Below are 54,947 nucleotides of genomic sequence, written 5' to 3'. Positions count from 1 at the left end.
CCCGGTCTGGAAGGTCGGCTTCCAGGTCTCGGAAACCCTGGCCGCCAACGGCATAGCGCGCGGCACCGCCGCCCGGCAGCGCGCCGTGGAACTGCTCGCCGAAGCGGGCCTCAAGGACGCCGAACGCCGCGCCCGGCAATACCCGCACGAATACTCGGGCGGCATGCGGCAGCGCGCGCTCATCGCCATCGGCCTGTCCGCGCGACCCAAACTGCTGATCGCCGACGAACCCACCTCCGCACTCGACGTCACCGTGCAACGCCAGATCCTCGACCACATCGACGGACTGACCCGGGAACTCGGCACCGCCGTCCTGTACATCACCCACGACCTCGGCCTGGCCGCCGAACGCGCCGAACACCTGGTGGTCATGTACCGCGGCCGCGTGGTGGAATCCGGTCCGGCACTGGAGATCCTGCGCGAACCCCGCCACGAATACACCCGCCGGCTGGTGGAGGCCGCACCGTCCATCGCCGCCCAGCGCGAGTCCACCACCAAGCGGCGCGCCGGCTACCGGGAACTCGCCGTCGACGTCGCCGCCGCCGAAGCCCCCGACGAACCGAACGACATCGTGGTCGCCGACCGCCTCACCAAGCGGTACCGGATGCGCGGCAGCGTGCCCTGGAAGCACACCGAATTCACTGCGGCCGAGGAGGTCTCGTTCCGGCTGTGCCGCGGCACCACCACCGCCCTGGTCGGCGAATCCGGGTCCGGGAAGAGCACCGTCGCCAGTATGGTGCTCGGATTGTCCGCGCCCACTTCGGGTTCCGTGAAATTCGACGGCGAGGACGTCACCGAACTGTCCCGCAAAACCCCGCTCGCCTTCCGTCGTCGCATCCAGCCGATCTTCCAGAACCCCTACGGCTCACTGGATCCCACCTACTCCATCCACCGCGCCATCGCCGAACCCCTCCGCACCCACCGGATCGGCACCCGCGAATCCCGCGACGCCCGGGTGCGCGAACTCCTCGACCTGGTCGCCCTCCCCGGCTCGGTCGCCGCCCGCTATCCGGGCGAACTCTCCGGCGGCCAGCGCCAGCGCGTCGCCATCGCCCGCGCCCTCGCCCTGGAACCCGAACTCATCGTCTGCGACGAGGCCGTCTCCGCCCTGGACGTCCTCGTGCAGGACCAGATCCTCACCCTGCTCAACACCCTGCAGGCCGAACTCGGCCTCTCCTACCTCTTCATCACCCACGACCTGGCCGTGGTCCGCCAGATCGCCGACTCCGTCCTCGTCATGCAGGACGGCAAGGTGGTCGAATCCGCCCCCGCCGCAGACCTCTTCGACAACCCCCGTTCCCCGTACACCCAGCGCCTCTTGGAGGCCATCCCCGGCCGCGACCTCCTCGTCGGCTGACCCGCACCCACGATCCCACGGCCGATGACGGAGTACCCACCAGTAGCCTCGTATTCCGTGACCGACCCGCTGCAGCCCCTCGTCGACCTGCCCGGTGTGCGCGACGCCGCCGACAAGGCCCGTGACGCGCTCGCCGAAGTGCACCGGCACCGGGCCAACCGCCGCGGCTGGCCGACCACCGCCGCCGAGGCGGCCGTCCGCGCGGCACGATCCTCCGCCGCCATCGAGGGCGGATCCATCGACCTGCCCGGCGCCGACGGCCGCGTCGACGACCCGATCCTGGCCGGCGCCCTGCGGGTCGGACAGGCCCTGGACGGCGACGCCCTCAACACCCTGGTCGGCATCTGGCAGCGAGCTCCCCTGCAGGCCCTGGCCCGGCTGCACCTGCTGGCCGCCGCCGGCCTGGTCGACGACGAATCCCACCTCGGCCGCCCGCGTACCGCCCCCGGCGTCGCCGAACGCCTGGCCCTGCTCTCGGAAACGGTCCTCACCACCAAGGCCCCCGCCCCCGTCATCGCCGCCATCGTGCACGGCGAGCTGCTCGCCCTGCGCCCCTTCGGCACCGCGGACGGCATCGTCGCCCGCGCCGCCTCCCGCCTGGTCGCCGTGTCCAGTGGCCTGGACCCGCACAGCCTCGGCGTCCCCGAAGTCTTCTGGCTCCGCCGCCGCGACGCCTACCTCGACGCCGCCGCCCAATTCGGCATGGGCACCGTGGAAGGCGTGGGCGGCTGGGTCATCTACACCTGCGGCGCCCTCGAAGACGGTGCCCGCGAGGCCCGCTCGATCGCCGACGCGGCCAACGGGTAATCCCCCTGGGTCGTAAACCCCCATAATCCCCTGCGCCACTACGGCTTTCAGGGGGTTCGGGGGCGAAGCCCCGGCGCAGGGAGGTGGAGCCGCGAGTTCCGAGAGTTGGTCATCCACATCAAAGCGGGCGGCGTAATCGCTGTCGCGATCTCACCGCCCGCTAGCACGGACTACCCGGTTACCAAGCGTGCTCCTCGGGTTGTGTACTGGCCTCGGCGAGCTCTCCGGGGTCCGGTGGTTCATCCCCGCAATGGGTGCGAGGCCCTCGCCGTCGAAATCCCGGATAACGCAGGCCCACAACACTCGTGCCCTTGTCGCGGCGTGCTCCGCGTGGGTGCCTGGTGTCCGTGCTGGGAAGGGTGGGTCGGGAGGTCGGATCTTCTCTTCCGATCCGATCTTGGCCTGCCGTCCTTCCGTGCATCCATTGTTACCCTGTGAGCGGCCTCACATCAAGACCTGCGAAAACATTCAAATATCCGGCGTGTCACGTGCCTTTTACGGTTCGGGCGTGGCGTCAGCGCCGGCGGCGCAGCAGGCGGTAACTCAGCGCTCCCATCGCCACCGCGCCGAGACCGACGGCGACGCTCGCCGCGACCGTCGTGGTGGAGGGGGCGGGAATCCTGGCCCACAACGAAACCGGGTTCGAGAAGGTGAGAATCGGCCAGCCACGTGAGGTGGCTTCCCGGTGCAGCTTCCGATCCGGATTCACGGCCGTGGGATGCCCGACCGCCGTGAGCATCGGCAGATCGGTGGCCGAATCCGAGTAGGCGTAACAGCGCGCCAGATCGTAACCGTATTGCACGGCAAGGCGTTTCATCGCCTCGACCTTGCCCTCGCCGTAGCAGTAGAACTCGACTTCGCCTGCGTACTTACCGTTTTCGATGACCATGCGAGTGGCGGCGAAGTGATCCGCGCCCAGCGCCGCCGCGATCGGCGCCACCATCTCCTCACCGGAAGCCGAGACGATAACTACATCGTGGCCCCGAATCCGGTGGTCCGCAATGAGATCCGCGGCCTCGGCGTAGATGAGCGGATCCACGATGTCGTGCAGGGTCTCGGCCACGATGGAGCGAACCTGGTCCACATCCCAGCCCGCGACCATCTTGGTCAGGTGCTCCCGCATGCGTTCCATCTGGTCGTGGTCGGCGCCGGAGAGGAGGAACAGGAAATGGGCATAACTGCTCTCCAGCACGGCGCGCCGGCTGAGCAGACCCTGATCCAGGAACGGCTTGCTGAACACGAAGGCGCTCGACCTGGCGATCACCGTCTTGTCGAGATCGAAGAAGGCGGCGACTCGTCTGCGTTCGGCTGTCACGTGTCCAGGATATGGTTCGCCCCGATGTCGCGGGTCCGGCGGTGGCCGGTTACCTCAGAACCGGGTGGTTTCTATCGGGTTAGCCAGCCGAAAGCCGGGCCGTGACCGTAGGAAAAAGACTCGCCGGACGGACTTGCAATCCTGGCAGGGCATGGGTGTAGTATTGCCGTTACCTGGACATGGTCCAGGCGTGTTCAGCCCGACCCCCCGGGGCTGAACCCCGACGGCCCCAGCCTCCTCCCCCCCCCGGCTGGGGCCGTCCTCTATCTACGGACCGATCTGCGGTTCCGCATCCTCCCCGAGTTGTCCACAGGCCGTGTGTTATCCACACTCGCCGAAGTGGGGATTTCCTCGCGCTGTTCGCAGGCGGACTCTGACCTGCATGAACTCCGATGCTGCGGCCGGGTTTCCGGCCCTCGCCCTGGTCTCCGATCCCCGGCTGCGCGATGAGGTCCGCCGCATAGCCGCCGCGGCCGACCGATCACTGGACGAGCGCACACCACCGCTCGGCCGCCATCTGTGGACGGCCGCACCGGTGATCGTGCTCGACACCGCCGCGGCCCGTAGCTGCGCGTCCGCCGGAAACCCCCGTCGTCCGGGGATTCTCCTGGTTACCGACGGCGAGCCGAGTTTGCTCGACTGGCAGGCCGCCACCGAAGTGGGCGCCGAGCAGGTTCTCGTCCTGCCGGGCGCGGCCGACACGCTGATCGCGTCGTTCGCCACCTACGGCCGTCGCGTTCGCGCCGATGGCGCAGTGGTGGCTGTGGCCGGCGCGTGCGGCGGCTGCGGGACCTCGACCCTGGCGGCGGCCGTAGCCCTCACTGCCGCAGCGCACTTCCGGGATCGCACTCTGCTTGTGGATTGTGATCCCGCCGGCGGCGGGCTGGATCTCGTGCTCGGCGTGGAGAAGTCACCCGGCCTGCGCTGGCCCGATCTCGTCATCGAGGACGGACGGGTCGCCGCGCCCGCACTGCACGAGGCCTTGCCCGCCGCGGCCGGTGTCGCGGTCCTCTCCTGCGGAAGGGGCCAGGCCGCAACGGATCTCAGCCCGGCCGCCGTCCGCTCGGTGCTGGAGGCCGGTCGGTCAGCGGGTGATCTCGTCGTCTGTGATCTCTCCACGGACCGCGGCCCGCACATCGACACCGTCCTCGAAACGGCCGATCTGATCGTGCTGCTGGTGCCGGCCCGCCTGCGTGCCGTGGCGGCCGCCGAATCCGTGTCGGCTCGCATCACCGCCCGAAACCCCAATCTGCACTTGATCGTTCGCACACCGTCACCGGGAGGATTGCGCGCCGCGGATATCGCCGAGACCCTTCACCTTCCGCTCCTGACCGCCCTTCCCGCCCAGCCGCACCTTCCGGAACGGCTGGAGCGCACGGGCCTCACAGTCCGCCGCCGTACTCCGCTCCGCGCGGCCGCCGAATCCATCCTCACCGCGCTCTCGACCAATCCGCACCCACCACGGGCCAGCATGCCGACTTGGTGGCGGCGAACCACACCCAGCCCTGTTCGCCTGCACCCCAACGAAACCGAATCCGCTGTCCGCACCTCGGGAGCCTTCCGATGAGCCCTCGGACAACACCTGAGCCGGTCCAACGGCCGTCCGCACGATGGCTGTGGGTGCGGGTAGCGACCGACCCGGCCGGTGGCTCCGGCGGCTGGTGGATGCGAGTGCGGGTGACCACCGGCCCATTCCGCCAACCGGATCGGCGGCGGCCCCGGTCTGCCGGGCTGCCCTTGGGTGCGCGCGCGTCGATCGGCGTGGTCCGTCGCTCGGCCGCGCAGGCGGAGCCTCGCGTGATCCGGGGCGCGAGTGACGAACGTCCGGGTGTGTGGTCGGCCGACGGGACAGCGCGATGTTCGGATCAGCGGGTGAGCGTCCACGTGAACCGTGGGACGAGTGGTCTGCCATGAGCGGGCTGGTGAGTGCGGAGCTGCTGGATCGGGTGCGGGATCGGCTGGCCGAGAGCGCTTCCGCACCGGATCCCGCGCAGGTGGCAGCGGCCATTCGGGCGGAAGCCGGTGGCGTGCTGGGGGATACCGATCTGCTGCGGGCGCTGCGTCTGCTGCAGACCGAGATGACCGGCGTGGGCGCGCTGGAACCGCTGCTGCACGATCCCGAAGTGGCCGATGTGCTGGTCACCGCACCGGATGCGGTGTGGGTGGATCGCGGGCACGGTCTGCGGCGCACCTCGGTGCGGTTCCCCGACGAAGCGGCGGTGCGGCGGCTCGCGCAGCGGCTGGCGCTCTCGGCGGGACGTCGCCTCGACGACGCGCAGCCCTGGGTGGACGGGCGCCTCTCCGGAACCGAAGCCGCCCTGGGCGATTCGTTCGGCGTCCGTTTGCACGCTGTGCTGTCTCCGATCGCGCACGGCGGCACGTGCCTGTCGCTGCGCATCCTGCGCCCCGCCACTCAAGGCTTGGACGCGCTGGCCGCGGCCGGCGCCATGCCCGCCGAGGCGAAAGCCCTGCTGGAGCGAATAATCCGAGCTCGCCTGGCCTTCCTCGTGGTGGGCGGTACCGGCGCGGGTAAGACCACGCTCCTGTCCGGCCTGCTCGCCACGGTCGATCCCGCCGAACGGATCATCTGCGTCGAGGACGCGGCCGAACTCGCTCCACCACACCCACATGTGGTCCGTCTGGTGGCCCGCCCCGCGAATGTCGAAGGCGCAGGCGAGGTCACGGTGCGCGATCTGGTTCGCCAGGCCCTCCGCATGCGTCCCGACCGCATAGTCGTCGGCGAGGTTCGCGGCGCCGAGGTGGTCGATCTTCTGACGGCCTTGAACACCGGCCACGACGGCGGCGCCGGTACGGTGCACGCGAATTCCCCGCGGGAGGTGCCCGCTCGTCTGGAAGCTCTTGCGGCGCTGGGCGGTATGTCCCGCCCGGCCCTGCACAGCCAGCTGGCCGCCGCCATCCAGGTCATCCTGCACGTCCATCGTCACCCGACCGGCGCCCGCACGCTGCGCGAAATAGGCCTGGTCACCCGCACTCACGATCAGGTCCACATTCTTCCGGCCTGGTCCGCCGATCCCGGCCACCCAACCCCTGCTGCTCGACCTTTGAACGACCTTCTCGACGAAAGGACAAAGCCATGACCATCCCGCAGCCAACCGGTTCGAGTGCCGAGGCCCCACTGCATCCGTCGGCAGCATTCGGACCGCGAAGGTCCGTTCAGGCACCTTCCTCCGCCTGTGTGTGCACGTGCGGCACGCGGGATCAACGGTGCGACAAACTCTTTCGGCTGCGCCGTACCCAGCCGCCCGGGCTAAGGCCGGGCTGGCGGCGTGTCTGTCATCCCGGGGTTTCGCAGCCGGGGATTCCCATGCGGCGAGGCCGTCGATGAGTACCGGGATCGATGGCGGGAGTGCGGCGCTGGGCTGTCTGGCGCTGGCTTTGGTGGCCCTGCCCGCGCCTGCGGCACGGCGGCGATTTCTGCGGCTGTATCGCCGTGCGCGCCGGCTTCGAAAGCCTACGGCCGGCTTGGTGATTCGGGTGTTGCCGGTGCTGGCGCTGCCGAGTCTGCTGGTTGTCGGGCTCGGGCCGCTGATTGCGGCGGGGCTGGTGGCGGCGACGGCGGGGTTGCGACGGCGGCGTGCGGTGCGGGATCGGCGGCGGGCCGCGGAGACGGGGCAGCTGCTGGAGGGGCTGGAGGCGGTGATCGGTGAGTTGCGGATCGGGGCTCACCCGAGTGCGGCTGCGGAGGTGGCGGCTCGCGAGGTCGGCGGTGAAGTGTCGCGGGCCTTCGCGGTCGGCGCGGCCCGCAGCCGGTTGGGCGGATCGGGCGCGGAAGGGCTACGGCGGCCGGAAGCGGTGGTGGCGCAGGACTTGTCGCGGGTGGCCGATGCGTGGCGGATCGCCGAGCGGCACGGTCTCGCCTTGGCGGAACTGCTTTCGGCGGCGCGGCTGGATCTGCTGGGCCGCAAGAGATTTCGGGAGCGGACCCGGGCTGCCCTTGCCGGTGCGCGCGCCTCGGCCATGGTGCTGGCGATGCTGCCGTTGCTGGGCATCCTGCTGGGGCAGCTCATGGGCGCCGCGCCATTGCACGTGCTTTTCGTTTCGTCGGCAGGTGTTTTCCTCCTGCCACTGGGTGTGGCCCTGACCTGTGCCGGTCTGCTCTGGGCCGATGCCATCACCGCAAAGGTGCTGCGGTGAGCCCCGAACTCTGGAAAGGCGAAGTCATGAACCTGTTTTCGCTGGCCGCGCTGATGTGTGCCTGCGCTCTGCTGATGCTGCCCGGACGGGTCGCCGGATCGCGCAGGTGGCAGCGGTTACAGCAGGTGGAGTCGGTGGGAGGCCGGGATGAGGTAGAGAAGCGGCCTGCGGCCGATCCGCTGGATGCGGCAGGAACTTTGGATCTGTTCGCGGCTTGTCTGCGTGCGGGCCTCCCGGCCGCCGCAGCGGCGCGGGCGGTGGCCGCGGGTGCTGCCGAGCCATTGGGTGGCGTATTGCGGCGGGCGGCGGATCTCCTTGCGCTGGGTGCGGATTCGGTGACCGCATGGGAGCAGGCGACGGCCGGCTGCCCGGACGCGGCGGTGGGGGCGCTGGCACGGATGGCACGGCGGTCGGCGCGGTCCGGGGCCGGACTGGCCACTGCCGTGGCCGAATTGGCGGAGCAGCGCCGGGCCGAGGCCGAGGATTCGGCCGCGGCGCGGGCGGAGCGGGCCGGGGTATTGATCGGCGGCCCATTGGGTCTGTGTTTCCTGCCGGCCTTCGTCTGCCTGGGGATCGTGCCGGTGGTGATCGGCCTCGCGGGCCGGGTGCTGGGCGGAGGTCTGGTGTGAACCGCTCCGGTGGGCGTCGCGAGTGTGCCGGTGCGGAACGACCGCATCGGATCGAGGAAGGGAGAGACCGTGCGAAATCTGGCCTGGGAACTGCGAACTCGCCTGCTGCTGGCCGCGCTGGCCGACGACGGCATGTCCACCGCCGAGTACTCCACTGTCGAGCTTTACATCCAGGTTCTAACAGTCGAACAGCGAGCCTGAAACCTCCAAACCCGTACACAAGCGGAGAGCCGCATAACGCACCGGTCCCAGAGGCCGGGGCAGGGGTTATCCCCCCTGGGGTACAGCAGAGGTCACCACCGGACCAACCGCCCAATGCGCCACGTACACCGCGCAGTGCCCACCCTCGACAGTGCCCTCTCTGGTGAGTGCACAGCCCGGCAGGCTTACCCGTGTCCCAACCCCCACACCTAGCGGAACGGCAGGACTCACCTAGCCACACTCGGTCAGTTGGAACTACGCACCTCACGGGTGTCTCAAATACGAACGGTTGTTGCGACTGAGACCAGGTCCGGCCGGTTGCGGGCCGTCCTGGGGAAACAAACTCTCCAACTGTCTTGAAAACCGTCTCATAACCACCTAGTCTCAAAACTGTTAGATCAACGGGATTACGAGACAGGATCGAATCAGTGGCGATCATCGGGTACGCACGAGTCAGCACCGCCGACCAAGACCCTCAGCTTCAGTTGGATGCACTCAAAGCGGTTGGCGCTGAACGAATCTTCACGGATCACGGTGTCTCTGGTGCCAAGACTGAACGGCCGGAACTGGATCGGTGCCTGGATCATCTGCGAGAGGGTGACGTACTGGCCGTGTGGAAGCTGGATCGTTTGGGCCGCAACACCGTTCATGTGTTGCAGCTCATCGAAGAACTCACCGAGCGCGGTGTTGGCTTCCGCAGCCTCACTGAAGGTCTCCACACCGATGGGCCGATGGGTAAGGCCATGCTGACGATCATGGCCGCATTCGCACAGTTGGAGCGGGACACCATGATTGAGCGCACTCGTGCAGGACTGGCCGCAGCAGCAGCGAACGGCCGTAAGGGTGGCCGCCCTCGCAAGGTGGACGACACTGACGCGGCTAAGGCTCGCGAGCTGAAGGCACAGGGTGTGAGCGCTCCGGACATCGCGAAGATGCTCGGATGCTCCCGAGCGACCGTCTACCGGTACCTGTCCGGAGAGTAATTCCGAGACGACCAAGACCCCGGCGAAAACCGGGGTCTATTTTCGTTTCTAAGCCACGAAAAGGGCTTCGCCCATACGTCGGCCTACCCGCCCATAATTCATGGCTCTCCGTGGCGCGATTCGCGCGGGTAGTCTGAACTCCCATCCATCGAACGGGGGCTCAGAGTGAACGACATGGACGGCATTCGCAGTGGATTGGGCGAGATCCGCACCAACCTTAGAGAGGTGCACTCTCGTCTTGAGGAAATACGCGGAGATCTCGACAAGATCCAAGATACGGCCAATGATCACACCGAAATGCTCCAAGAGATCCTGAACCGCCTATCGATACCGGAATAGGCCACCCTGGGGGAGCATCCCTCCCCCTACCTAGTTGGCCTGCTCTCAGCCATACTGGCACGTCTCCCCCCGAGTGGAATATGTGCCTTACCGGCCGTGTAAGCGACTTTCGATGGCAGCATCAATCAGCGCCCGTGCTGCGTCACCCTTGGCCGATTGTCCCGCCAAAATCTCAAATGCTCGATCGTAGAGTTCCACCTCTCGGGGCTGTGTTACAGACAGCCCCGCTGAGATGGTTTCAACCTGCACCAAGGTACGGTCATACATTAGGAAGTTCACTACCGGCGCTCGAAACACTGACATTCGAGGAACTATCCCTAATGCCATCCGAGACGATCGCACGTGAGCAATCAATTGTTCGAGCTGCGCCAGCATGATCTGATCATCGCCAACGGTTGTATAGAGTGCCTGTTCCGCAATTAGGAAATGGAACTTTCGTGGACCTTTCCGAAGTATCTGCTGACGCTCCATCCGCTCCTTGACGGCAGACTCCAGGTCATCCGGTATTCCGATAAAATCAATGCATTCCCGCAGGACAGCGGTAGCGTAGTCGCGGGTCTGTAACAGTCCGGGAATAAGATCCGGGTCATATCCCCTAATGAATTTCGAACTTGATTCGACCTGCCCAGTCTTCTTCTGGGCATGTGCTGACTGTATCCGCTTCCACTCTAGGTAAGCGGCTTCCAAGTTACGTACAGAAGCGATTAAGTCTGGAAGGTGGAGCGGTGCGTTAGTAACCGCACACCAAATGCGAATGTCCTGCTCGCTCGGGGTCTGCTTCCCGTGCTCGTATCGCGATACCTTCGAGTTGTCCCACCCGGCGAGCCTGGACAATTCCAGGCCCGTCAGGTTGGCTTGCTTTCGGAGTTCGCGAAGACGCGCCCCTAGCGTCTCTCGTGCCTGCTGGACATTGCTCACTGTTTCGGCGAGTACTCCGCATGTGGAGTGGCAAGGCTCCACACAGACTCACGAACCGAATTGCAATATCGGACTATGACCGGATCAATCGTTACGGCCAATCCTCCGAGATTTCCATCTTTCTTAAATACCGTGAACGCTACAGCTTCATCATCCAGAGTCCACCAATCATCCGTTGTCAGCTGTCCAGGATCAATCTTGTTTCGATTAAGCCATCGGACATCTTCGCCGGAATCAATATTTATCCGAGTGGTAGCGTGCAGGAACCGGGTGTAGTCGGTGTGAGGTTCGGTCACCACACGTGCCCGCTGAACGATTACCCCCTTGTCGGTAATCTCTTTGATCAGATGTTCCCACGAGGACCAGGATTCATCGAATGTACCGGTTTTCAGGAACTCAGCGAGATCATCCGCTTCATTGTCTACCGCGTATTCATCCTGTGTCTCCAGATGAAACGCGCGGTGCTTGCAATTGCGAAGGAGATCGTTGAACTCTTCAATGTCAAGAAGCTTCATCGTCGGGCCGGATCTCCTTCGCCTTCGGGACTTCGATGCTCTGCTCGTTGTCGCGGATCTTCATCTGCGCCAGCGTCTCCGGGTCCGTCACCGGTTCGCCGGACAGGTGGAACGTGCCGTGACCAGTGTCCTCCAGGATGGTCCCGATGCAGCTGCCGCGCTCAAGGTACGCGAGCAGCCCATGTGAGATCTCGATCCGGCGCGGGTCTTCTACGGGCGGCTTCCAGCCGACCAGGACATAGCTTTCATCGGTGGCGTACAGCTGTGGTGAGCCTTGCTTGCGGGTATCGACACCCAGGAAGCGGAGTTGCATCGTGAATCCTTTGCGATAGAGCCGTTTTCACAACAACCTGATGGTGTTCCTTCTCCGCAGGTCAGGTCAACGCTATCGCCTGAATTGCTGCAAAGACCTACAAACCTGTAGCTCAGGACAGCGCCGGATCCCTACCGTCAGGTCCAGGCGCTCAGGGGCGGTTGACTACCCCGCTTCTGGGTTGCCGCACCAACGGCGGACAGGGGCAGTCGTGACCGATGAACAAGACGAAGCTCAGGCCACACCGCGTACCCGGCTGTTCCTGTTCCCCGGTGGCGTCTTCGAACTCCAGTCCTACGGGGACGAATCAGACGACTACTCCGGGTTTTACCTGGAGATTCAGGGACACATCACACTCGACGGCCACGAAGACAGAGGGGCGGTAATGCGGTACAAGCCAACCGCGTTGGGCTACGTCAACACCGCAGTATCCGGTATCAGTCAGCAATGGGACGAGACCGAGATACGAAGGCTCGCACAGCGATACGGCTATGACCTGGCTGAGATCGTGGTCTATGACCCTAAGTCGGAACGGCCCCCGCTGGCGCGGCTGAAGGCGCAAGCAACACGGTTGGATGCCGAAGCCGTGTTCGTGCCTTCGCTGGAGCACTTCGAGGAAGGGGAAGCACCTGGATCTTTGGTGCAACGGCTGGACGTGGTGACGGTCCATCCGGAATCCGCGTACTCGCGGCGATCGATGCCCCCGATTCGAGACCTGCCGCCCGCACAAGCGGACGGCGCTTAACCAGGAAGGCTGTTTCATGGATTGGGCCAACACCTTGTTGACGTGGGCTTCTGCCCTGTTCTTCACTCTCGCGTTCATGGTCGCGGTCGTGACCATCTCCGCATCGTTGTTGTTCAACATCCCGCCCGAACAGACCTGGGAAGCGTTCCGGGCACTTGTCCGGCGTCTGAGGCCACTCCGATAGCTCGGGAGCCCCGGAAGGGGGTGATCTATCGACGTACCGATTCAGGACAGCGTTGCTCCACAACGCATTACGACGAAGCCCCCGCCAACCGCAACCGTGCCGGGGCTTCTGATCTTGGTGTCAAACCCCCGAGGGAACCCCCAACCGCAGGAGAGGGCTGGGGGTTCTCCCATGTGCATGTCTCACGGAACCCGTTGTCCGCGTGGCACGTCCAATCTGAGCATGGACGAACCTATCGAGTTCCTGCCGTACACCTGTGCTGAGGACGAACCAAGCCCGGAGGAACTCCACGCCATGTACACGGACCGAGCAAGGGCACGACGTGAGTGGATCTCTCAGCGCCCCGGTAGGTGGCGCTCTGCCTGCAACCAATCCTGGACCGAGTGACCCCCGTCCCCCGGTCGCGTGTGCGTAAGAGACCCGTATACCTGTGGGTGGGCCGTATGCCCCGGGGGAGGGGCATACCCCCTGGGGCTAGTACCCGAGCTCGGACGGAAGTCCTAGCATCCGGTACAACTCCTGTTGCTCGTACCAGTCGCGGATTTCTTCGTCCTCTAGCTCACGAAGGATCTCGGCTTGCTCTTCCTCTGACAGTTCAACCCAGTCCACTAGCCCAGCGTCGGCCGGAGCCTCTGCGGGTCCGGCCAAACGAGCACCCTTCAACCGGAGAGCTGTACGGAACCCTTCTCGGTTCCGCTCATTTCGTTCCACCTGAAGCTCAGACCGTTCCAGGGCACCGAGTTCCTCAGCCAACTCGTACAGCCTCCGATCATCACCGGAGGCAGTCCACTGAGTACCGGACTTCACGGCTAGACCGTGCTTCTCCAACACCTTCAGGTGCCGGTCAACTGTCCTACGACTAGACCCAACGGCTACGGAAACCTCCTGGACCGTAGCCGGACCAACCTCTTGGAGACCTAACCATGTCTGGCCTGTGCTCTTGCCCAGCCCAGACCCGTACCTGAACAACGGATGTAGAAGAACTCGGTCCCTTTCCTGGTCATTAGAACCGCACTTATCCCCTATAGGGGGGGACGGTATTAGTGAGGTCATCTTGTCCACCTGTGGGCCGAACTGGTAGGTGTCGGCATCACCGATCTTGGATGCTTTCACCCTCTCCAACCATCCGGCCGACACCAGACGGCCCAGGGCTGTCCGGACCGTCTTGTCCTCCATCTGAGCCACCTCAGCGATACGGCGAGACCCGAAAGTCAGGGCCGTAGTGCCTGAAGTCGTGCCGAGTAGGCACAGCGCGAACATCACTGCCTGGTCGGTCTTCCCGGTCCGTCCCGGCCATGGGGCGGCCTCGACAATCGCTTGCACATTCGAGATCTCGTCAACGATCTCCGCAGTCGTCAGCTGATCGGCTGCCTTCTCCCAAGTACGGACCATGAAGTCATGCGGGTTCTCGTTGCCTTCCCTGTCCTCCAGGGCGTGAACCTTCGCGCCGCCCGCGTTTCTTCGGTCGGTCATCAACCGCTGGTAGTCGGAGAAGTTCCATCCGGCCCGACGAAGGCCGGAGGCAATCGCCAGAGCCATCGGAGAACGGCCGTCGTAACGGCCCTCGGTGTCCCCGTTCTTGATCAACGACCACAGCGACATCGGCAGATCTCGACGCTTCGAGCCGTCACGCTCGGAGGGTCCGAGTACCCCCAACGCTTCCTGGACCGTCTCCGGGGCAATCAGAGCCCCGGACAAGCCTTTACGGTGCGGAGCCAGCGGCGGACGAATCCCCTTGTTGTGCCGATGGGTATCGATCGGGATGCCAAGCGAGAGAGCTTGATCCAGCACTCGGCCCCTGTCTTCCGACCGGATGTACAGGTGTTGGTGATCGTCTCGGCCGGAAGCCACAAGCAACGTAGGAAGCTCGTCGGCTTCGGCCCACTGCCGAAGCTTCCAGCCGCATTCCACCAACTCGGGAGTGTCCAAGTCGAACACTGCAAGGGTCGGCTTCACGTTCACCATGAACGCCCGACCCGAATCCACCGCTTCCTCAACCGGAACCCAGTCACCGCCGGTGTTGTCTTCGTTGATCAACATGGCATTGCCACCCGGCTTCACCACCGCCAGCGCAAGCGCCAACACATCATCAGTACTGCTCACGTGCCTAATCCCAGTCCCCATCGTCGTCTGGTCCGTACCGGTACTCATCTTCGATCTTCTCTCGAATGAACTCCCGACGCTCCGCCCGTCGCTCTTCTGCGGCCCTCAGCAAGGCTTCGGAGGTGTACACCCAGACACCTTCGGTTGGCTGGAGCCACATGTAACCCTCTGCTGCCGTTGGCATCTGGTCGGCATCGGAGAGCAGAACTCCCTGGATACCCTCCCGCTCCATCGCGGCGAAGGTCCTCCTTGCCCTCTGCACGCTCGGGCCGGGCTTCAGTTCGGCGGTCATGTCGTTCAGGCTCCCGAGATCGAGGTTGAGCCTGTTTTGAGCACCACGCTTGAACGATGCGCGGACGTTCATCGAACGGAGGTAGATGTTCTGCTCGGTGGGCGTCTGACGCTCCCACCAATCCGAGAACAACTCACCAGTGCCCCGGAGCACCCAACCGGCAGGTCTGGAGGGGATCGACGCCAACTTGTCACGGCGTGCGCTCAGAGCCGAGATTCGTTCCTCCAGCTTCGCGCGGGCAGGAGTGCCCTTGCCGAACATCCCCGAGCCGATCACCTCTGCTGCGTCAATCAAGTCAGCATCGATGGCGGCCACCTCAGCCGCGTGATCCTCTCCGGCGTCCCACTCTCGGTCTTGCCGTTCGGAGTCGCCTAGCAGCGCCAGCACAGCGGTTGCCACAGCCTTATCGGCTTCGTCGCTGATCATGGTCAGGTTCTCGCAACGATCCTTGTACTGAGCTGAAGCGCATCGGTAGCGGTCAGCTCTGCCCTTCCCGCCCTTCAGCCGGTAGGCCGGACGGTTGCACACACCGCAGTGAATCACCCTCAGCAGCAAGCCATTAGACCGCTTCGTCGGCTCCTTACGGTTCTCCCGGCTCTTCAACTCTTTCTGGAGCCGATCGAACTCGGCACGAGAGAGGATCGGTTCAGCCCGTACCACCGGGCTACCGTCATCGGAGCGAACAACTGTCTCGGGGCCGAACTCCTTCTTACCGTTAGCCTTTCGCTTCGGTTGCCCGTTCAAATCAAGAACGGGTTCACGGGTGACCACATGCCCTAGAAGGGTCGGAGACGACAGAGACCGCTTCAGCGGCCCTGAGTGCCACTCGTAGCCCCGTACCTCTCGGTCCTGGACCTGAGCGAACCGGTCTTTCGGCGTCAAGATCTTCCGGCCGGTCATGTCGTGCGCTATCTGCCGCAACGGCATCCCGGACATCACCCGGTCAACGACCTCACGAATCGCCTTCACCTGTACCGGGTCCTGGACAAGCCGCCAGTCCCCGTTGTCGTCCTTCTCAGGGAGGTAGCCCCACGGCGGGACACCACCCCTCCACTTGCCGGAGGTGAAGTTGTGCCGGAACGCATTCGAGTTCCGCTCGCTGATCGCGTCTAGCTCCAGCTCCGCCACGGTGGCGATCAGGGCGACGATGATACGACCGACCTTGTCCGACAGATCGAAATGCTTCTCACTCGCCGATACGAGCACGGTGTCATGGGCTTCGGCCCACTCGATCACCCGCCACAGGTGCGGAACGCTCCGCACGAGCCGATCCAGCCGGTAGAACACGATCACGTCGAACGGCACCGGTACCCGGTTGTCCGGACCGGGCGATGCCTTCGGATCGAAGTCACGAGCGAGCCAGCGCCCAAGCTGGGGACGCTCGAACGGCGATGTAGTACCCGCCGACACGTCCAGGTCTTCAGCTACGCCGACAACTTCGTACCCACGATCAGCACAGAGCTTCGAACACTCGGAGAGCTGCCGTTCAGGGCTTGTACTCTCATCGGTCAATCTCGACAATCGGACTACTATCAGCGCCCGTAGCGGCGCTACCTGCACACTCACGGATGTAAAAATAGACTACCGAGTACGCGATCGGCACCATAGCCGCGGCGGCCTTCGGCGCCGTCCTCTACACGGTGGTGACCGGCGACAGCATTGTGAACGCCCTCACGAAGATCATCGACCGCGCGTTGAAGACCACCGTCGGCTGATCACTCGCGCGACCGCGGACGGCGGTATGGCGACGGTGGAGGCGGCGCTCGCGCTGGCGGCCGTGGTCGCTGTGCTGGTGCTGTGTATTGCCGCGCTGCTGGCGGCGTCGGCACAGATCCGCTGTGTCGACGCCGCGCGGGAGGCGGCCCGGCTCTCCGCGCGTGATCAGGACGCCGCAGCGGTGGCCCTGGCACTCCGGGTGGCGCCTCCGGGCGCGCAGGTCGGGGTGCGGCACGACGCGGAGTTCGTGACCGCCACGGTGAGCGCCCGCTCACCACTGCTTCCGCTCACGCTGAGTGCGAGTGCGGTCGCGGCGCGCGAACCGGGTGCGGACACGCCGTGATGCGCACATCGGTCGTCCGGAGTGAGAAAGCGCACTGCGGGGACGAGGGTGCGGTGACGGTCACGGCCTGCCTGGCCCTGGTCTCGGTGTTGGCGATCACAGTATTGGCGGCGCAGGTCGGGGTCGCGGTGGCCGCCCGGCACCGGGTGCAGGCGGCGGCGGATCTAGCGGCCTTGGCGGCCGCCGGTGACCTGGACTCCGGCATCGCCGCGGCATGTGCGCAGGCAGCGGAAATAGGCCGGCGAATGGGTGCGCGGTTGATGACTTGTGTGCCGGATGGGTGGGATGTGACAGTCGAACTCGCGGGCCGAGTGGAGTTGGGTCCGATGGGTGTCCGGGAAGTGTGCGCGAGTGCACGTGCGGGGCCGCCGGGGGATTGGCGGTAGGAGTCAATGTCTCGTACTGAGCGGTTGGTTAAGAATGCGATGGCGCGGGCCACATCAGTAGTCGATCAATGCCGATATTCGATGAAACCGATAGGCGAATAGATTGGGTATCGATCGGTTTCCAATTCGTTCCGAAGACTGATCCGAAAGAATGCACAGGTAAATCCGCTAACGACATTATCGAACGGAGCAACCTGCCAGTTAACAGGATCACATCCCTTTTTATTCGTTCCGGGTCCGCCCTACTGCAGTGCACGTGCAGCCGCGTCCGGACCGACCCGATACTTCTCAGCTGACCAGCCCCGACCGGACGGTCGCATGGCGCTTCGATCTCACCACGGCGACGCCATGATCACGGTTCGGGACGGTCGCCGTCATCCGGCCCGAGTTCGGCCAGGATGGCCGCCAACAGCCGCACCGCACCCGCCTTGTCCAGGGGATTGTTCCCGTTTCCGCACTTCGGCGACTGCACGCAGGACGGGCATCCGCCCGCGCAACCACACGATTCGATGGCCGCCAGGGTCGCCGCAAGCCAGTGCCGCACCCGGGTGAATCCGCGCTCGGCGAAGCCCGCACCGCCCGGGTGACCGTCGTAGACGAACACCGTGGGCAGCCCGGTATCGGCATGTTCGGCGGTCGACACGCCGCCGATATCCCACCGGTCACAGGTCGCGACCAGCGGCAACATGCCGATGGCGGCGTGTTCGGCGGCGTGTAGCGCGCCCGGGACGCGCCGCGCGTCGATCCCGGCCCGAGCCAGCAGGTCCGGGGTGACCGTGTACAGCACCGCCCGGGTGGGCAGGGTCTGCGCCGGCAGGTCCAGCGGCACCATGTCCAGCACCTCGCCGCTGGGGAGTTTCCGCAGGTAGCCGATGACTTGTCGGGTCACCAGCACATCGGCCAGGGCCGTGGTGACCGACCCGTGCACGCGGTGTTCGGTGACCTCGTCGACTTCCAGGGTGGTGACCGCCCGGGCGCTGGTCGTCCAGCCGGGCGTATCGGCGTGCACGAGGGCAACTCCCTCTTCCAGATCGAGCTCGTCGACCACATAGCTCTCACCCTGATGCAGATGTACCGCACCGGGATGCAGGGTGGCCGGCGCCCGTCCGGCGTCGGTGGTTCCGAGCATGCGGCCCGATTCGCCGTCCACGACCGCGATTGCGGATCCGATGCCGCCGCGCACGTCCACCGCATCGTGCGGATGCGCGTCCGCGGTCACGTACCAGCGGGCCGTGCCGTCGCGTCCATTGCCCGGCCGCCGCCGGATCACGCCGTCCCGGGCCAGCTCGGACAGCAGCTCCCAGGCCCGGAATTCGTGTACCTCGGCGTCGGTGAGCGGCTGTTCCATCGCGGCGCACAGCAGATGCGGTCCCAATACATAGGGGTTGTGCGGATCGGTGATGGTGGCTTCCAGCGGCCGGCCCAGCAGTGCCTCCGGATGATGCACGAGGTAGGTGTCCAGCGGGTCGTCACGGGCGATGAGCAGCACCAATGACCCCTGCGTGCGTCGCCCGGCGCGCCCGGCCTGCTGCCAGAACGAGGCCACCGTGCCGGGGTATCCCGCCACGACGACGGCATCCAGACCGGCGATGTCGACGCCCAATTCGAGCGCATTGGTGGTGGCAGCGCCCAGCAATGAGCCCTCCGACAGCGCCGCCTCCAGCGCCCGGCGGTCCTCGGCGAGGTATCCGGCCCGGTAGGCCGCGACTCGTTCGGCCAGCCCGGCGTCGACGTCGGCGAGCAGTCGCCGCGTGTCCATGGCGACGAGTTCGGCGCCGCGCCGGGACCGCACGAAGGTCAGCGTCCGCGCGCCCTCGACGACCAGATCGGCCATGATCTTCGCGGCCTCCGCCCCGGCCGAACGCCGCACCGCGGCGCCGTTTTCCCCGGTCACGCCCCCGCCGAGCAACGGCGGCTCCCAGAGCGCGACGGTCCGGGACCCCTGCGGTGACCCGTCCTCGGTGACCGCGACACACGGCGCGCCGATGAGGGTGGAGGCCGTCGCGGCGGGGTCGGCGGCGGTCGCCGAGCACAGTACGAATACGGGATCCGCCCCGTACCGCGCGGCGAGTCGCCGCAGTCGCCGCAGCACCAGCGCCACGTGCGAGCCGAATACACCCCGATAGATATGGCATTCGTCGACCACCACGTACCGCAGCTGCCGCAAAAGGCGGGCCCAGCGCTGGTGGGAGCGCAACATGCCCACGTGCAGCATGTCGGGATTGGTGAAAACCCAGCGGGCGTGGGCGCGTACCCATTGCCTTATCTCCGGGGGCGTATCCCCGTCATAAGGCGCGGGATGGATGCCGCGGAGTGGATCTTCGCTGGTCAGCTCGTTGACCATGCGCAGCTGATCGGCCCCCAGCGCTTTGGTGGGCGAGAGATAGAGGGCGGTAGCGCGCGGATCCTCCTGCAGCGCGGTGAGCACGGGTAGCTGATAGGCCAGCGACTTCCCGGAGGCGGTGCCGGTGGAGACCACGACGTGCATTCCGTCCGCGGCCAGGTCGGCGGCCAGTGTCTGGTGGCTCCAGGGTTCCTCGACGCCGGCCGCCTGAACTGCGGCGATGACGTCCGGAGATGTCCATTCGGGCCATTTCGTGACCTGGGCCGCACGCGGTGGTAGCTCCGCGATATGGGTGAGGCGGGGGTCACTTTTTTCTACCCCTGACAGGACACGATTCAGCAACGATCTCCCATAGCTGGTATCGCCGGCGTCTCGGATCGGGCGCGTCACGTCGCCAGGATTCATCGAAGCGTTGCCGCGACACGCGGCGGGGGTGCGAAAGGTGTGTGCGCCCTGTCGTCTACCTGCCATTTCACTGCAGAGTAGCGACCCGCCTCACACCCCGTTTGCCAGATGCTCGCTCTGTTATCAGGAAGCAAACCAACTTCAAGTACGGATTTGGGCATTATGCCCCTCACCTGCGCATTCGCAAGATCAACTTTTTTGCAAATTGTGGGTAACTCGGCTGTTGAATTGCGCGAAGACATGGTTCACTGGTTCCTGGTCGCAAGCTTCTGTGTTCGAGGGACGGATCCAAAGTCCAAACCATCAGCAGGATCGATGTTGCGAACGGTGTACTGGGTGCTTTCCTGCAGGGGGAACAGAGTACAGCGGTCGGAACGGACCCGGTGGACGAACCTACTTGTCCGCCGTTCCGGTATGGAAAGAGAAGGAACAGAATGGCACAGGGAACTGTGAAGTGGTTCAACGCGGAGAAGGGGTTCGGCTTCATCGCGCCCGAGGACGGCTCCGCTGACGTCTTCGTCCACTACTCCGAGATCCAGGGAACGGGCTTCCGCACCCTCGAGGAGAACCAGAAGGTCGAATTCGAGGTCGGCCAGGGCACCAAGGGCCCGCAGGCCACGGGTGTGCGCGCGCTCTGAGAGCGGGCTGACCCACAGGTATCCGTCCCCCATCGCCACCCGGCGGTGGGGGACGACCCATATCTGGACCCATTACACTCGATCACGATCAGGGGCTACATCGTCGCCGCGCACGAGCCGCGGCCTTTGAACACGGTATAAACGTTGCTGGCAGCGATATCAGTAGTCGCAGCCGCATGCCCCAGCCGCGTTTCGCGCGCACCAGCGCCGCGCGGATCGACAGGAAAGGTGTGTTCGCCGGTGGCAACACGAGACCGCGGTGCATCGCCGAAATCAGCACCCGACCAGGGGCGTTCCCTGCGTCGTCTCGTGATCGTCGAGTCGCCGACGAAGGCCCGCAAGATCGCCCCCTACCTCGGCCGCGGATACGTGGTGGAGGCTTCGGTCGGTCATATCCGGGACCTGCCGCGAGGTGCGGCGGATGTACCCGCCAAATACAAGGGACAGCAGTGGGCCCGGCTCGGGGTCGATGTCGACCACGATTTCGAGGCCATCTATGTGGTGAGCCCGGATAAGAAGGCGAAGGTCAGCGAGCTCAAAGCGCTGCTCGCCGACGCCGACGAGCTCTACCTCGCCACCGACCCCGACCGCGAGGGCGAGGCCATCGCGTGGCATCTGCTGGAGACGCTGAAGCCGAAGGTGCCGGTCCGGCGCATGGTGTTCCACGAGATCACCGAGCCGGCCATCCTCGCCGCGGCCGCCGACACGCGCGAGCTGGACAAGGATCTGGTCGACGCGCAGGAGACGCGGCGCATCCTGGACCGGCTCTACGGTTACGAAGTTTCGCCGGTGCTGTGGAAGAAGGTCATGCCGCGATTGTCGGCGGGCCGGGTGCAGTCGGTGGCGACACGTGTCATCGTGCAGCGGGAACGGGAGCGCATGGCGTTCCGTTCCGCCGAGTACTGGGATATCGCCGCGAAACTGGATGCCGGCGGGCAGGAAGAGGGCGGGAATCCGCGCGTTTTCGGCGCCCGATTGGTGAATGTCGACGGTGCGCGGGTGGCGTCCGGTCGCGATTTCGGCGCCGACGGTCAGTTGAAGACCATGTCGGGCGTGGTCGTGCTGGACGCGGAATACGCACGGCGGCTGGCGGAATCGCTGCACGGCGTGGATTTGACTGTTACGTCGGTCGAGTCGAAGCCGTACACGCGGAAACCGTACGCGCCGTTCATGACTTCGACGTTGCAGCAGGAGGCGGCGCGCAAGCTGCGTTTCACTTCCGAGCGCACGATGCGGGTCGCGCAGCGGCTCTACGAAAACGGCTACATCACTTATATGCGTACCGACTCGACGACTTTGTCGGAGTCGGCGATCAACGCGGCGCGGGCGCAGGCCACGCAGCTGTACGGCGCGGAATATGTGAGCCCGACGCCGCGGCAGTACACCCGCAAGGTCAAGAACGCGCAGGAAGCACACGAGGCCATCCGGCCCTCGGGTGACACTTTCGCCACACCGGGGCAGTTGCACAACAAGCTCGACGGTGACGAATTCCGGCTCTACGAAATGATCTGGCAGCGCACGGTCGCCTCGCAGATGGTCGACGCGCGCGGCACCACCTTGACGGTGCGGATCACCGGTATGGCGAATACCGGTGAGGAGTGCGTGTTTTCGTCGTCCGGCCGGACGATCACCTTCGCGGGCTTCTTGAAGGCCTACGTCGAGAGCGTCGACGAAGAAGCGGGCGGCCAGTCCGACGATGCGGAATCGCGGCTGCCGGCGCTGACCGAGGGGCAGGGCGTCACCGCCATCGAACTGCTGCCGGACGGGCACACCACCAATCCGCCGCCGCGGTTCACGGAAGCCTCGCTGGTCAAGGCGCTGGAAGAGCTCGGCATCGGGCGTCCTTCCACCTACGCGTCGATCATCAAGACGATTCTCGACCGCGGGTATGTGTACAAGCGCGGTAGTGCGCTGGTGCCGTCGTGGGTGGCGTTCGCGGTGATCGGGCTGCTGGAGGATCACTTCGGGCGGTTGGTGGACTTCGACTTCACCGCGGCCATGGAGGACGACCTCGATGCCATCGCCGGTGGACGCGAACAGCGCGGAAACTGGCTGACCTCTTTCTATTTCGGTGGCGATCACGGCGCGCAGGGTTCGGTGGCGCGGTCCGGCGGCCTGAAGAAGATGGTCGGCGAGCGACTCGACGACATCAATGCGCGAGAAGTCAACTCCATCAAGCTGTTCGGCGACGACGAAGGTCGCGACGTGGTGGTGCGGGTCGGCAAGTTCGGGCCGTACCTGGAGCGCATGATCACGAATCCCGATGACCCGGAAGGTGATTCGATTTCGCAGCGGGCGAACCTGCCCGACGATCTGCCGCCCGACGAGCTGACGCCAGAGGTGGCCGAGAAGCTGTTCTCGACACCGCAGGAGGGGCGTTCGCTGGGCCGGGATCCGGAGTCCGGGCACGAAATCGTCGCCAAGGAAGGACGTTTCGGCCCGTACGTCACCGAGATCCTGCCGGAGCCGGTGGAGGAGATCGACACGGGCGCGAAGAAGACCGCGAAGAAGGCGGTCGCGCCCAAGCCGCGCACCGGCTCGCTGTTCAAGTCCATGGACCTGTCGACCATCACGCTCGACGATGCGCTGAAGCTGTTGTCGCTGCCGCGCGTGGTGGGTGTGGATCCGGCGTCGAACGAGGAGATCACCTCGCAGAACGGCCGATACGGGCCGTATCTGAAGAAGGGCACCGATTCGCGGTCGCTGGCGAACGAGGATCAGATCTTCAATGTCACGCTGGACGAGGCGTTGAAGATCTACGCCGAGCCCAAGCGGCGCGGCGGGCAGTCGGCCAGCGCGCCGCCGCTGCGGGAACTGGGCGTGGATCCGGTGTCGGAGAAGCCGATGGTGATCAAGGACGGCCGGTTCGGCCCGTATGTCACCGACGGTGAGACCAATGCGTCGCTGCGCAAGGGCGACGAGGTCGAATCCATCACCGACGCGCGGGCTTCCGAGCTGCTCGCGGATCGGCGGGCGCGCGGGCCGGTGAAGAAGGCGGCCAAGAAGACCGCCAAGAAGGCGCCCGCGAAGAAGGCCGCCACCAAGACCGCCGCGGCGAAGAAGACCGCCGCGAAGAAGGCGGCGATCAAGGCGACCGATCCGGCCAATGTGGTGAAGAAGGGTACGTCCAAGAAGGTGGCGGCGAAGAAGGCCGCCGCGTCGAAGGCTGCCGCGCAGTCCTGAAGCTGCGGTTCCGGCTGGAAATCCCCTGTTTAGGGCGGTGGATTTCCAGCCGTTTCTGTCGGTGCCCTGCCGTAGCGTGATGCCCGAACACGCACCAGCGGAAGGACATTCGATGGCGGATCTCGAGCGTGAAGAGCTGATCAAGATGCTGGACAACCAGCGCGAGCTGTTCCGGATCACGGTGCGCGGGCTGGAGGACGACGATGCCCGGCACCGCACGACGGTCAGTGAGCTCACCCTCGGCGGTCTATTGCATCACGTGATGCATACCGAACAGCACTGGACGCGGGTCATCGTCGAACGTGACCCGAACTCCGAATTCGATGTCTCCGAGATGGATTCGGAGTACAGGATGGGGCCGGACCAGACGGTCGCCGAGCTGCTGGCGGAATGGGATGCCACGGCGGAACGGACGGCCGCGCTGATTCGCGAGCTGCCGAACCTGGAGGATTCCATCCCCACACCCACCGCGCCGTGGGCGCCGGAGCGGGTGTGGATGACGGTGCGCTACATCCTGCTACACATTCTGCGCGAGATCGCCCATCACTCCGGGCATGCCGACATCATCCGGGAGGCGCTGGACGGCGCGAACACCACGTATCAGCGCGCTTCCTGACGGAGGCGGCGGGGGAATGTCGTAGGCCGCCAGTAGGGTGTATGCCGTGGCGGGTGTCTTCGATCGGCTGGTCGGCCAGGATTCGGTGGAAGCGGAATTGACCGCTGCCGCGATCGCTGCGCGGGATGGTGCGGGATCGTCCTCGGCCATGACGCATTCGTGGCTGTTCACCGGGCCGCCCGGATCGGGGCGATCGGTGGCGGCGCTGTGCTTCGCGGCCGCGCTGCAGTGCACGGATCCGGAACGGCCGGGCTGCGGGCGGTGTCACGCCTGCACCACCACCATGGCCGGCACCCACGGTGACGTCCGGCGCGTGGTGCCCGAGGGATTGAGCATCGGCACCAAGGAGATGCGCGAGATCGTGCAGGTCGCCTCGCGGCGGCCCAGCACCGGCCGCTGGCAGGTCGTGGTGGTCGAGGACGCGGACCGATTGACCGAAGCGGCCGGAAACGTGCTGCTGAAGGTGGTCGAAGAGCCGCCGGCGCGGACGGTGTTCCTGCTGTGCGCGCCCTCGGTGGATCCGGAGGACATCTCCATCACGCTGCGCTCCCGCTGCCGGCACGTGCATCTCGCGACGCCGTCGGTCGATTCCATCGCCCAGGTGCTGCGCGAGCGGGACGGCCTCGACGCCAAGGTCGCGCAGTGGGCGGCCTCGGTCAGTGGCGGTCATGTGGGCCGGGCCCGCCGGCTCGCCACCGACGAGGACGCCCGAGCCCGGCGGAAGAAGGCGCTCGCCCTGGTCGCGGCCACCGCCCGGCCCGCGGCCGCCTACAACGCCGCCGACGATCTGGTCCGGTCCGCCGATGACGAGGCCAAACAGGTCAGCGCCACCCGCGACGAGAAGGAGCGGGACGAACTCGCGACCGCTCTCGGCGCGGGCGGCACCGGTAAGGGCGCGGCCGCCGCCACCCGCGGTTCGGCGGGCGCGCTGAAGGATCTGGAGAAGCGGCAGAAATCGCGAGCCACCCGCACCGGGCGTGATGCGCTCGACCGCGCGCTCATCGATGTGGCGGGCCTCTACCGCGACGCCCTGGCCGTCCGCTTCGGCGCGGCCACCGCCGACTCCCGCTCCGGCGTCACCCTCACTCACCCGGATATGGCCGACCAGATCCGCGAACTGGCCACCGACATCCGTCCCGAGGGCCTGCTCCGTTGTATCCAGGCCGTCCTCGACTGCCGCGAGGCCCTCGAAACCAACGTCAAGCCCCGCTTCGCGGTCGCCGCCATGGTTGCCACCCTCATGGCCGCCCGCGCGGCCTGACCGTCACCGGGTGATCGCGACCACCGATTTTCGCGATCCGGGCCCGAGACGATACACTCGCAACGCCGGAAGGCACGCCGCCTTAGCTCAGTCGGTAGAGCGCTTCACTCGTAATGAAAAGGTCGCGAGTTCGATTCTCGCAGGCGGCTCCAGGTCAGAGACCAAATCCACTCCCCGTCAGGGGAGTTGGGCACCCCCAATGTGCCAAGAGTGTGCCAACTCTCGGGAAATCCCCCTCATCGGACTACGACCCGAAGGCCGCAGATCCGGCCGCCGCCAAGTCTTCACCCTGGACGACGGAGTAGACCGACAGGGACATGGACGGGTCGTGCCCATGCCACGCCGCCACGATGTGCGCCGGAATGCCCAGCGCGAGCATGTAACTCACGGACGAGTTCCGAAGGCCCTTGAGCTGGATACGACGGAGTCCGGCTGCCTTCGCCAGCTTCTGGAACTCATCGGTGTAGCGCTCTGGCCGCAGCGGCACACCCGCCTCGTCCATCACAATCAGCCGGTTGTCATCCCACGGGATGCCCAGGGCTAGACATTCGGCCCGCTGCACCTTCTTCAGGCTTCGGAGCGCGGCGGCCAGTTCGGCGGGCGGCGGGAGATCACGACGGCTACGGCGCGACTTAGGCAGGTTCTCCTCTGTCGTGGTGCCGACCGCGACCCGTCCACGACGGACCTTCAGCGCGTCGTCGGAGAACCGGGTCCACTTCATGCCCAGAACCTCCGATCGCCGCATTCCGTAGGTGGACATGAGCCAAGCCGCGTACAGACGGTGAGCCTGCGCCTCGACCCGGAAGCGCTGGACTTCGGCGACCGTCCACGCCTTCGGATCGTCGGTGTCTTCGTCGTCGTCCCGCTCGTCGATCTCGTCGGCCGGTCGTTCCACCAACGCCACGACGTTGCGCGGCAACTTCCCCTGGTCCACGTAGGACTGAACCATCATGGACAAGGCCGTAAGGGTCGACCGCACGGTCACAGGCTTGACGCCATGCGGCTGCGCGCCCTCCTGGGCCTCCGCCACCGCGTACACACCCCGGCTCACCCGCTGGACTCTGCCAGCCCGTAGCAGCGCGGATAGGCGCGTGTGGATGTCCTGACCGGGAAACTCGGCCTGTATCGCCTTCGTCGTCACGCCGTCCGTGTGCAGCGCCACGAATGCCGCGACCCGCGAGGACAGAGAGTCCGGGTCCACATTGGTGCGCTGGTCCACGCGGCCCTCGGTCAACATCCAATCCACCAGCTTGTCGACGTCGGCCTTGGTCAGCTGCGCGAGCTTGCGGCCACCGAAGTATCGCCGAGCGGCTTTCAGGTGGTTACGGGTGTTGGCAGCGCTGACACCCCGTCGGAATCGTCGTCCGGTCAGCCACTCTTCGCACGCTTCGTCCACGGTCAAGGTCGTCACATGCACGTAGGTCCCGGCCGCGACTTCCGATGTGATTCGCCGGTATTCGCGCCGCGCGACGGTCTGAGTGTCGTAGGTGAAGCGCTGACGGTCGCGGGTGCCGTCCGGCCTGGTCCCAACGTCCACCTGGAACGTCCAGGTCACGACCCCGTTCTTGGCCGTGCGTTTGTCGATCGGTTCGGCCCGTCGGCTCTTCTTCTCCTTGCGCAGTTCAAGGGTTCTTGCTGTAGTCAATTCTCTCGAATCTTTCTGTGGGGCTGTACTTTTCGGAGTTGCGCTGGTCTAATTCACCGGTTCCTCCTCTGGTTGGCGTAGTGGTGAGACCTAATCGGTCGACGGGCGGTCGAATCCAACTACCGTTAGGCCCGCTTTGTGCTGCTGCCTGCGGACCTTCTCTATATCGAGATCGACCTCTGACATGCTGCGAAGCAGTTGGGCTGCAACAGCATTGAGATATGGCGAGTCGCCTCCCTGTGGCAGCTCCTCGAGCTTCTTCAGGGTCGTAACGTGACTCTGTGTAAGTTCCGCCCGCCGCCTCAGCAACTCCCGCTCCAGGGCGATCAGCCGTATCGGCAACATGCTCTCCGATGTAAACGCCGTCTCGTCCTCGCCGTTGAACCACTCAATGGCCCACCTTGACTGGGTGAATTGGCCTGGCAGGTACTCGACGGGGCCATCCGGAACGTCGGGGAACAGCAGCAGTATCGGGGGGATTTGAAGTGCTTGGGCGAGCACGAGTAGCTCGGTCACTTCGAGTCGCGTCCGCCGTCCGACCTCGAGATCGGAGATTGTCGATCGGGTGACTCGGTGCCCGAGTTCGGCGGTGTGATCGGACAGCCACTGCGCGGAACGGTCGCCTCGGTGTCGTTTGATCGCGTCGGCGACCCGCCGGACGGTGGTCTCCCGCCAACTTGATTGCGTCATTTTCGGCAGAGTACGGCAAGCGCTGCGTGGAAACCAACGTGCTCGGGGTAGCTCTGATCCTTGCGATCTCGAACGGGGCGGGCGCTTCTCGCTGGGCCGTATTGGTCCAGTTCAGCCGTGGGTGGGTGTCAAAGGTCCAGGTAGGAGCGTTTTGGTGTCGCGCACGGTGCGTAGGGTTGGAATCTCCAAGCAAGCGGTACGACGCTCGAAAGGTGAGTCATTTGCTCTACGATCTCTCCCGCATCACAACCCCTACGGTTGGCCTGGCTCAGGCTGCCGCCGTGCTCGGGATTGGGCGGTCGACGGCGTACCACCTCGCCCGCTCCGGAGAATTTCCTTGTAAGACCCTGAGGGTCGGTACGCGGTATCGAGTCGTGACAGCTGACTTGCGACGGTTGCTGAGTATCGAGGATTCGGCAGCGTGAGCACGGTTCGGCTCGGCTACGACACAGCGGGTGACGATGAACGTGTTCACGTCGACTTCGACGACGGTGCAATCGTTTTGGGCGTCGATGTCGATCGCGCCGGAATGTCTGTGCATCTCGGCATTGCAGAAGCGTGCGCCGTAACCCGCGCGCTGGTGGCGGCCATTTCTGCTGCGACCTACACAAAATCCTGGTCCGCCGCTGTACGGCATTGTCCAGCAAGAGTATTCGGCGCAAATACGTGAGTGTCGAAGCGATGGCGTGGGCGCTTATTGGCGCTCCGGATGTAGGCGGTCGTGAACAGGTCGTGTTGATCGGGCTCGCCAACCACGCGCACGCAGATGGAACGTTTTCGTACCCATCGCACGCCACCCTCGCCGCCTACGCCCGTTGTGACAAGAGGACGGTCCGCCGCGCAATTGCCTCGCTGGAGACGAAGGGTCTCATCGAGCGTGGTGATCAGCGCGCCGTGGATCATCTTCCGCCCGACCGACGTCCGATCGTGTGGAATCTGCTGCTCGATAGGAAGATTGACCGAGGGGGTGTAGGCATCCGTCCGGGCGACGGCGACCGCCCGGACGTCCGTGTCCAAGCGGGCGGACGCAGTAGTCCAACCGGGGGGATATCGGCGACCGAACGCGGGGACGCGGATGTCCCCCAAACCGTCCTTAACCGTCCAGGAACCGTCCAGAAGCCGTCCGTGCCCGCGCGATCGGGAAGTCTGCCGACGGAAGGGTGGAAACTCGTTCGCGGCATTGTCGGGGACGACTACCCGCAGGCGGTGCGAACGGGATTGGCTCGCATGGCTGGAGAGCTTTTGGCGAGCGGGACCGACTTGACGGACGTTGCCGCCGCGCTGCGCACCTGGTTGACCAAACCGACTGCGGGCATCGGGCTGTTGCCCCACCTCGTGGCCGACGCGATCAAGGCCAGGACCGCGCCGCGACCTCTCTCGACCACCGATCAGCGCGTGTGGCAAGCCCAAGCCCTGAAACGTCCTGAGTGGGACGACCACGACCCCGCGTTTGATCCTCCGGCGGTAGGGCTTGCCGCCAGATTCGATGCACAGAAAGCGATTACGCGATGACCCGTAACGATGTTGTAAACCTGTTGACGATGATCGCGTCGTTTGACCAGCGGACAGTTGGTGAGAGTGACGTCGCGCCATGGTTTGCCGCGCTGTGTCACCTGCCCTACGGCGCGGCGCGCGATGCCGTTCTCGTGCACCACCAGACCAGTGCTGAGCGGATCAAGCCGGTGCATGTGATCGACCTGGCCCGGCGTGCGTCCAATGATCGTGTCGAGCGGGCCAGCGCGTCGCCGGTGTTTCGGGATCAGCGCGACGCCGAGCGTGATGCACGGTTGGCCCAGTGGCGTGGCGAGAGCCCTTCGGAACTCGATGTCAGCACCGAGCGGTCACGACCCGCGTCCGATGCCACGCGGAAGGCAGTGATAGCCCAGATTGCCAAGCTGTTCCGCCGCGAGACGAGCCAAGAGAAGGCATGGCGTCAACACCTCGAGCACCTCGCGGAGAACGAGGGCGGAGCGGCAGCGGCATGAAGCGGCCCGAACCCGGCAATGCCACCGCGGATTCGGTGGAACAACTCCCCGAGTGGGAACAGCGCTACATCCGTGCGCTGCGCCGGGAGAACGCCAGCCTACGGCTACGTATCCGCGACTTGGAGCGTCGCGCGTGTGCCTGCCCGACTACAGCGAGGAATCCGAACCATGCCCCATGACGACGCCTCGTACCTGGAACTACACCGGGCGCATCTCGTCGACGACGTGCGCGACACTCACGCTCTGCACGCCGCCGCGCTCCGGGGTGACCTGGATATGGTTCGCCAGCTTGCGCAGGGGATCGCTTCCCGGCTTGGCCAACGCCAACAGCTCTGGGACACGGGCGTATCCGTCGGGCTCGGCTGCTCGGTGGCCGATGATCGGGAGCGGCTGTGACTGGCCTGCCTGCCGGATACCGGTACGGGCATCCGTTCGATGTCTTCCCTTACATCGCGCCGTTGTTCGGCTGGCGAATGTGGGCGGTTCTCGACGGCACGTGGACCACCCGCAGCGGAACCACGATCAACGCCCGCAATCACCTCACCGGCCCGTACTTCCCGCTCGGGCGTGCGCGGTCGCTGGCCGATCACCTGACGAGCCCGACGTTCACACGCGACGCACTGTGGAGCACGGCCACGGCTACCGCGACCCACTGCGGGCGCGGCTGCCCGCAGTCGCCGGGGCCGTGTGGAACCTGTGGCCTGTATTTCGTGCCTCGCGCCGATCACATTCTGCGGTTCCACGAGGTGATCCGATACGCGCGGGAAAGCGGGCTCGATATGGGCTTGCATGATCCGCCGCCGGGCGTGCGGCGGCACACGGTGCTGGGCAAGGTGCGCGTCGACGGCCTGGTGTGCACCGCGCCGCGCAAGCACAAGCACGAACTGCCCGAGTTGCGTGCGCACTCGCTGACCATCGCCGAGTTGTGGGTTCCGCAAGACGCGGCGCACCTGGTGACGCCGCTGAGTGACCGCTACCGGGTGCCTGTCCACGTCGGACTCGACATCGAAACCCTGACTCAGGGTGAAGGTCTCGCGGAAACCGTTCTCGCGGCGATGCGCCGGGATATCGAGGCGTCCCGCGCGCCCTTGTTCGACCAACTCAGCCCCGAAGCGTTGACGCGAATGCGGCGGAACACCGACTTGCACAAGCGACTTCGTGCCCTCGCGACCCCGACTACGAGTCACCCAGCAAGAGTATCCGAATGACCTTCGATCCGTCCGCCCCCCGTTCCGAACTGCGCACCCATCGCAGCTTGTTCGGTGCCGAAGTCTTCAATGTGCGCCACTGCGCCCGTAGTACCGCGCTGGTGGTCAGCGGCCCCGGCGTGCGCCTCGAGCTGCACCCCGCCGCCGCCCGGCATCTCGCCGGCCGAATCCTGACCGTGCTCGACGGAGCCACAGCGTGATTGCCGAACTGCTGCGCGTTCCCCGGCTCGCGGGACCCCGTGACGTCCCGGTCAAGAAGTGGCGTGACGGCGAATCACGCACGCCCACCTACGGATACCGGTTCTGGCGCGTCACCGACGACGGCGCACTCATCGCGCCGTACTACACCCACGGTGCCGAACACGTCGAGACGCTCGACGTACACCCCGCACCGTGCCCGAACGGATGCGCAGACAGCCCCGGCCCGTGCGGAGGGTGCGGCATCACCGTGTTACCCGAGGCTCATCACCTAGAGGTCATTCGACCCATCATGGACACGCACCCGCGAGTATGCGGGCAGGTCGCCGCCGCACGGGTCCGACTCGTGCCCCCGGTGCACTGGACCCCGGACCTGATTGTGCGTCCAGGCACCGAGACCGGAAGCGGGCTGCCCATCGTCGCCAGGCGCGGCAACCCGACCGTCCCGGAAGCACGCGCCGCCGGGGTGCGAATCGAGGCCCTACAGCTCGCACCCCGATTCGCTCACCTCACGGACACACTCACCCACCGCTACGGCCTGCCCGTCGACATCAGCGACGACCTGACCGCCCTCGCCGAGGAGGAACCATGGCCCACGCACTGACCGGTCACCGCCAAAAACACACCCGCGTCCAACAGATCGCGCCGGAGGTGGCGCGGCTACACGGGCAAGGGCTGGGCCGCAACGAGATCGCACGCACGCTAGGCGCATCGGCTGGCACCGTGACCAAGGCCGCCGCACTCGCGGGCGTCTCGTTCGATACCAGCGCCACCGCCGCCGCCACCGAAGCGCACAAGGCCACCGCGCAGCAGCAACGAGTCCAACTCGTCGGCCGACTGCTGGACGTGGCCGCCGATGCGCTCGACCGGATGTCCGGAGCCTCACCCAGGGAACTACGCGACCTCGCCATCGTGGCGGGTGTCGCAATCGACAAGTCCCTCAAGCTCGACTCTCACGAACAGGCCGACGCCGCTTTGAGTGCGGTCGACGGGTGGCTTACCGCCATGCTCGGCGACGAGCATGCGACCACCACGACCACCGAATAACCAACCACCGCAGGGACATTCACCATGACTCGCCCCATCTCTACCGCTGCCGACCAGACTGTACGCGAAGAACGCCGCCAACTGGTCGCCGCCGTCAACCGGGCGCTACCGGATCGCGGCGACCGCTTCGAGTTGATCGCCCGGGTAACCGGCAAACACGTCTCCGCGGACGAGTACCCCACCGCCGACGAATTGCGGCAGGTACTCGACACAATCCCGGCGTACCTCGCCCAGCAGTGCGCTGGACGCGATGGCGAAGCGGCCCGCCGCGCGGACGAGGAACGCACCCAGGCGGCCCGCTCGTTGGCAGCCCTCGAGGACGCTATTCGCGCGGGCACGCATGTGTCGACCGCCGAACTGGCCGCCGCTCAGGCGGAAGCCGACGCAGAGGCCAAACGCGCCGAGTTGGCCGCCGAAGGTACGAAGGCGCGAGCCAAGGCAGCGCGCGAGCTAAGCAAGCGCCAGGAAGCAGCGAAATCCGCGGTACGCAAGGACCTTCCGGTACAGCCGCTCGCCGAGATCGCCGCAGTGGTTGACGCCGCCAAAGCGGAAATCGGACGGGTGGACGCCTTGCGCGCCGCGCACCGCGACCACATCGAAGCCATCAAGGCCGTTCTCCGCGAGGGCGGAGTGGTCGAACGCTCGTGGTACGACACCGCACGCGAGGGAATCGACGACTCGACCCACGGTCACGACCGACTATCGGCGGTCACAGTCGACGACATCACCTACAGCCTGGACAGCATTACGAACGCGCTCGTGGAGATCGGCCGCTACGCCTTGCAGGTGTCCGGCACCGGCATGACTGCCAAGCACTAGCCGGGGTGAATCGCCCTGCGCCCCACCTTCTCTAGCAGAAGGTGGGGCGTCCCTCCGGGGCGATTTCTGACCGCCGATAAGCGAATGTTATCGGAGGTCAGACACGCCCTTAGGGATCGTGCAACGGTCCGAGATATCCACTGACCGTTGATCTTCGAGCTTGGCCGATGGCCGTTTCGAACAGCGCGGTATGCGGCAATAGGGATTTTCACACTCGGCTGTCACTGTCATCCTTGCGCGGCTTGGGCAGCTCGGCGGTGAACGGCCGATTCGATGACCGATTTGTCTGGTTTATATGGATCCTGATACCTGATACAGATGGCCTTGTGAAAATGAGAAAGATCGTCGCCACAGCTGCGCTCACCATCGGCGCCATGGCTATCACGGGGGGCACATCGTATGCGGCGCCGGAATCGAACGCACAGGATGTGAAGGCTGTTTCGCAGCTGTCCGGAGACCAGGGCGGCATCCACTACGACGTGGTTCGCTCCGATACGGACCAGACCGTCACCACCACCCTGACCGGGGGCACGTTCCAGCTCACCGACGCCGCGGTGAACATCCTCGACGGATACGGCATCGTCACTTCCACGATGCCGCTCTCGGTGACCATCGACGGCACCGATCAGGTGCTCTCGTTGAACCCCAGCATCGCTGACGACGGCGCCGCACTGGTCGCACACCCGAGCGCCACCGCCGTCGCGGCGGGCACCGCCCAAACCGGCAGCGCCAACGCGGCGGCCGGCGCGCTCATCGGGGGCATCCTCGGTCTCGTGGTCACCGTCATCAGCCTCGGTTTCGGGTTCATGGCGATACCCGCCGGGATCCTGGGCGGTGCGATGATCGGCGGCCTCAGCGGCTCCGGCGCGCCGAGCAGCACCCGGCCGTGCTACGTCATCCCGAACACCAACCTGGCGAACTGCTACTGACCGCTGAGAGCCGTAAACCCCACCTCGCCATCGCTTTCGAGCCGGTGCCAGCTTCCGCTGGCACCGGCTCGAGCCGCTTTTCATACCCTGATCTGTGACGATCCGAGAGACCGCCGGTCGTATCCCGTTGCCGTGAGCAGAAATTCACGTCCCGGAAGCCTCAGAAATCGGGCATTCATCGAGAGACATTCCAGGGCAACACTTCCTGTTTACCGTTCCGTTTCACGAATGCAGTCGTAGGCGAATTCGTTGGTGAGGTGCACGTGGGACGGCAGGCTGAGGTTCAGCTGTTCGACCGCCGCGCGGACACTGGCGTCGAGCTCCCACTGCAGATCTACGACATGACCCGCCCACACGTCCCACAGGCAGCTGACGGTGTCGTCGATGATCAATCGAAGCGTCGAACCAATCTCCGGATCTCCGGGATCATCCACCCATCCGAGCTGTGCGTCGTAAGTTCCCCGAAGAATGAGACGCCAGCGATTCAGCTCCCCATCAGAGAAGAACCCGTCGTTCAACTGAACGATAGCGATACCGACTGTCACAGAGGGCATTTCCGGTGATGAGGAGCAGCAATCCAAACTGATCACCATCCAATCGTCGCTGTGGATCACGTCCTGGACAACCTGGTCGCCTGCCGACCTGGGCTTCGCGCTCATCGGCATTTCAGTGCGTTTGCTGGGCGGGGCCAGGTAGGTCAGCTGTGCCGCCTCGCGGGTGGCTAGGTCGGATTCGTTCCTGGTCGGGAGAACACAGTTCCGCCTATCGTGTCGAGAGCGTAGATCGAGTGCGCTGAAGAGCGGACTTGGCTTCGTCTGCGAGGTCGCGCATTCCTGCCTTCGCGGTTGCTCGGACTGCTCGCTGAATCTGATGTGGCAACCGGTGGCGTTCCGCGGACTCGATCGCGTCGGCGAAAGCATCTGCGGCACCTTCGATGTCCTGGTTCGCTGCGAGAACTTCGCCGGTGGTAACCCGTTCGATGATGTACCACTGCGGAGCGGCTGGGCGGCCTGCCTGGCGATAGACGATCTGGCAGGCTTCCTCAACTCGTCCGGTGCCCATGAGGCCGCGTAGTTCGATCTCCCTCAGTGTGAATGGCTGGAACAGCATGCCGCTGCCTGTGTTCTGGTCGAGCAGGTCTCGGTAGGCGTGTAAGGCGATATCGAATCGTTCAGCATCTCCGAGTTCGCCTGTCGCTCGGCACATGAAGGCGAGAGATCAGCCCTTGTCGGCCGGGTCGTTCGACAGCTGTAGGGAGTGGTCGAGTCGTGCGACCGCCGCGCCGGGATGCCCGGCCTTGCGCAGTTCGTTGCCGTGCATTCGGAGTGTATGAGCGTAGAAGTATGAATCATCAAGATGGGCAGCGATCTTCACTGCTTGGCCCGTCCAGCGAGCGGCGGAGGACAGCCGCTCCTCTGGCAGTACGGTGCCGAGCGAAACTCCCAGCGCTACACGCGCCTGTGCGAGCAGAACCAGGCTGTCGCGTTCCATGTGCCCTTCGGATGCTCGTGCCTCCAACCGGGCCACCAGGGGCCACAGTTCGTTGACGGCTTCCACCGCGCGCCCGGCCTGTCTGGCTATCTCCGCGAGACGTACTGTGCTGTCACCGAACTGGAGCATCGCCCGGTACTCAGCGTCATCGGCGTCTGTCACACCGAGGACATGTGCAGGGAGAGCGAGACGGGCGGCGATGTGCCTGCGGGTGCCTACGTCACTGATCACCCGCCGCCCGGTTTCGAGCATCGACACGTACGAGTTGTCGTAGCCGAGCAGTTTGGCCAGCGCCACCTGACTGGTGCCGTTGATGCGCCGATAGGCACGCAGGATCGTAGGCAGGTCTCTGGTCGCGATGGCCGTCGCGGCTTCGGGGCTGGCCCACAGCCAGACTGCGGATACCAACGGGGCGGCTCGGACGACGGAGCGGCTCGTGCCACTGTCAGTGGAGCAGGTTGGGCACACAGGGCTTTCCGCGTAACGGCTGATCGCCACCCCGCACGCCTGACACCTGCTGTCGGCCACTGCCGTCTCCTAGACGCTTTCTGCTGCCCTCAACTGCGCGAACCACGTCATGATCGATCGCTTGTACCCATCCGGCATGTTCAGTCCGGCGATCTCGTCCTCGCGGAACAGCCCAACTTCCTTGTGCTCGTGGGAAAGCACCGGTTCAGCGTCCGTGTCCGGATAGCAGCCGTAGGTCACGATGAAGACGTTCTTCTCGGCTTCGTTGATGTAGTACATCCAGGTGTCGAGAATCGGGCCGGTGGTCACGGGCCACTGGGTCTCTTCCGTGATTTCCCGTGCGACGCATTCCTCTGGCGTTTCGTCCGGCTCGATTCGGCCGCCAGGCAGCTCCCACTCTTCGCGCTCGTTCTTCAGCAGCAGCACCTGTCCATCACGAACGACTACGCCCTTGATCGAGATCGAGTACATCTGCGGCACGTATCCGGAGGTCATGTTCGCGACGCTAGCACCGCGCCGGCCGGGTAGCCGTCTGGTTAGCGTTGACAGTTTGTCACTGGACACAGCAAACGTGCCGAGCGCACGGTTTGAGCCATGTTCGTTGACTTACAGCAGGATTGGGCGGCAGGGGTGGCGGCTGGGCTCGCTGCTGACGGGCTCGCCAGATTCGACAGAATTCGTACACGGGCGCAATTGGTCACGCTGGGGGCGTCCCTGGGGCGGATCGTTCCGCACCGTGACAGCGACAGCGATGGGATAACCACGTTGGAGCATCGGGCAGGACTTGGGCAGCGGCTCGGGTTCGAGGGGTTCGGTAGGGGTGCGCTTTCGCCGCACACCGACCGATCCGGAGTTCTGGACCCACCCGCGCTACTGCTGGTCGTGTGCGGTCGCAAGAGCGCGACCGGCGGTGAATGCATCGCCATCGACGGCAGCGATGTGTACCGCGATCTCGCTCAAAACGAGCCGGAGGCAGTACGGGTGCTCTCTCAACCTCGCACCGTCTTGTTCGGTGGTGCGGCGGGCCACCTTGGCTCGATCTTCGAACGCGGTCAGGGCGGCCGGATACGGGTCCGCTACCGGCGTGACAGTCTGGCGAAGTACTCGCCTGAAATCTCCAGGTGGCTACCGGCGCTCGATGCGGCTATAGACCGCCATGCTTGCCAGTTCAATTTGGAACCGGGGCATGGGTACGTGCTGCACAACCACAGATGGTTGCACGGCCGCGCAGGCTTCACTGGCGAACGAGTGATGTACCGGCTGAGTCTGAACCCGCATCCCGAGTTCGCCATCCCGTCCGGCTTCTTGGCTCCCGATCCCTTGGACGTGGCGTCATGAACGTGGACTACGCGACCATTCGGGTACTGATCCGATTCGAGAACGGTTCCGACGAGCCGAACGACTATCCGTACTACGACCACTGCGGATTCGACCCTGGACCACTCACTGTCGAACAGGCCCACCGAATCTCGCAGATCCACTTGCACAACGAATCAGTGCAGTGCAGGCAGAAGGACGCCGCACTCCGGGTGCTCGAATCCGCGGGGCATCTGCACCGTGCCGCAGGGGCGGGGGTGAGGCGGTGCAGTACCTGGTGAAAGTCCACTGCTGCGGTGCTCATTGGATCGCCCACGTACCGGCGGTCGACTGCTGGACCCTGATCAGAGACAAGCGCCAGATCCGGTCGACCGTCTGCCTGATGGTCGCGGACCTCACAAGTACGACAACCGACGCGTTTGGACTGGATTTGACGGAGGGTCGGCCAGTCGCGGATGTCGAAGAGTTCAGCGTGGGAGTGGGCGACGCGGTGCGCTGGACTCCGGGCGAGGGCGGCCGAGCCACGTCGACGGTTGGGCGCACGGTCGAGGCGAGGGGGTGGTGCTAGACGAGCTAGCCCTTTCGGATACCAGGAGGCCCCCGGTCCTTGCTCGGGTACGGGGGCCTCTCGCTGTGCCGAACAATCCGGAACAGCCAGGTCAGCATGGCAATCCGCTGTGCCGACAGTGTGCCAAGACGGGCACAGACAGGCTGAACGGATCGGTACCGGATGGACACGAAAGGGTCTCTGACCTGGACCCGCCAACCCTCATTGGACGCCGGATAACGTTTTCCGGCTCACTCGTAATGAAAAGGTCGCGAGTTCGATTCTCGCAGGCGGCTCCGAAGAATCAGGTGGAGAGCGATTGTCGCTCTCCACCTGTTGTCGTTTCCGGGGTGAATTCCGCTGTGTACCCGGACCTCTGCTGTGTGCCCAGCAAAATCCCTTCCGTATGGCAGCAAATTCACGCGGGGTGGGGGCGGTCTTGTGGATCGAATTATGTTGGCGGACTGCGCTATTGATCTTCATTGGCGGTTCGGATCGTCGAGGGTGACCGGGCTACCGCTTGCCGGGGACTTGTGTTCGCGGTGACTCGAAATCTGTTCGTGCAAGAACGGTTTTGCGAATCTGGCGAGGCTGCCCTGGCGATCGGCCGGGGAGGGAGGCGCTCCGGCTCCGAATAACGGTGTGGGTGCGCCGCGATGAGGAGGACCCTGGCCATGGCAAGCGACAACGAACAGGACCGACCGCACGACGATGCGGAGGAGCAGGCGGCGGCCGCCGCCGCATCCGCGCAGGACGGTGGCGTCGTCGACGATGAAGAGGACCTGGAGGTGCCCGGGGAGCTCGAGGTTCCGGGGTTGTCGCGGCGGAAGCTGTTCGCGGGGGCGGGGATTACGGCGGCCGTTGTGGCCGGTGGCGGGTTGGCGGCGTGGTTGACGACGCGGCGGACGCCGGGATCGGGGCCGGTCGATCGGGCTTTGAAGATCGGATATGGGGGTGGGGTGTGTGAGGCGCCGCTGTTCGCGGCCCTGCACGCGGGGATTTTCGAGAAGCACGGATTGAAGGTGGAGGCCGTCAAGACGGGCGGCGATCAGATCAAGGATGCGGTGGGGGCCGGGAAGCTGGATGCGGCGCCCGGGATCTTCTTCTCCTGGCTGAAGCCGATCGAGCAGGGGATCGACGCCAAGTTGGCGGCGGGGCTGCACGAGGGCTGCCTGCGGCTCATCGTGCCGCCGGACAGCCCGATCAAGACCATCGGGGAGCTGCGGAACAAGACGATCGGGGTGGGCGCCATCGGGGATTCGTCCATGTCGTTCTTCTCGCTGGATCTGCTCGACGCGGGGATCAACCCGAGCGAGGACGTGGAATGGCGGGTGTATCCGGGCGACCAGTTGGGGGATGCGCTGGTGCGCGGCGATATTCAGGCCGTCGCCGGCAACGACCCGGACGCACTGGTGCCGACCCTGCGCGGGAAGGCGCGCGAGCTCACCAACAATCAGACGGGCGCGAACCGGGAACTGTTCTGCTGCGCGACCGCCATCAACGGCCGCCTGCTGCGCGAGGATCCGGATATCGCGCGGGCGCTCGTGACCGCGTGGGCGGAGGGCAGCCGGTGGGTGGGCGCCAATGTGCCGCAGACCGCGGGCATCGAAGTCGACAACAAGTATGTGGCGGCGGACCGCAATATCATCGAGGCCACGTTGAAGACGTACGGGTACAACCCGTACGTCGTGAAGTTCAAGCCCGAGATCACGCCGGGCATCGAGAAGTTCGCGAAAACCGGATACCTGGAGAAGAAGACCGACCCGACCGCCCTCGCCGACAAGGTGTTCGCCGATCTGGGACTGACATGGTGACGACCGCACCGGGCCAGTCGCAGGTCGGACACGAGGTTGCGGGGACGCCGGGTGAAACCGCCGCTGCGGCGGCCGGTTCCGCGAGCTCGCGCATCTCGGATGTTGCGGCACGGCGGTATCCACCGACTTTGGGGTTCGCGGTGGCCTTCGCGCTGTGGGCGCTTGCCGCCGCTTCGACCTTGGCGGTGCCGGATCGGCTGACGGAGGCGCCGGCGTCGGTAGCGGGAATCCCGTTCGGGGTAGTGGCTTTCGCGGTGTTCGCGTGGGCGGTGGCCGCGTACCGGAACCGGCAGGCGGCGGTGCGGTTGCGGTATTGGACGCCGTGGATCGGTGTGGTGGCGGCGTGGGTGCTGGTGTGGGAGTTCGCCACCGCCAAGACCGGGTGGCTGGAGCCGCCGCATTTCGCGTCGCCGCAGCAGTTGTTGCAGGTGTACATCGATGACGGCGGATTGCTGGCGTCGTGTACCTGGCATTCACTGGTGTTGCTGGTGGTGGGGTTCGTGATCGGCGCGCTCGGCGGGCTGGTGACCGGGATCGCGGCGGGGTGGTCGAAAACCGTTGCGTACTGGTGGCATCCGTTGATGCTGGCGTTGGGGCCGGCGCCGCCGGCGACGATTCTGCCGGTGGTGTTCATTCTGTTCCCGAGCACCTATGCGGGCAGTGTGTTCATGGTGGCGCTGGGGGTGTGGTTCCCGGTGTCGTTCCTGACGCGGGTCGGGGTGTCGGGAGTGGCGCGCGGGTATTTCGATGTGGCGCAGACGCTCGGGGCGTCGAACCGGTTCCTGATCTGGCGGGTGGCCGTGCCGGGCGCGCTGCCGAGCATCTTCACCGGGTTGTTCATGGGGTTGTGTGCGTCGCTGACCGCGCTGGCGGTGGCGGAATTGCTGGCGGTGAAGAACGGGCTGGGCTGGTACATCCAGTGGACCAAGGGGTGGGCGGCGTATCCGCGCATGTACGCGGCGATCGTGATCATGATCGTACTGTGCGCCGGGGCGATCACGGTGCTGCTGTCGATCCGGAATCGGGTGCTCGCCTGGCAGAAGGATCTGGTGCGATGGTGAACGACGGAATCGCGGTCGACATCGACGGGGTGTCACATCAATTCGCGGTCGCCGGGGCGCGGTCGCGGAGTCTGCTGGACCGGGTGCTCGGCCGGTCCGCGCCCGAGCCGACGCGGGCGCAGGAACTGGGGCGGCTGCGGGTGCTCACCGATGTGTCGCTGCGCATCGAACCGGGGCAGTTCGTGGCCTTGCTCGGGCTGTCCGGGTGCGGGAAGTCGACACTACTGCGGCTGCTGGCCGGACTCGATCGGCCCTCGCGCGGCACCGTGAGCGCGGACGGGGTGCGGATCGAGGGACCGGATCCGCACCGCGCGTTGATGTTCCAGGATCCGACGCTGTTCCCGTGGCGGACCGTCGAGCAGAATGTGGCGCTCGGTCCGCAGGCGCGCGGCACCCTCGCCGCAGACCGGGAACGCGTCGCCGAAGCGCTGGAACTGGTTGGGCTCCACGGGTTCCGGGACTCTTATCCGGCGCAGCTGTCCGGTGGTATGGCGCAGCGGGCGGCGCTGGCGCGGGCGCTGGTGAACCGGCCGCGGCTGTTCCTGCTCGACGAACCGCTCGGCAAACTGGATGCGCTCACCCGCGCCACCCTGCAGGGCGAGATCGCCCGGCTGTGGGAACGCGACCGCTTCACCGCGGTACTGGTGACACATGACGTCGACGAGGCGTTGCGCCTGGCCGATCGGGTCGTGGTGTTCACGCCGCGGCCCGGAAAAGTGGTGCGGGACCTGGCAATCGACCTGCCGCGCCCGCGCGATCACGATCACCCCGATTACCTTCGACTGCGCCGGGAGCTGTTCGCAGCACTCGGCGAGACAGGCAGGGCCGCCGCATGACCACCGTCTCCCACACCACCGCCGGAGTGTTCGACTCGTTCGCCGACGCCATCGGCAATACGCCGCTGGTACGGCTCAACCGGGTGATCGACGACATTCGCGCCACCGTGTACGTGAAGCTCGAATACCTGAATCCCGGTGGGAGCGTGAAGGATCGCGCCGCACGCGCCATGCTGCTGGCCGCCGAGGAAGCGGGGGAACTGCGGCCCGGCGGGACCGTGGTCGAGGCCAGTTCCGGCAATACCGGGCTGGGGCTCGCCGCCCTGGCCGCGGCGCGCGGGTATCGGACCATCGTGGTGGTGCCGGACAAGGTGAGCGCGGAGAAGAAGGCGCTGCTGCGGGCGCACGGGGCGGAAGTCGTGGTGACGCCGGGACTGCGGCCCGTCGACCACCCGGAGCATTTGCGGTCGGTCGCTCTGCGGCTGGTCGAGGAGATTCCGGGGGCCTGGTTCGCCGGGCAGTACGACAATCCCGCCAACCCGGCCGCGCATCGCGCCACCACCGGACCCGAGATCTGGGCACAGACCGGCGGGCGGATCACGCATTTCGTGGCCGGGATCGGGACGGGCGGAACCATCACCGGCACCGGCGAATTCCTGAAGGAAGCCTCCGGCGGGGCGGTGCGGGTGATCGGCGCCGACCCGGAGACCTCGGTGTACGGCGGTGGTGACGGGCGGGTCTGGTACGTGGAAGCGGTCGGGCACATCCTGCATCCCGAGACCGCGGAGGATGTGTGGCCGGAGTCGTATCACGTGGATGTGGTGGACGGGATCCAGCGGATACCCGATGCCGAAGCCATCGGGGTACTGCATCGGGTGGCGCGAGAAGAGGGGCTGCTGCTCGGCGGATCATCGGGTACCGCGATCGCGGCCGCGCTGCGGACTGCGCGGGAGTTGGGGCCCGAGGATGTGGTGGTGGTCGTCGCACCGGATTCGGGGCGGGCTTATCTGTCGAAGTACTACAGCGATGAATGGCTGGGGACGCTCGGGTTTCCGCTGACCGGGGCCGCGGAGGGCGTGACTGTCGGGGAGGCGCTGGGACTGCCGCAGGAGGTGCCCGCGCAGAGGACGGCGGTATCGTCCGGTGCCACCGTCTCGGAGGCCAAGGGCCTGCTCGGGGCGGGCGGGGCGCTGCCGGTGGTGTTGCAGCGCAGTACTTCCGGGCCGACCGTCGTGGCCGAGGTGCTCGGATCGGTCACTGCGGCGGGGCTCGCGGAGGTGGCCGAGGACGAACTGGTCGGGGACCATCTCGACGCGGCGCTCCCCGTCGTCGGTACTACCGCGCCGCTGGCGTGGGCCGTCGAAAAGCTGGCCGGGCATGCGGGGCGGGTGGTGATCGCGCACGAAGGGCGGATCATCGCCGTGCCGGACGCGGCGCGGATCAACGAACTGTCTGTGGAAAACACTGGTGTAAAGGAAGATTCGCGGTGAAATACGGTTCTTGGGTTGCTGTCGTGGCTGCGGGTGCGCTGTCCATGACGGGAGCGGGCGTGGCGTCGGCGCACGTGACGGTCAGTGCGCCCGACGCGGCCGCCGGCGGATACGCGGAAGTGGCGTTCCGGGTGCCGGACGAATCCGCCACCGCGGGCACCGTGAAGCTGGAAGTGACACTGCCGCAGGATCATCCGCTCACCGAGGTGCGCACACTGCCGACGCCGGGCTGGCAGGCGGAACTGAAGCGGACGGCGCTCGCCGCGCCCCTGAAGGATGACGACGGGCATCAAGTGACGGATTACGTGTCCTCCGTCATCTTCACCGCGCAGAACGGCACGCAGATCGGGCCCGGGAAGTTCGGAGAATTCAAGCTACTGGTCGGACCGCTGCCGAGCGTGAGCGATGTGGCCTTTCCGGCCATTTAGACATACAGCGATGGGACCACGGTGTCCTGGATCGAGCGATCCACCGACGGCACCGAACCCGAGAAGCCGGCGCCCGTCCTGCACCTGACCGCCGCACACGGTGACGGGCACGGACAACCGGCCGCGGCACCGGAGCAGCAAGGGCAGCAAAAGGATTCGTCCGCCACCGAGTGGCTCGCCGGTATCGCGCTGGCACTGTCGATCGTCACCCTCGGAGTGGTCGTGGCGCCGCGACTACGCCGCACCCGCGGCGAGTGACAACCGGAACACTTGCGCGCAACCCTCGCTGGACACCTCGAAAAGCGTTACGTACGAGCATGATTCGCGTAGTGCTGGTGTCCGGCCTGGCGTTGCTCGCCCTCTGGTGCGGGTCGGCGACCGCCTCCGCGCACGCCGTCCTGGTGAGCAGCGATCCCGCATACGGATCGACCATCACACACGAACCCGACCGCGTATCCCTCACCTTCGACGAACCGGTGACCGCCGCGCAGGATGCGGTCACCATCAGCGACGCCGATGGTCAGCGCGTCGACACCGGCGGCACGACCACCGCCGACGGCGGCCGCACAGTGCAACGCCACCTGCGCGCCGGCCTCCCCGACGGCACCTACCTCCTCGGCTGGTCCCTCCTGTCCGCCGACGGCCACCTGGTCTCCGGCTCGATCGTCTTCGGCATAGGCGTCCCACCCGATCTCTGCGTTTCCGTCGCCCACCCCGACCCACTGGTCGCGGCCCTCGACACGATCGTCCGCCTGCTCACCGGCCTCGGTTACGCGGGTCTCGCCTTGGCGGTGGGCATTCCCGTTGCGGCCCGCCTGATCTGGCCGGCGGGCTTCCGCACCCGTGCCGTACCCCAATTGATCCGAATCGGTGCGGCTACCAACGCCTTGACCGCCGTCTCGATCTTCGCGGCCACCCCGGGACGGCTCGCGGGCTCGGCCGGATGGGGTCAGCCGCAAGTCTGGGCCCAGGCCGCCACTACCGTCCTGGGAGCCGCCGCCCTCCTTCGCGCCGCCGCCGCAGCCGTGCTGGCCTTCGCGGCCCGGAAAGCCGCTGCCGCCGTCGGAGAATCGACGGCTCCGGGGCGCGTATCGCGCAGCCGCCTCGCACAAGGACCTGCCGCGGACGCCCAGAGGCCGCCGGGTGGATCGGATATCGCCTACCGGGCCGACGGGATTCCGGGCTTCTGGCGCTCGAAGAAACCCCGATGAGCAGGGAGTGGCAATTGAACGCGCGTATCGAGTGTAGTTGCGGGGCTGGTGATTATCGGCACGACGGCGGTGTCAGGCCACGCGGTCGCCGGAGACTATCGCTGGGCCGCAGTGATTTCCACGGTGCTGCATCTCGTCGCTATGGCGGTGTGGGTGGGCGGTGTCGCCGCGGTGCTGCTGGTGTGGCGGACTCCGGCGCGGGGCGAGGTGGTGTGGCGGTTCGGGCCGGTGGCCGCGACCGTGGTGGCGGTTGTCGTGGTGACGGGCGTGTTCCAGGCGTGGCGGGCGGTGGATCCGGTTGCGTCGCTGTGGAGTACGTCGTGGGGGTTGTTGCTGCTGGCCAAGGTGGCGTTGGTAGGACTGGCCGTTGCTGCATCGCTGGTGGTCCGGCGTGGTGCGGGCGGATCGCGAGAGGCTGCCGTCGGGCGGGCGAATGGTTCGGCGGGGGCGCGCGAGGCGGCTCGCCGGGACGGCTCGGCTCGGTGGGATCGTGGTTGGGCGGTGCGGGTGGAGTTCGGGGTGCGGGTGGGGGTGTTGGTGGTGAGTGCGGTGTTGACGGGGGTGGCGCCGGCTCGGGAGACCTATGATCCGGCCGTTGTCGTGGAGGCGGGGGTGGGGCCGTTGCGGGCGGAGGTGGCGGTGGATGGGGCGCATGTGGGGGCGGCAGGAATTTACTGTGCGGCTGCGGGATTCGGGGGGAGAGGCGGTGGGGGCGCAGGACGTGACGGGGAAGTTGGTGCCTGCGGATGAGCGGGTGGGGGCGGTGGATGTGGTGTTCCGGCGGGTGGAGCCGATGGAGATCGGGCCGGATTATTTTGTGTCGCAGCGGGTTCCGGTGCCCTTCCCGGGACGGTGGCAGTTGCGGCTCACGGTGGTGGCCGACCGTGTGAATGCTTATGCGGCGACGGTCCCTATCGGGTTTGGTGACAGCCGCCCGGTGGAGGTGCGGAGGTCGATGACGCAGCGGAGCCGGTGGGGGCTCCGCTGCGATCGGGGTGACCTCAGGAGACGAGGCCGCGGCCCGTGGTCAACGGGAGGTCGGTGGCCGTCAAGAGGCCGGGGCGGGCCTCGACTACGGCGGGGATGGCGCTGACCAGGCGGGCCGCGGTGCCTACGATGCCTGCTTCGGCGTGGTCGCCGTTGCTGTAGAGCTGGAGGTCGAGGAGGTAGTCGGGTTCACCCTTGATTTCCACTCGGTAGCAGCCTTTTCCGGCGGGCTGCGGCCAGTCGGGGGCCAGGGCGGGGTGCAGGCGGGTGACGTGTTCGAGGGTGAGGATCTCGCGGCCGGCGCGGACGCCGTGCACCTGGAAGCGGAGCGCCGCTGCCGTGCCTTCCTCGATGACGCGGCCGCCGATCTTCAGCGGTTCGGTGGCGGGGAGGCGTTCGAAATGCTGGGTGACCGTGTCCAATTCGATGTCGAGGGCGGCGGCCAGCTGGCGGATCACACTGCCCCAGGCGAGGGTCAGGACATTCGGTTGCAGCAGGAGTGGCAGCTCGTCGAGGGCGCTGCCGAAACCCATGATGTCGAAGAGGACCTTCGGGTTGTCGTAGGTGGAGTAGTCCATCAGCTCCGAGCAGATGATGGCGTCGATGCGTTCCGAACCGCTGGACAGCAGCAGCGGCAGCCAGTCGTTGGCCCAGCCGGGGTCGATGCCGTTCACCCACAGCGAGGCGTCGCCTTCGGTAGCGGCGTCGATGATCGGGGTGATGGCCTCGTCGGGCAGAGTGCCGTACGGGAACTGCAGGAAGACAGGGCTGCTGGACACCACATTGATGCCGGCGCGCAGGAAGGTCTTCAGATCCTCCACCGCCTCCATGAGCCGGTCGTCGGCCATGGCGGTGTGCACGATGCAGTCGGGTTTCAGGGCGATGAGGGCCTGGGCGTCGGTGGTCGCGGTGACGCCGACGGTACGGTCGAGGCCGGCCAGTTCGCCGGCGTCCTTACCGTCCTTCGCGGGTCCGGACACCCAGACGCCGGCCAGTTCGAGCTCGGGCCGGGCGATGATGGAACGCAGGGTGCGGCGACCGACATTGCCGGTGCTCCACTGCACTACGCGATATGTCATGCGAATTCTCCTGTGTGCGTGCGGATCACAGATCCGGCAGGCCGAGTTCCAGGTTGGGGGACTCGATTCCGCCGTCCACCTCGAGCACCTTGCCGGTGATGTATCCGCCCGCGCGGGAACTCAGGTACACGATGGCGGCGGCGATCTCCCACGGTTCCCCGAGCCGCTGCAGCGGGGTGGCGGCCTCCATCTTGGCCTTGATCTCCGGTTGCTGCGCAACGACTTCCAGCGCCGAGGTGAGCACCGAGCCGACGGCGATGGCGTTCACCCGGATGCGCGGGGACAGGTCGGTGGCGGCCAGTCGGGTCCAGTGCGCGAGCGCGGCCTTGGCGGTGCCGTAGGCGAGGAAGCCGCGGCCCGCGGAACGGCCCATCATGGAGGAGATATTGACGACCGAACCGCCGTCGTTCTTCAGCATGTGCGGCACGGCGGCCTGGGTGAGGGCGTGCGCGGTGGCCACATTGAAGCGGAAGGCGTCCTCGAGGAAGTCGGCCGAGGTGGTCATGAAGGTGTTCGGCATGGTGCCGCCGACATTGTTGACGACGATGTCGAGGCGGCCCAGTTCCGCGGCGGTGGCGTCGGCCAGGCCCGCGACCGTGGACAGGTCGGACAGGTCGGCGGGGATGGTGATCGCCTTGCGGCCCAGGGCGCGGATCTTGCCGGCCACTTCGTCGAGCTGGGTCGCGGTGCGGGCGGAGAGGGCGACATCCGCGCCGGCTTCGGCGAGGGCGAGGGCGGTAGCGGCGCCGATGCCGCGGCCCGCGCCGGTCACGACGGCTACGCGGCCGTCCAGTCGGAAGGTGTCCAGGATCATTCGGGGGAGCCCTTCTATGGGTGACGACAGTCACAAGCAGCATTAAGCACATATTCTTAATCGTCAAGGACTAGTTCTTTATCCACTGGTTGGACGCTATGGTGCACACACCAGGCAGGACGGAGGACCGAGTGGCAGTGAACGACGCACGCGAGCGGATCATCCTCGCGGCGGAACAACTGATCGCCGAGCGCGGGCCCGCCGTACCGCTCCGCGATATCGCCGCCGCGGCGGGACAGCGGAACAACTCGGCCATCCAATACCACTTCGGATCCCGCGACGGGCTCATCGAAGCCGTGGTGGAGCACCGGCTCGCCACCCTCGAGGTGCGGCGGCTGGAACTGCTCGCCGAACAAGCCGGGGCGGGAAGTGCGCCCGGCGTGCACGGGCTGGTGGAAGCGCTGGTCATCCCCATGTTCGAACTTGCGGAACGGCACGGGATCCATCATTACGCACGGTTTTTCGAGCAGATCCATACGCACCCGGCGGTCACCGACGCGGCCAATCTCGATGGTGAACGACGCACTTCGGTGCGGGTCATCATGCAGCAGCTCGACCGGGAATTGAACCACCTGCCGAAACGCTTGCGGATGCGGCGATTACGCGCGCTGCCGACCGTGCTCTTCGCGCTTCTCGCCGATCATGAGCGGGCTGTGGAAGCCGAGCGTGTTCCGGCGGGGGACGTCAATGCCTGGGGAGAGGTCGTCGACATGCTCGCGGGCGTTCTCACCGCGCCCGTGGCCGAACGTGCACCGCTGCGCTGAAATCTGGCCCGCGGGCAGTAAATGAACGCAAACGGCCCGGCCGGAACATCCGGCCGGGCCGTGAAAGATCAAACGCTGAAATGGATTACCGCTGGTAGTCCTGCGGCGGATAGTCCGGCCGCGGCTGGAATCCCTGCCCAGGTGCGTACCCTTGCTGCTGCTGACCCGGCTGCGCGGGCCGGCGCGGCTGGCCCGGATGCGGTGCGGGCTGACTGTAGTTCGGCTGCGGCGCATACCCGTTCGGCGAGCCCTGCTGGGAGTAACTCGGCGGCGCCGGCTGCTGGTAGCCCTGCTGCGCGGGCCGGCCGTAAGCCGGTTGGGCCGCTGGGTAACTCTGCTGCCCCAGTTGCCCATAGGCAGGCTGCGATTGTGGATAACCCTGCTGCCCGGGCTGCGCGGCGCCCGGTTGGGTGTACACGGGCTGGGCCTGTTGATTACCCGGCTGGCCCTGCTGCGGGAATCCCTGCGGCGCCGGATAACCCGATCCCGGCTGGGCCGGATAGCCCGGGTTGGCCTGCCAGGCCGGCTGCCCCTGACCGGGCTGCGGCTGGCCCGGAAGTGGAGCGATGAGAGGTGGTTCGGCGTCCTGGCGTTTACGGACGGCGAACCACACACCGCCACCCAGCACTATCACGACCACCAGGCCGATCAGGCCGAACAGGTGGCCGATGACGCGCACCCCGACCCTGATGAAAATAATGAGGAGGATGGCGCCGACAGCGGCGAACGCACCCCCGATTCTGCCGCGGCCATTCTTCTGGCTCATATGGACTTGCCCCCGAATCGAAAACTGTTGCCGGGGGAGCATACCCACCGCGCGGACGGCTCGCAGCGGTAGCGGGACGTGGGTGACCTGGCAGGTTCGGTGCCGCGCGGCTACCGTTGTGCTCGTGGACACCGCTGCCGACGCCGATTGCGGCGAACATTCCGTGGGCGAGACCTCCAGCCACCGGGCGCACCCCGCCGCCTCGAACAGGCCGCGCTGGGTGAGCGCCGGATTGCCGCTGCTCGCGGGCGGTGTGGTGGCGGGCGGGCTGGCGCTCTTGCATTTCCGGGATCCGCATCAGGCCGGGTCGTACGGAGTGTGCCCGTTCTATGAGCTGACCGGATATTGGTGCCCGGGGTGCGGTGGATTGCGTGGATTGCACGATCTCACCGATGGGCGGGTGCTCGACGCCATTCACAGCAATATCCTGTTGCTGCCGCTGATGCTGGGATTCCTGGCGTGGTGGGGAACCTGGGTGTTGCAGGGCTGGCGGGGGCAGCGAATTCCGGGGCTGCCGAGGATATTGCCCAGATCGGCGCTGTGGATAACCGTCGCATTCCTGGTCGCTTTCACCGTATTGCGTAATTCGCCGTGGGGTACCTGGCTCGCGCCGGTCTGACCTTGCGGCGTGCCGGTTCGAGTGATCGATAACGGCAGGGGCATGCTCTCGGTATGAGCCAATCACTGAAGGAACGCGTGCGCGCCAAATTGATGCGCCAGCTGACAGAAGACGGGCCGCTGGATCTGGACCAGGACGATGTCCGGCAGCTGTCGGTCCAGGATGACCTCGTGCTGCTGAGCGCCGTCGAGGACGACGACCCCCTCGTCGAAGAACTAGCGGCCCGCTACCTGGTGCCCTGACCCAACTCTCGGGGGCTCGCGGCTCCACCCCTCTGCGCCGGGGCTTCCGCCCCCGAACCCCCAAGAGCTGTCTCAGAGTTGGTCAGAAGCCGCAGGGCGCTGCGCCCTCGGTGCCCTTGCCGAACGGGCGGGTCTCGGGCTCCGGGTTCCAATGCCCTTCGGTGCGTGTGTAATTCCAGGCCGGGCCCTTTTCGACGAGGGTCGAGACGGCGTCGATGAGCCGGTCCACATCGGCCGCGGTGGTACCGAGGCCGATGCTGGCGCGCAGGGCGCCGTCCATGCCGAGGCGGGCGAGCAGCGGGTGCGCGCAGAAGCGGCCGTCGCGGACGCCGATACCGTGCTCGGCGGACAGGTAGGCCGCGACCTGGCCGGGCTCGAAACCGTCGACGGTGAAGGCCACGATGCCGACCGCGTCGGTGCTGTCCCGCCAGATTCGCAGGAAGTTCACGCCCGGAACGGTTTTCAGGCCGTAGCGGAGGCGGTGGGTGAGGTACTGCTCGTGTTCGAGGACCGTCGTCTCGTCGAGCGCGGCCAGTGCGTCGCAGGCCGCGGCCAGGGCGGCCACACCGAGCACATTCGGGGAACCGGCCTCGTGCCGCTGCGGGGCCGGAGCCCACTCGACACCGTCGGTGGTCACCGAGCGCACCGCGCCGCCACCCGCCAGGTACGGGTCGGCCTGGTCCAGCCAGTCTCGGCGGCCCACCAGCACGCCCGCACCGAACGGCGCGTACGCCTTGTGGCCGGAGAAGGCCAGGTAGTCGATGCCGGTGGTCCGCAGGTCGATGCGGCGGTGCGGGGCCAGCTGCGCGGCATCCACCAGGATGCGGGTGCCGCACTGGTGCGCGATCCACGCCAGCCGCTCCAGCGGCAGCAGTTCCCCGGTCACGTTGGAGGCGCCGGTAACCGCAAGCAGCGCAGCGGGTTTCGAGCACAGTTCCGCGACCAGGCGCTGAATGGTCTCCTCGATGGTGTCCGCGATCGGCACCACGCGGCGGCCGCGCTGCGTCCAGGGCAGGAAGTTGGCGTGATGTTCCACGTCCAGCACCACCGTGTCACCGGGCACGCAGGCCGCGAGCAGGTTGAGCGAATCGGTGGTGTTGCGGGTGAAGACGACCACCTGGTCGTCGGCCGCGTTCAGGAAGCGGGCGACGGTGGTGCGCGAGTTCTCGTAGCAGTCGGTGGAGACGCGGGAGGCGTAGCCGGCGCCGCGGTGCACGCTCGCGTAGAAGGGCAGCAGTTCCGCGACCCGGTCGGTGACCTGCTGCAAAGCGGGGGCGCTGGCCGCGTAGTCGAAGTTGGCGTAGGTGGTGGTGCCGCCCTGTACGAGGGGCACCTGCAGCTCACAACCCGAGACGGTGGCCAGCGGGGCACAGGTCTGGTCGGCGAAAGCAGTCATCACGAAATCCCATCGGATCCATGGACGCGCGATCAGAAAACGAATGATCGAGAGTCCGCGCTTGCCGCGCCCGGTCGGGCGACAGCCGGGTCGTCACCCGGAGCACCCCACCGCGGAGGAGGGTTGCCGACCAGCAAGCCGGGGCTGAACGCTGGTACTCATGACCTGATTGGAGAGGTTTGCAGATGGGCGGGCGGCTTGTCAACCCCGGCCCGCGCTGTGACGGATGCCATAGGAGCGGCCGCAAAATCATCCGAAAGTTGGATCGGGTGGGCCCCGAAGTTCGAATCGCGCGATCGTTGCTGGCGCGTACGGTTGGTGGAGAAGTTAGGGTAGCCAAAGGAGAGCGCCCGGGGAGTTGAAACGAGGTTGCTCGACCATGTTGGACACCACCACGCCCTTCTCGACGCTCATTCGCACCGCGACCGAGCAGCAGCACAACGAGGCCGAACACTCCACCTTCATGCGTGACATGCTCGGCGGACAGCTCGGGGTCGAGGCGTTCTACCGCTACACCGCGCAACTCTGGTTCGTGTACGCCGCCCTCGAAAAGCATTCCGCCGCATTGGCTTCCGACCCGGTCGCCGGGCCGTTCGTGCGCCCCGAACTGGAGCGCCTGCAGTCCCTCGAAACCGATCTCGCGCACCTCGGCGGCGAGAACTGGCGCGACGGACTCACCGCGCTGCCGTCCACCGCCGCCTACGCCGCCCGCATCGACGAATGCGCGCAGACCTGGCCCGCCGGGTACGTGGTGCACCACTACACCCGCTACCTGGGCGATCTCTCGGGTGGTCAGGTCATCCGCGGGACTGCCGAAAAGCTGTGGGGCCTGCCCAAGAAGGGCGACGGCGTGCGGTTCTACGTCTTCGACGAGATCTCGAATCCGGCCGCGTTCAAGCGGGAGTACCGCGAGAGCCTGGACCGGCTGCCGGTGGCGGGCCCCGAGGTCGAGCGGGTGCTAGACGAGGCGCGGCACGCATTCACGTTGAACACGGACCTGTTCCGTGCGCTGGGCGCGGAATTCGCCGCGTAACAACGAGATTCACGAAGGTCGCCGGTCTGTCGGAGGGATCGGCGACCTTCGCCGGATCGGCCGCGGAGACCGGCGCGTGGAAGCGGATCTTCGCGGCTGAGAGACCGCCGGTCGTGCGCGCTGTCACGGCCGGCGGTCTCGCGCTCTGCGGCGGGGATGCGGTCTCCGGTCCGGTGTTCGGGGTGCGCGAGGTTTTGCCTGCTCTTGCGCTCGCGGGCCGGGATGGGTTGCTATGGATCGGTGAGTATCGCGCTGCTGTTGAGTTTCCTGGGGCTGTGCATTCTGCTGGCCCTCACGCCGGGGCCGGATACGTTTCTGGTGCTGCGGTTCTCGATGGCCGGTTCACGACAGGGCGTGGCCGCGGCGATCGGATCGGCCTTCGGCGGGCTGGTGTGGGCGGTTGTCGTCGCGGCGGGAGTGGCGGCGCTGCTGGAGCAGTCGGCCACCGCCTATCGCACGCTGAAGGTGGTCGGCGGAATCTACCTGCTGTACCTGGGGGTTCGGGCGCTGCTCGCGCATCGGCGGGAGCAGGGGCGGGCCGCCGCCGAGCTCGATGAGGTCGGGGCGGAGCTGGAAGCGGCTGGGGCGCAGCGGGAAACCGCCGGGGCGGCGCGGGGCGCGTCGTCGCTGCGCTCGGCGTTCGCTGCGGGGTTGCTATCTTGCATCTTCAATCCCAAGGTGGGGTTGTTCTATCTGGCGGTGCTGCCGCAGTTCCTGACGCATGTGACCTTCGGGGGCACGCTCACGCTGGGCGCCATCGAATCCACCATCGCCGCAATCGAAATGGTGGCGGTGGCCGTGGCGGCCTCGCGGGCGGTGGCCATGTTGAAGCGGCCCAAGGTGCGGGCGCGGCTGGAACAGGCGAGTGCGGCGATCCTGGCCGCACTGGGGATCGGGACGGCTGCCTCGGCGGTCTGAGCCGGACTCCTGCACGGGCCGAATCGAACTCCGCGGTGTGAGTCAGTCGGCGATCTCGGCGCGGTGATAGGCGCCGTTGTAGTAGACCAGCGGGCCGGCGGCGGGGCCGTCGGTGGTGTTGTCGTGGACCCGGGTGACCAGGCCGATGACCAAGGTGTGGTCGCCGATCGGGAGGAGCTGGTGGACGGTGGCGCGCACCCAGATCGGGGTGCCGTGCAGGATCGGCTCACCGGATTCGATGGTGGTCCAGAGTGACCGGTCGGTGAAACGATCCTCGGCCGTGCGGCTGAAACGCTGCGCCAGATGCTTCTGATGCTCGCCGAGGAAATGCACCACCACGGATTCGGCCTGCAGCAGGGATTCGATGCTGGAGGACGTCTCGGCGATATTGAACGAGATGAGCGGGGGCTGGGCGGAGAGGGAGGCGAACGAGGTCGCGGTGAAACCGATCGGGCCGCTCTTCGAATTCAGGGTGACGATGGTGACGCCCGCCGGGTAATGCCGCATGGCAGCCCGATACTGCTGCGCGGTGATGCCGCTCAGATCATCGGGTACATGTAGCTCGGACCCGGGCGCCGGAGAATCGCTCACGCCACGAACCTACGTGCTCGGCTGCCCGGATATTCCAGCCTGTCCCATGTGTTGCCTAGTCCACATCGATGGCCAGGCCCGCCGTGATCCGCACCAGCTCGCCGAAAGTCGTGCGGAACAGTGTGTTCGGATGCCCGCCCGCCGCCCACAACTCCGTATGCCGGGACAGGGCGTTGTCCACGAACGTCGGCAGATTGGTCGGATGGCCGAGCGGGGCCACCCCGCCGATCGGCTGACCCGTCACCGCCAGCACCATAGCCGCCGGCGCGCGGGTCAGCGTGCCCTCCAGTCGCTGCCCGGTGCGGGACAGATGCACCTGGTGCGCGCCGGAGACCAGCAGCAGTACCGGATCGTCGTCGAGCAGGAAGACCAGCGATTTGGTGATCGCGCCGAGTTGCACGCCGAGGGCATCGGCCGCTTCCCGTGCGGTATGGGTGGGACTGTCCTGGGTGATGATCACCCCGTGATGGCCGCGCGCGATCAAGGTGTCGGAGACCTTCGACGCGACCGGTGGCAGGGACCTGCGCATGGCACCAAGGGTAGATCGATTGCGGTGGATGTGCGGGGGATCAGTATTCGGGGTAGCCGTCTTCCGGGCCCAGCATGGTCTCCAGCCTGGTCTGGGTGATGCGGGTCAGCTCCCCCAAGGTGTGCGCCGAAACGGGTTCGTGCACACAGGAATCGAATACTCGCTCCAGATCGACTGCAGACAGGGCGTCCAGTTCGGCTTCGCCCGCCTTGAACAGCGCCTCATGACTCGGGTAGGGCCGGCCGTCCGCGATCTTCGCCGCCCACGTCACATTGCAGCAGCATTCGAACAAGGCATGCACGGCGCGGCTACGGGTCAGGGAATTGAAGCGCTCCAG

62 protein-coding genes, 1 tRNA gene, 1 pseudogene and 1 riboswitch (2 of these 65 only partly in view) are annotated in these 54,947 nt (G+C 66.2%); of the genes and pseudogenes, 44 read left to right on the top strand and 20 right to left on the bottom strand.

What is annotated here, in order from left to right; translation table 11 throughout:
* On the top strand, window positions 1–1,357 hold the 3' portion of the coding sequence (locus ACH438_RS15570; RefSeq protein ID WP_397005499.1) for a dipeptide ABC transporter ATP-binding protein. The gene continues 314 nt to the left of window position 1, outside the view; the window shows 1,357 of its 1,671 coding nt (coding positions 315–1,671); the start codon falls outside the window, past its left edge; the stop codon is at window positions 1,355–1,357.
* A 57-nt stretch (window positions 1,358–1,414) separates the two neighbouring features.
* Window positions 1,415–2,164 (top strand): oxidoreductase, encoded by a 750-nt coding sequence (locus tag ACH438_RS15565; protein WP_397005497.1) that lies wholly within the window; start codon window positions 1,415–1,417, stop codon window positions 2,162–2,164.
* Between the two features lie 514 nt (window positions 2,165–2,678).
* On the opposite strand, the gene ACH438_RS15560 is transcribed toward ACH438_RS15565, so the two are convergent.
* On the bottom strand, window positions 2,679–3,479 hold the full coding sequence (locus ACH438_RS15560; RefSeq protein WP_397005495.1) for an HAD family hydrolase: 801 nt from the start codon (window positions 3,477–3,479) through the stop codon (window positions 2,679–2,681).
* A gap of 382 nt (window positions 3,480–3,861) precedes the next feature.
* On the opposite strand from ACH438_RS15560, the gene ssd reads away from it, so the two are divergent.
* The 7 genes from ssd (at window position 3,862) to ACH438_RS15525 (ending at window position 9,786) form a co-directional block, all read left to right on the top strand.
* Window positions 3,862–5,046, top strand: a complete 1,185-nt coding sequence (gene ssd / locus ACH438_RS15555; protein WP_397005493.1) for a septum site-determining protein Ssd — start codon at window positions 3,862–3,864, stop codon at window positions 5,044–5,046.
* 343 nt (window positions 5,047–5,389) lie between these two features.
* Entirely contained in the window at window positions 5,390–6,577 is a 1,188-nt protein-coding gene (locus tag ACH438_RS15550) for a TadA family conjugal transfer-associated ATPase (RefSeq protein ID WP_397006027.1), read from the top strand.
* Between the two features lie 244 nt (window positions 6,578–6,821).
* Window positions 6,822–7,634 (top strand): type II secretion system F family protein, encoded by an 813-nt coding sequence (locus ACH438_RS15545; RefSeq protein ID WP_397005491.1) that lies wholly within the window; start codon window positions 6,822–6,824, stop codon window positions 7,632–7,634.
* Window positions 7,635–7,660: 26 nt separating this feature from the next.
* Window positions 7,661–8,263, top strand: a complete 603-nt coding sequence (locus ACH438_RS15540) for a type II secretion system F family protein (RefSeq protein ID WP_397006025.1) — start codon at window positions 7,661–7,663, stop codon at window positions 8,261–8,263.
* A gap of 69 nt (window positions 8,264–8,332) precedes the next feature.
* Window positions 8,333–8,464: a hypothetical protein gene (locus ACH438_RS15535; protein WP_397005489.1), complete on the top strand. Its 132-nt coding sequence runs from the start codon at window positions 8,333–8,335 to the stop codon at window positions 8,462–8,464.
* A gap of 428 nt (window positions 8,465–8,892) precedes the next feature.
* Complete coding sequence (locus tag ACH438_RS15530) at window positions 8,893–9,447, top strand: recombinase family protein (RefSeq protein WP_397005487.1); 555 nt, start codon at window positions 8,893–8,895, stop codon at window positions 9,445–9,447.
* 174 nt (window positions 9,448–9,621) lie between these two features.
* Window positions 9,622–9,786: a hypothetical protein gene (locus ACH438_RS15525; RefSeq protein WP_397005485.1), complete on the top strand. Its 165-nt coding sequence runs from the start codon at window positions 9,622–9,624 to the stop codon at window positions 9,784–9,786.
* A gap of 87 nt (window positions 9,787–9,873) precedes the next feature.
* On the opposite strand, the gene ACH438_RS15520 is transcribed toward ACH438_RS15525, so the two are convergent.
* Genes ACH438_RS15520 through ACH438_RS15510 form a run of 3 tightly spaced genes read right to left on the bottom strand, consistent with a single transcriptional unit; the run spans window position 9,874 to window position 11,532 of the window.
* On the bottom strand, window positions 9,874–10,704 hold the full coding sequence (locus tag ACH438_RS15520) for a helix-turn-helix domain-containing protein (protein WP_397005483.1): 831 nt from the start codon (window positions 10,702–10,704) through the stop codon (window positions 9,874–9,876).
* Window positions 10,701–11,219 carry a DUF6879 family protein gene (locus ACH438_RS15515; protein ID WP_397005481.1) on the bottom strand — a complete coding sequence of 173 codons (519 nt, stop codon included), beginning with the start codon at window positions 11,217–11,219 and terminating at the stop codon, window positions 10,701–10,703. The genes ACH438_RS15520 and ACH438_RS15515 overlap by 4 nt, the downstream gene beginning before the upstream one ends.
* On the bottom strand, window positions 11,206–11,532 hold the full coding sequence (locus ACH438_RS15510; protein ID WP_397005479.1) for a hypothetical protein: 327 nt from the start codon (window positions 11,530–11,532) through the stop codon (window positions 11,206–11,208). Before ACH438_RS15510 ends, ACH438_RS15515 begins: the two co-directional genes overlap by 14 nt.
* A gap of 211 nt (window positions 11,533–11,743) precedes the next feature.
* Between ACH438_RS15510 and ACH438_RS15505 the strand changes: the two genes are divergently transcribed.
* Window positions 11,744–12,277, top strand: coding sequence for a hypothetical protein (locus tag ACH438_RS15505; RefSeq protein ID WP_397005477.1), 534 nt, complete (start codon window positions 11,744–11,746; stop codon window positions 12,275–12,277).
* A 658-nt stretch (window positions 12,278–12,935) separates the two neighbouring features.
* Here ACH438_RS15505 and ACH438_RS15500 read toward each other — a convergent pair.
* Window positions 12,936–14,612: a hypothetical protein gene (locus ACH438_RS15500; protein ID WP_397005475.1), complete on the bottom strand. Its 1,677-nt coding sequence runs from the start codon at window positions 14,610–14,612 to the stop codon at window positions 12,936–12,938.
* Complete coding sequence (locus ACH438_RS15495) at window positions 14,569–16,422, bottom strand: recombinase family protein (RefSeq protein ID WP_397005473.1); 1,854 nt, start codon at window positions 16,420–16,422, stop codon at window positions 14,569–14,571. Before ACH438_RS15495 ends, ACH438_RS15500 begins: the two co-directional genes overlap by 44 nt.
* Window positions 16,423–16,436: 14 nt before the next feature.
* Between ACH438_RS15495 and ACH438_RS15490 the strand changes: the two are divergent.
* The 3 genes and pseudogenes from ACH438_RS15490 to ACH438_RS15480 form a co-directional block, all read left to right on the top strand.
* Window positions 16,437–16,571 (top strand): annotated as a pseudogene (locus tag ACH438_RS15490) (DUF4244 domain-containing protein); the annotation flags it as partial.
* 26 nt (window positions 16,572–16,597) lie between these two features.
* Window positions 16,598–16,915: a TadE family type IV pilus minor pilin gene (locus ACH438_RS15485; protein WP_397005471.1), complete on the top strand. Its 318-nt coding sequence runs from the start codon at window positions 16,598–16,600 to the stop codon at window positions 16,913–16,915.
* A complete protein-coding gene (locus ACH438_RS15480; RefSeq protein ID WP_397006023.1) occupies window positions 16,915–17,301 on the top strand; it encodes an Rv3654c family TadE-like protein in 387 nt (128 codons plus the stop codon). Before ACH438_RS15485 ends, ACH438_RS15480 begins: the two co-directional genes overlap by 1 nt.
* 352 nt (window positions 17,302–17,653) lie before the next feature.
* Here the strand turns inward: ACH438_RS15480 and ACH438_RS15475 are convergent, their stop codons facing one another.
* Window positions 17,654–20,050 carry a DEAD/DEAH box helicase gene (locus tag ACH438_RS15475; protein ID WP_397006021.1) on the bottom strand — a complete coding sequence of 799 codons (2,397 nt, stop codon included), beginning with the start codon at window positions 20,048–20,050 and terminating at the stop codon, window positions 17,654–17,656.
* Window positions 20,051–20,484: 434 nt separating this feature from the next.
* Between ACH438_RS15475 and ACH438_RS15470 the strand changes: the two genes are divergently transcribed.
* The 5 genes from ACH438_RS15470 to ACH438_RS15450 all read left to right on the top strand — a co-directional run bounded on the left by ACH438_RS15470 (window position 20,485) and on the right by ACH438_RS15450 (window position 25,900).
* Window positions 20,485–20,688: a cold-shock protein gene (locus ACH438_RS15470; RefSeq protein WP_033089373.1), complete on the top strand. Its 204-nt coding sequence runs from the start codon at window positions 20,485–20,487 to the stop codon at window positions 20,686–20,688.
* Between the two features lie 309 nt (window positions 20,689–20,997).
* A complete protein-coding gene (topA, locus tag ACH438_RS15465; RefSeq protein WP_397006019.1) occupies window positions 20,998–23,871 on the top strand; it encodes a type I DNA topoisomerase in 2,874 nt (957 codons plus the stop codon).
* A 112-nt stretch (window positions 23,872–23,983) separates the two neighbouring features.
* The gene (locus ACH438_RS15460) at window positions 23,984–24,487 is read left to right on the top strand and encodes a DinB family protein (protein ID WP_397005468.1); all 504 of its coding nucleotides are present in this window, start codon (window positions 23,984–23,986) and stop codon (window positions 24,485–24,487) included.
* Window positions 24,488–24,533: 46 nt separating this feature from the next.
* Window positions 24,534–25,748: a DNA polymerase III subunit delta' gene (locus ACH438_RS15455; protein WP_397005466.1), complete on the top strand. Its 1,215-nt coding sequence runs from the start codon at window positions 24,534–24,536 to the stop codon at window positions 25,746–25,748.
* A gap of 76 nt (window positions 25,749–25,824) precedes the next feature.
* A tRNA-Thr gene (locus ACH438_RS15450) sits at window positions 25,825–25,900 on the top strand.
* Window positions 25,901–25,992: 92 nt separating this feature from the next.
* Here ACH438_RS15450 and ACH438_RS15445 read toward each other — a convergent pair.
* Window positions 25,993–27,303: a tyrosine-type recombinase/integrase gene (locus tag ACH438_RS15445; RefSeq protein ID WP_397005464.1), complete on the bottom strand. Its 1,311-nt coding sequence runs from the start codon at window positions 27,301–27,303 to the stop codon at window positions 25,993–25,995.
* Window positions 27,304–27,483: 180 nt separating this feature from the next.
* Window positions 27,484–28,083, bottom strand: coding sequence for a hypothetical protein (locus ACH438_RS15440; protein WP_397005463.1), 600 nt, complete (start codon window positions 28,081–28,083; stop codon window positions 27,484–27,486).
* Between the two features lie 26 nt (window positions 28,084–28,109).
* Here ACH438_RS15440 and ACH438_RS15435 point away from each other — a divergent pair, with 26 nt between their 5' ends.
* The 11 genes from ACH438_RS15435 (at window position 28,110) to ACH438_RS15385 (ending at window position 34,269) form a co-directional block, all read left to right on the top strand.
* Window positions 28,110–28,508, top strand: a complete 399-nt coding sequence (locus ACH438_RS15435; protein ID WP_397005462.1) for a helix-turn-helix domain-containing protein — start codon at window positions 28,110–28,112, stop codon at window positions 28,506–28,508.
* Window positions 28,505–28,753 (top strand): hypothetical protein, encoded by a 249-nt coding sequence (locus ACH438_RS15430; protein ID WP_397005461.1) that lies wholly within the window; start codon window positions 28,505–28,507, stop codon window positions 28,751–28,753. The genes ACH438_RS15435 and ACH438_RS15430 overlap by 4 nt, the downstream gene beginning before the upstream one ends.
* Window positions 28,750–29,595 carry a helix-turn-helix domain-containing protein gene (locus tag ACH438_RS15425; protein ID WP_397005460.1) on the top strand — a complete coding sequence of 282 codons (846 nt, stop codon included), beginning with the start codon at window positions 28,750–28,752 and terminating at the stop codon, window positions 29,593–29,595. The genes ACH438_RS15430 and ACH438_RS15425 overlap by 4 nt, the downstream gene beginning before the upstream one ends.
* A complete protein-coding gene (locus ACH438_RS15420) occupies window positions 29,592–30,068 on the top strand; it encodes a hypothetical protein (RefSeq protein WP_397005458.1) in 477 nt (158 codons plus the stop codon). Before ACH438_RS15425 ends, ACH438_RS15420 begins: the two co-directional genes overlap by 4 nt.
* 168 nt (window positions 30,069–30,236) lie before the next feature.
* Window positions 30,237–30,464 carry a hypothetical protein gene (locus ACH438_RS15415; protein WP_397005456.1) on the top strand — a complete coding sequence of 76 codons (228 nt, stop codon included), beginning with the start codon at window positions 30,237–30,239 and terminating at the stop codon, window positions 30,462–30,464.
* Window positions 30,461–31,276, top strand: a complete 816-nt coding sequence (locus tag ACH438_RS15410) for a hypothetical protein (protein WP_397005454.1) — start codon at window positions 30,461–30,463, stop codon at window positions 31,274–31,276. The genes ACH438_RS15415 and ACH438_RS15410 overlap by 4 nt, the downstream gene beginning before the upstream one ends.
* Window positions 31,273–31,476 (top strand): hypothetical protein, encoded by a 204-nt coding sequence (locus ACH438_RS15405; RefSeq protein ID WP_397005452.1) that lies wholly within the window; start codon window positions 31,273–31,275, stop codon window positions 31,474–31,476. Before ACH438_RS15410 ends, ACH438_RS15405 begins: the two co-directional genes overlap by 4 nt.
* Window positions 31,473–32,078 (top strand): hypothetical protein, encoded by a 606-nt coding sequence (locus tag ACH438_RS15400; protein ID WP_397005450.1) that lies wholly within the window; start codon window positions 31,473–31,475, stop codon window positions 32,076–32,078. Before ACH438_RS15405 ends, ACH438_RS15400 begins: the two co-directional genes overlap by 4 nt.
* Window positions 32,063–32,521 (top strand): hypothetical protein, encoded by a 459-nt coding sequence (locus ACH438_RS15395; protein WP_397005448.1) that lies wholly within the window; start codon window positions 32,063–32,065, stop codon window positions 32,519–32,521. The genes ACH438_RS15400 and ACH438_RS15395 overlap by 16 nt, the downstream gene beginning before the upstream one ends.
* A gap of 24 nt (window positions 32,522–32,545) precedes the next feature.
* A complete protein-coding gene (locus ACH438_RS15390; RefSeq protein ID WP_397005446.1) occupies window positions 32,546–33,340 on the top strand; it encodes a hypothetical protein in 795 nt (264 codons plus the stop codon).
* 374 nt (window positions 33,341–33,714) lie between these two features.
* A complete protein-coding gene (locus tag ACH438_RS15385; protein ID WP_397005444.1) occupies window positions 33,715–34,269 on the top strand; it encodes a hypothetical protein in 555 nt (184 codons plus the stop codon).
* A gap of 209 nt (window positions 34,270–34,478) precedes the next feature.
* Here ACH438_RS15385 and ACH438_RS15380 read toward each other — a convergent pair whose 3' ends face one another.
* The 4 genes from ACH438_RS15380 to ACH438_RS15365 all read right to left on the bottom strand — a co-directional run bounded on the left by ACH438_RS15380 (window position 34,479) and on the right by ACH438_RS15365 (window position 36,723).
* Window positions 34,479–34,928: a hypothetical protein gene (locus ACH438_RS15380; protein WP_397005442.1), complete on the bottom strand. Its 450-nt coding sequence runs from the start codon at window positions 34,926–34,928 to the stop codon at window positions 34,479–34,481.
* Window positions 34,929–35,031: 103 nt separating this feature from the next.
* Complete coding sequence (locus tag ACH438_RS15375) at window positions 35,032–35,475, bottom strand: hypothetical protein (protein ID WP_397005440.1); 444 nt, start codon at window positions 35,473–35,475, stop codon at window positions 35,032–35,034.
* A 12-nt stretch (window positions 35,476–35,487) separates the two neighbouring features.
* Window positions 35,488–36,288, bottom strand: a complete 801-nt coding sequence (locus tag ACH438_RS15370) for a multiprotein-bridging factor 1 family protein (RefSeq protein ID WP_397005438.1) — start codon at window positions 36,286–36,288, stop codon at window positions 35,488–35,490.
* A 9-nt stretch (window positions 36,289–36,297) separates the two neighbouring features.
* The gene (locus ACH438_RS15365; RefSeq protein WP_397005436.1) at window positions 36,298–36,723 is read right to left on the bottom strand and encodes an NUDIX domain-containing protein; all 426 of its coding nucleotides are present in this window, start codon (window positions 36,721–36,723) and stop codon (window positions 36,298–36,300) included.
* A gap of 99 nt (window positions 36,724–36,822) precedes the next feature.
* Here ACH438_RS15365 and ACH438_RS15360 point away from each other — a divergent pair, with 99 nt between their 5' ends.
* The 10 genes from ACH438_RS15360 (at window position 36,823) to ACH438_RS15315 (ending at window position 45,622) form a co-directional block, all read left to right on the top strand.
* Window positions 36,823–37,566 carry a TauD/TfdA family dioxygenase gene (locus ACH438_RS15360; RefSeq protein ID WP_397005434.1) on the top strand — a complete coding sequence of 248 codons (744 nt, stop codon included), beginning with the start codon at window positions 36,823–36,825 and terminating at the stop codon, window positions 37,564–37,566.
* Window positions 37,563–37,826, top strand: a complete 264-nt coding sequence (locus ACH438_RS15355) for a hypothetical protein (protein WP_397005432.1) — start codon at window positions 37,563–37,565, stop codon at window positions 37,824–37,826. Before ACH438_RS15360 ends, ACH438_RS15355 begins: the two co-directional genes overlap by 4 nt.
* Window positions 37,827–38,766: 940 nt before the next feature.
* Window positions 38,767–39,906, top strand: coding sequence for an ABC transporter substrate-binding protein (locus tag ACH438_RS15350; RefSeq protein ID WP_397005430.1), 1,140 nt, complete (start codon window positions 38,767–38,769; stop codon window positions 39,904–39,906).
* Window positions 39,900–40,967: an ABC transporter permease gene (locus tag ACH438_RS15345; RefSeq protein ID WP_397005428.1), complete on the top strand. Its 1,068-nt coding sequence runs from the start codon at window positions 39,900–39,902 to the stop codon at window positions 40,965–40,967. The genes ACH438_RS15350 and ACH438_RS15345 overlap by 7 nt, the downstream gene beginning before the upstream one ends.
* Window positions 40,961–41,803, top strand: a complete 843-nt coding sequence (locus ACH438_RS15340) for an ABC transporter ATP-binding protein (RefSeq protein WP_397005426.1) — start codon at window positions 40,961–40,963, stop codon at window positions 41,801–41,803. The genes ACH438_RS15345 and ACH438_RS15340 overlap by 7 nt, the downstream gene beginning before the upstream one ends.
* Window positions 41,800–43,233, top strand: coding sequence for a PLP-dependent cysteine synthase family protein (locus ACH438_RS15335; protein ID WP_397005424.1), 1,434 nt, complete (start codon window positions 41,800–41,802; stop codon window positions 43,231–43,233). The genes ACH438_RS15340 and ACH438_RS15335 overlap by 4 nt, the downstream gene beginning before the upstream one ends.
* Window positions 43,230–43,661: a YcnI family protein gene (locus ACH438_RS15330; protein ID WP_397005422.1), complete on the top strand. Its 432-nt coding sequence runs from the start codon at window positions 43,230–43,232 to the stop codon at window positions 43,659–43,661. Before ACH438_RS15335 ends, ACH438_RS15330 begins: the two co-directional genes overlap by 4 nt.
* A 21-nt stretch (window positions 43,662–43,682) precedes the next feature.
* Window positions 43,683–43,919, top strand: a complete 237-nt coding sequence (locus ACH438_RS15325; RefSeq protein WP_397005420.1) for a hypothetical protein — start codon at window positions 43,683–43,685, stop codon at window positions 43,917–43,919.
* A gap of 59 nt (window positions 43,920–43,978) precedes the next feature.
* On the top strand, window positions 43,979–44,872 hold the full coding sequence (locus ACH438_RS15320) for a copper resistance protein CopC (protein ID WP_397005418.1): 894 nt from the start codon (window positions 43,979–43,981) through the stop codon (window positions 44,870–44,872).
* A gap of 48 nt (window positions 44,873–44,920) precedes the next feature.
* Window positions 44,921–45,622: a CopD family protein gene (locus ACH438_RS15315; protein WP_397005416.1), complete on the top strand. Its 702-nt coding sequence runs from the start codon at window positions 44,921–44,923 to the stop codon at window positions 45,620–45,622.
* Window positions 45,623–45,873: 251 nt separating this feature from the next.
* Here the strand turns inward: ACH438_RS15315 and ACH438_RS15310 are convergent, their stop codons facing one another.
* Window positions 45,874–46,938 (bottom strand): diacylglycerol kinase, encoded by a 1,065-nt coding sequence (locus ACH438_RS15310; protein ID WP_397005414.1) that lies wholly within the window; start codon window positions 46,936–46,938, stop codon window positions 45,874–45,876.
* A 25-nt stretch (window positions 46,939–46,963) separates the two neighbouring features.
* Entirely contained in the window at window positions 46,964–47,752 is a 789-nt protein-coding gene (locus ACH438_RS15305; RefSeq protein WP_397005412.1) for an SDR family oxidoreductase, read from the bottom strand.
* Between the two features lie 131 nt (window positions 47,753–47,883).
* On the opposite strand from ACH438_RS15305, the gene ACH438_RS15300 reads away from it, so the two are divergent.
* On the top strand, window positions 47,884–48,516 hold the full coding sequence (locus ACH438_RS15300; protein ID WP_397005410.1) for a TetR family transcriptional regulator: 633 nt from the start codon (window positions 47,884–47,886) through the stop codon (window positions 48,514–48,516).
* An 85-nt stretch (window positions 48,517–48,601) separates the two neighbouring features.
* Here the strand turns inward: ACH438_RS15300 and ACH438_RS15295 are convergent, their stop codons facing one another.
* Window positions 48,602–49,282, bottom strand: a complete 681-nt coding sequence (locus ACH438_RS15295) for a hypothetical protein (protein WP_397005408.1) — start codon at window positions 49,280–49,282, stop codon at window positions 48,602–48,604.
* Window positions 49,283–49,406: 124 nt separating this feature from the next.
* Between ACH438_RS15295 and ACH438_RS15290 the strand changes: the two genes are divergently transcribed.
* Both ACH438_RS15290 and ACH438_RS15285 read left to right on the top strand, forming a co-directional pair.
* A complete protein-coding gene (locus ACH438_RS15290; protein ID WP_397005406.1) occupies window positions 49,407–49,901 on the top strand; it encodes a DUF2752 domain-containing protein in 495 nt (164 codons plus the stop codon).
* A 53-nt stretch (window positions 49,902–49,954) separates the two neighbouring features.
* Window positions 49,955–50,143, top strand: coding sequence for a hypothetical protein (locus ACH438_RS15285; RefSeq protein ID WP_397005404.1), 189 nt, complete (start codon window positions 49,955–49,957; stop codon window positions 50,141–50,143).
* A gap of 82 nt (window positions 50,144–50,225) precedes the next feature.
* Here ACH438_RS15285 and ACH438_RS15280 read toward each other — a convergent pair whose 3' ends face one another.
* A complete protein-coding gene (locus ACH438_RS15280) occupies window positions 50,226–51,539 on the bottom strand; it encodes an aminotransferase class V-fold PLP-dependent enzyme (RefSeq protein WP_397005402.1) in 1,314 nt (437 codons plus the stop codon).
* A gap of 52 nt (window positions 51,540–51,591) precedes the next feature.
* Window positions 51,592–51,705, bottom strand: a riboswitch (SAM riboswitch).
* Window positions 51,706–51,918: 213 nt separating this feature from the next.
* Here ACH438_RS15280 and ACH438_RS15275 point away from each other — a divergent pair.
* Both ACH438_RS15275 and ACH438_RS15270 read left to right on the top strand, forming a co-directional pair.
* The gene (locus ACH438_RS15275; protein WP_397005400.1) at window positions 51,919–52,572 is read left to right on the top strand and encodes a heme oxygenase (biliverdin-producing); all 654 of its coding nucleotides are present in this window, start codon (window positions 51,919–51,921) and stop codon (window positions 52,570–52,572) included.
* Window positions 52,573–52,812: 240 nt separating this feature from the next.
* Window positions 52,813–53,490 (top strand): LysE family translocator, encoded by a 678-nt coding sequence (locus tag ACH438_RS15270; RefSeq protein ID WP_397005398.1) that lies wholly within the window; start codon window positions 52,813–52,815, stop codon window positions 53,488–53,490.
* Between the two features lie 42 nt (window positions 53,491–53,532).
* Here the strand turns inward: ACH438_RS15270 and ACH438_RS15265 are convergent, their stop codons facing one another.
* The 3 genes from ACH438_RS15265 to ACH438_RS15255 all read right to left on the bottom strand — a co-directional run.
* On the bottom strand, window positions 53,533–53,997 hold the full coding sequence (locus ACH438_RS15265; protein WP_397006017.1) for a flavin reductase family protein: 465 nt from the start codon (window positions 53,995–53,997) through the stop codon (window positions 53,533–53,535).
* A gap of 139 nt (window positions 53,998–54,136) precedes the next feature.
* Window positions 54,137–54,610: a YbaK/EbsC family protein gene (locus ACH438_RS15260; RefSeq protein ID WP_397005396.1), complete on the bottom strand. Its 474-nt coding sequence runs from the start codon at window positions 54,608–54,610 to the stop codon at window positions 54,137–54,139.
* Window positions 54,611–54,650: 40 nt separating this feature from the next.
* Window positions 54,651–54,947, bottom strand: the 3' portion of a protein-coding gene (locus tag ACH438_RS15255; protein ID WP_397005394.1) for a 2-oxo-4-hydroxy-4-carboxy-5-ureidoimidazoline decarboxylase. The gene runs 24 nt beyond the window's last position; 297 of the gene's 321 nt are visible here — the last part of the coding sequence; its start codon lies beyond the right edge, outside the window — the gene reads right to left on this strand; it ends in the stop codon at window positions 54,651–54,653.

Origin of the sequence: Nocardia sp. NPDC020380, from assembly GCF_044386975.1 — a bacterium.
Taxonomy (GTDB): Bacteria; Actinomycetota; Actinomycetes; order Mycobacteriales; family Mycobacteriaceae; genus Nocardia.
Note: the sequence above shows the minus strand (reverse complement) of the source record. Positions and strands in the feature narration are given on the sequence as shown.

Excerpts from the sequence above, each read along its gene's own strand:
- ACH438_RS15280 (WP_397005402.1), bottom strand. The coding sequence starts at position 51,539 with ATGACTGCTTTCGCCGACCAGACCTGTGCCCCGCTGGCCACCGTCTCG.
- ACH438_RS15485 (WP_397005471.1), top strand. The coding sequence starts at position 16,598 with ATGGCGACGGTGGAGGCGGCGCTCGCGCTGGCGGCCGTGGTCGCTGTG.
- ACH438_RS15360 (WP_397005434.1), top strand. The coding sequence starts at position 36,823 with ATGTTCGTTGACTTACAGCAGGATTGGGCGGCAGGGGTGGCGGCTGGG.
- ACH438_RS15295 (WP_397005408.1), bottom strand. The coding sequence starts at position 49,282 with ATGAGCCAGAAGAATGGCCGCGGCAGAATCGGGGGTGCGTTCGCCGCT.
- ACH438_RS15460 (WP_397005468.1), top strand. The coding sequence starts at position 23,984 with ATGGCGGATCTCGAGCGTGAAGAGCTGATCAAGATGCTGGACAACCAG.
- ACH438_RS15415 (WP_397005456.1), top strand. The coding sequence starts at position 30,237 with ATGCCCCATGACGACGCCTCGTACCTGGAACTACACCGGGCGCATCTC.
- ACH438_RS15515 (WP_397005481.1), bottom strand. The coding sequence starts at position 11,219 with ATGAAGCTTCTTGACATTGAAGAGTTCAACGATCTCCTTCGCAATTGC.
- ssd (WP_397005493.1), top strand. The coding sequence starts at position 3,862 with ATGAACTCCGATGCTGCGGCCGGGTTTCCGGCCCTCGCCCTGGTCTCC.
- ACH438_RS15335 (WP_397005424.1), top strand. The coding sequence starts at position 41,800 with ATGACCACCGTCTCCCACACCACCGCCGGAGTGTTCGACTCGTTCGCC.
- ACH438_RS15320 (WP_397005418.1), top strand. The coding sequence starts at position 43,979 with ATGATTCGCGTAGTGCTGGTGTCCGGCCTGGCGTTGCTCGCCCTCTGG.
- ACH438_RS15395 (WP_397005448.1), top strand. The coding sequence starts at position 32,063 with ATGGCCCACGCACTGACCGGTCACCGCCAAAAACACACCCGCGTCCAA.
- ACH438_RS15545 (WP_397005491.1), top strand. The coding sequence starts at position 6,822 with ATGAGTACCGGGATCGATGGCGGGAGTGCGGCGCTGGGCTGTCTGGCG.
- ACH438_RS15285 (WP_397005404.1), top strand. The coding sequence starts at position 49,955 with ATGAGCCAATCACTGAAGGAACGCGTGCGCGCCAAATTGATGCGCCAG.
- ACH438_RS15260 (WP_397005396.1), bottom strand. The coding sequence starts at position 54,610 with ATGCGCAGGTCCCTGCCACCGGTCGCGTCGAAGGTCTCCGACACCTTG.
- ACH438_RS15350 (WP_397005430.1), top strand. The coding sequence starts at position 38,767 with ATGGCAAGCGACAACGAACAGGACCGACCGCACGACGATGCGGAGGAG.
- ACH438_RS15405 (WP_397005452.1), top strand. The coding sequence starts at position 31,273 with ATGACCTTCGATCCGTCCGCCCCCCGTTCCGAACTGCGCACCCATCGC.
- ACH438_RS15550 (WP_397006027.1), top strand. The coding sequence starts at position 5,390 with ATGAGCGGGCTGGTGAGTGCGGAGCTGCTGGATCGGGTGCGGGATCGG.
- ACH438_RS15265 (WP_397006017.1), bottom strand. The coding sequence starts at position 53,997 with ATGCGGCATTACCCGGCGGGCGTCACCATCGTCACCCTGAATTCGAAG.
- ACH438_RS15480 (WP_397006023.1), top strand. The coding sequence starts at position 16,915 with ATGCGCACATCGGTCGTCCGGAGTGAGAAAGCGCACTGCGGGGACGAG.
- ACH438_RS15540 (WP_397006025.1), top strand. The coding sequence starts at position 7,661 with ATGAACCTGTTTTCGCTGGCCGCGCTGATGTGTGCCTGCGCTCTGCTG.
- ACH438_RS15380 (WP_397005442.1), bottom strand. The coding sequence starts at position 34,928 with ATGAGCGCGAAGCCCAGGTCGGCAGGCGACCAGGTTGTCCAGGACGTG.
- ACH438_RS15340 (WP_397005426.1), top strand. The coding sequence starts at position 40,961 with ATGGTGAACGACGGAATCGCGGTCGACATCGACGGGGTGTCACATCAA.
- ACH438_RS15345 (WP_397005428.1), top strand. The coding sequence starts at position 39,900 with ATGGTGACGACCGCACCGGGCCAGTCGCAGGTCGGACACGAGGTTGCG.
- ACH438_RS15440 (WP_397005463.1), bottom strand. The coding sequence starts at position 28,083 with ATGACGCAATCAAGTTGGCGGGAGACCACCGTCCGGCGGGTCGCCGAC.
- ACH438_RS15390 (WP_397005446.1), top strand. The coding sequence starts at position 32,546 with ATGACTCGCCCCATCTCTACCGCTGCCGACCAGACTGTACGCGAAGAA.
- ACH438_RS15375 (WP_397005440.1), bottom strand. The coding sequence starts at position 35,475 with ATGTGCCGAGCGACAGGCGAACTCGGAGATGCTGAACGATTCGATATC.
- ACH438_RS15365 (WP_397005436.1), bottom strand. The coding sequence starts at position 36,723 with ATGACCTCCGGATACGTGCCGCAGATGTACTCGATCTCGATCAAGGGC.
- ACH438_RS15305 (WP_397005412.1), bottom strand. The coding sequence starts at position 47,752 with ATGATCCTGGACACCTTCCGACTGGACGGCCGCGTAGCCGTCGTGACC.
- ACH438_RS15310 (WP_397005414.1), bottom strand. The coding sequence starts at position 46,938 with ATGACATATCGCGTAGTGCAGTGGAGCACCGGCAATGTCGGTCGCCGC.
- ACH438_RS15510 (WP_397005479.1), bottom strand. The coding sequence starts at position 11,532 with ATGCAACTCCGCTTCCTGGGTGTCGATACCCGCAAGCAAGGCTCACCA.
- ACH438_RS15525 (WP_397005485.1), top strand. The coding sequence starts at position 9,622 with ATGGACGGCATTCGCAGTGGATTGGGCGAGATCCGCACCAACCTTAGA.
- ACH438_RS15500 (WP_397005475.1), bottom strand. The coding sequence starts at position 14,612 with ATGAGTACCGGTACGGACCAGACGACGATGGGGACTGGGATTAGGCAC.
- ACH438_RS15385 (WP_397005444.1), top strand. The coding sequence starts at position 33,715 with ATGGCTATCACGGGGGGCACATCGTATGCGGCGCCGGAATCGAACGCA.
- ACH438_RS15420 (WP_397005458.1), top strand. The coding sequence starts at position 29,592 with ATGACCCGTAACGATGTTGTAAACCTGTTGACGATGATCGCGTCGTTT.
- ACH438_RS15470 (WP_033089373.1), top strand. The coding sequence starts at position 20,485 with ATGGCACAGGGAACTGTGAAGTGGTTCAACGCGGAGAAGGGGTTCGGC.
- ACH438_RS15275 (WP_397005400.1), top strand. The coding sequence starts at position 51,919 with ATGTTGGACACCACCACGCCCTTCTCGACGCTCATTCGCACCGCGACC.
- ACH438_RS15475 (WP_397006021.1), bottom strand. The coding sequence starts at position 20,050 with ATGAATCCTGGCGACGTGACGCGCCCGATCCGAGACGCCGGCGATACC.
- ACH438_RS15355 (WP_397005432.1), top strand. The coding sequence starts at position 37,563 with ATGAACGTGGACTACGCGACCATTCGGGTACTGATCCGATTCGAGAAC.